Raw genomic sequence first — 57671 nt, 5'->3', positions numbered from 1 at the left:
AGGGTTGGTATCTCCAATATTATTATTTGATGTGCTTGTTTTTATGTATTGTCCTTGAGCAGGATTTGGGTCATCTTGACCATCCCCATCTTCATCTATAGGTAAAGTTTCTCGACCGTCAACTACTCTTTCTCCGTTTAGATAGGTGTAATCCGTACCTTGTATAATACCATACGGTTTTCCTACTTGTGCGTTGATTGTAATTCCTCCTTGAAAAGAACCTAATTGTAGGTTTTCTATTCCATCTTCTAGAGATATTACTTTATTCTCATTTTTAGACCAGTTTACATTTACATTCCAAGAGAAGTTTGTAGTTTCTATAGGAGTACCATATAAGGAAATTTCTATTCCTTTGTTTTCGATTTCTCCAGCATTTAAAATTTTGGAAGAAAACCCTGCTGCTCTGGTAATAGGAACCCCAAAGATTTGATCTATAGAATTGTTCTTATAATATGCAATATCAAAACCTAATCTGTTTTGTAAAAGCTTCATTTCTAAACCAATTTCCATACTAGTAGTATTTTCTGGCTTGAGATCTGGGTTCTTTTTAACATTCCCAACAGAAGTGCTTGCACCTCCAATTGGTGTGTTTACAACATAGCTGTCGTATAAGAAATCAAAAGGAGCACTGTTTCCTACTTCTGCATAATTGGCTCTGATCTTACCAAAAGATATAAAATCGGCATCGATAAGATTAGAAAATACAAAACTACCAGCTACAGATGGATAATAAAATGTGTTGTTCCCTTTTGGTAAACTAGAAGAATGATCTCTACGGATGGTTGCATCTAAGAAATAAGTTTCTTTATATCCTAAAGAAGCACTGGCATAGATACCATCTACTCCTAGTTTTTCATCTCTTTCTACAGGCAGAGGAAGTGGTCCTGCACTATTTTGTAAAGAATATAGCTTTGGAACACTCAATCCACCACTAGTAGATGCATGAATCGATTGAAAATGATTTCTTCTCACATTTGTTCCTAATATACCTTTGATGTTAAATTCGTCACTTAAATCTTTGTAAAAGTTGAACATCAAATCGTAATTAGTCTCTGTATTTCTTAAGTCTTTTCTTGCATATCCAGAATTAACAGTTCCTCTGTTGTCAGTATCTCCTCCTCCAGAATTAACACCAAAAGCAGTGGCAACACTCCCATTAGCTCTTCGTTCTTCTTGTAATTCAGAATAGGTGTCAGTAGCTACTCTCCCTGTTATATCAAACCAATCGGTAACTTTGTAATTTAGAGAGATATTCCCTAGAAAACGATTTCTAGAATCTGTTTGGAAATTTTCATATCGTGTCCAATATGGGTTATCCCAGTAAATTGGTAATGATCCAGCATCAGTGTTGGCAGGATTCCATGTTACGTTTCTACGAGTAGCAAAATAGATGTCTTTTTGTTGTTTGATATCAACATTGGTTTGCCACCATTGTTTAAAATTACCAATGATGTTATCATTGTATCCAGTAGAATTACGACCTAATCCACTTGTTTTGATGTAATTAGCGTATCCTGTAGCGGTTAATTTATCGGTTAATTTGATGTTTCCGCTCATAGAAAAATTATGCTTTTTGATAGAACTATTGGGCATTAAACCTGTTTGGTCAAATTGAGTATAGTTTAATCTGTAGCTACCTTTATCAAATCCCTTATCCAGAGATATAGAGTTTGTAATGGTTATAGGGGTTTCAAAAAAGGTAATAGGACCATTTTTTGCATTTACCCAAGGGGTTGGTGTTCTATAATTAGGAGAGTCTGGGTCAAATGCATCCCATTGGTACACCAGAATATTTGGATCAAATGCAGCTCCATATGATGCATCTTCTGTTAATGGAGTTACAAAATCCAAAGTACCATCATTGTCGATGTCTTTTAAATCTAAATAACTATCTTCATTAGGACCATAATAAGGGCCGTAACCTGCTCCATATTGTTTTTGATATTTTGCAAATGTACTTTTGTCAATAGACCCAACAGTTAATCCTGAATTAATGGTAACTCCCATTCCTGTAGATTTTCCACCTTTTTTTGTTGTAATCATGATTACTCCATTGGCAGCTCTAGACCCATAAAGGGCAGATGCCGCAGCACCTTTTAAAACGTTAATAGATTCAATATCTTCAGGATTGATGTCAGAAGCTGCATTTCCGTAGTCATATTGTCCTCCTCTGGCTTGTCCTTGAATTTTTGAATTTGTGTTGGTGTTATTGATAGGAATTCCGTCGATAACAAATAAAGCTTGATTACTTCCTGTTAAAGAGGCATTACCCCTGATCACCACATTTGTTGATCCACCTAAATTGTTATTTCTTTTAATTTGTACACCAGAAGCTTTTCCTGAGAGAGAATTTACAAAGTTTGCTGTTTTTACTTTGTTTAGATCTTCTCCGTCTACTTCTTGAGTAGCATAACCTAATGATTTCTTATCTCTAGAAATACCAAGGGCTGTAACTACAATTTCATCTAATTGAGAAGCGGCAACTTCTAATTGTACATCAATTTTTTTTTGAGTACCCACTATTATTTCTTTATCTGCAAAACCTAGATAGGTAAATAGAAGAGTGCTTCCTGAAGAAGCATTTAGTGAATACATTCCGTCAAAATCTGTTTGAGCGCCATTATTTGTGCCTTTTACCACGATGTTTACACCAGGTAAAGGCATCCCGCCATCGTCTGTGACCTTACCTGTTATTGGGCCATCTTGCGCAATAGAGAGTTGTGTTACTAATACGCATAGAAGCATTAGTAGTTTTTGTGTTAATAATTTCATTTGTGTGATATGATTTTTTGTTAGACGAACAAGATTATTAAGAAAATTAACGTAATAAGTGTAATAACTATAGTTTAACAAAAGATTAACCTTGTTTTTGTAAGGATGTCATGTTTGTTTCGTCGCAGTTGATTTTAGTGCAAATGATATCTTAAGGATTAAAAGAAAAATATAAAAAAAACACTGTTATTTTGTTAATTTAATAAAATTAATTAATTGAGTTTTTGTTTGTTTTTTGAGGTTAATAATTTGATTGTTATTTAAGTATGTGTATTTTTTTGAGTTCTTTTTTTATAAAATAGTTTTTAGTGAAGTTTGATGTAAAAAATGCTTTTTTACGACGGTAATATGATGATAAGGAGATAAAGGGTTGAGTGTTTAAAAAGAGAAAAAAGCGTCAGTAAATTACCTATAGATTGTTTTTGAAAAAAAAGGTGTTGTATAATCGTTGTATGATTAGAAGGTAGGTAAGATATGACTAAGTTTTATACTAGGAGTTAACTTTGTAAGCTTTGTTGTGGATACGTAATATTATAAGAATGGGGGCAGTGTACAAGACTAACTATTCAGATAGAGGATTACTACTAATGTCTGATCTAAATAAAAAGATTTATGTTATAGGGGGGGGTAAAATGAAAGTTGTAAGGAAAAGATAGATTATCTTAATATTAATTTTGTGATTAATGTTTTGGTTAATTCTTCATTAAGATTATCAATGATTTTTTGTTTTCCATAGCTTAATTCTTCTCTAAGAACAGATGAGGTAAGTTCAACAAATAATGTTTCTCTTTCTAATTTGATATTTCTAGTGTATTTTGTTATTGCTGGTCCCATTACCTTTTCCCAAACATCACGTACAGCAACTTTGTCTAACCCTTTTTGTAGATTGTTATCTGTGACAAAATTTTTTAAAACTTGCTCTAGAGTTTGATGTTCTTGGTGTCTTTTTTTCATTATAATTCAATCTTTTGGTACCGTTGGTAAAAATACACATTTCCTGTTTCATTCTTGATTACTATTTCATTTTCTTCTGCAGAAATAACTGTTTCTACCCAAGTAGCAAACGAAGTTTTGTAGTATAGCCTTAAGCTATCATTCTTAATACGCAATGTAAATGTTTCACTTGTTCCTGTTGTGGTAAAACTTCCATCAAATTTTGGTCGTACCTTTTTGCGTATACCTGAGGTGTCGTTAATCTGAAAAAAATCAATGTTTTGATTGAATTTGTATTCTTTTTCATTGCCATTTGGCATTATTACCTTTTTAATCTCCCAATATCCATTTAAGTATTGAGTATAGTTTTTTGGGTTGTTTTTAGAGCAAGAAGTGAAAATACTAATGATTAATGTTGAGTATAAAAAATATGTATTAAGTCTTTGATTCATGTGTAAATGCTGTGGTTTTTTGTTTGTGAAACAAGCTATTGTTTACAAAGTTTTTTGATTACTGGCTGTGCTACGGTGTAATGATATTTAGATTATAATTTAATGATTTTATATGATTGTGATATTTTTTTTACCACATCTTCGGTTCTGTTGGCATGTGTGTCGCTGATGAATAACTGTCCAAAATTTTGATCGTCTACTAGTTTTATGATGTGCTCTACTCGTTTTTCGTCAAGCTTGTCAAAGATATCATCAAGTAAGAGTATAGGGTTTACTTTACTTTGTTGTTTTATAAAATCAAATTGAGCTAGTTTTAATGCGATCAGGAAAGATTTTTGCTGTCCTTGACTTCCAAACTTTTTAATGGGGTGACCATCTATTTCAAAAGATAAATCATCCTTATGTATCCCAACACCTGTATACTGTAGTATTCTATCTTTGGGTAAGTTTTGTTCTAAAAGAGATAGTAAATCTGTTTCTGCCAGTTTACTTTGGTACGATAAAGAAACATTTTCTTCACCAGAACTAATAGCTTGATATCTCTCTATAAAAATGGGAATAAAAGTTTCTAAGAAATCTGTTCTTTTTTTGAATATGATAGTACCATATTCAGATAGTTGTTGGTTGTATATATCTAATGTAGAGGGGTCAAAAGTATTGTTGGCTACAAAGTATTTTAATAAAGAATTGCGTTGTGATACAGTTTTAGAATATGATAATAGGGTTTTTAGATAGGACTGGTCACTTTGAGAAATTACACCATCTATAAACTTACGTCGTGTATGACTTCCTTCTGTAATTAAGTCTCTATCTGTTGGAGAAACAATAACCAAAGGTAGAAAGCCAATATGTTGACTAAGGGTATCGTATACTTTTCCGTTACGTTTTATTATTTTTTTTTGCCCTTTTTTTACACTTACAATAACTTTCTCGTCTCTTTTTTCTTTTTGATAATGACTATCTATGACAAAAAAATCTGTGGTATGTCTTATGTTTTGACTAGTGACAGGATTGAAATAACTTTTGCCAAAAGATAAGTGATAGATGGCATCAAGAACATTTGTTTTTCCAACGCCATTGTTTCCTACAAAACAATTTATTTTGTCATCAAATTCAAAATTGACAGATTCAAAATTTTTATAATTAAGTAGAGAAAGAGATTTTAAAATCATAAAACAGCAACCATCAGAGAATTCTTACTTTAATAAAATTCTTAGTTAATCTGCGCAAATTATTGAAAAATAATAAATAGTTGTGCTTTTAATTATGAATAAAAATTTTATTTTTGCCGTTCATTAAAGAAAATTTATGGCAACTTACAAGAAACGAGGATACAAACCAAAAAATAAGGTTGAAGAAGTTGAACAGATCGAAGAGCATTCAACTACCGCAGAGGTATTTAATACCTTAGACGAGGGAGCTTCAAAAACCGAAGAATGGGTTGCGGCCAATCAAAAATATATACTAGGGGCTGTTGGATTAGTGGCACTTGTAATATTAGGATATCTTGGGTTTCAGAAATTCATACAAGAGCCTAAAGAGCAAGAAGCTGCCAATGAGATGTTTACGGCGCAACAATATTTTGATAATGCTGTAAATGGTAATTCTAAAATTAGCGATTCGTTATATAATCTAGCTCTTAATGGAGGAGAAGGTAAGTATGGGTTTTTAGAGATCATTGAAAATTATGGTGGTACTAGTGCAGCAAACAGAGCAAATTACTACGCTGGATTTTCTTATCTAAATATGAATAAATATAAGGAAGCAATTGATTATCTAGGTGATTTTAAAGGAGAGGATGATATGTTAGGTCCTTTAGCTATTGGAGGTATAGGAGATGCTTTTTCTCAATTAGATCAACCAGAAGAAGCTCTTGGTTATTATGAAAAAGCTGCCAATGCAAAGAGTAATGAGCTTGTTACGCCAAGGTTTTTGTTGAAAGCTGCGATTACAGCTATATCTCTTGATAAACCAGAAGTGGCAGTTCCTTTTCTAGAAAGAATTAAAGAAGAATTTCCTAAAAGTGTAGAAGCTAATCAAGTTGACGTGCATTTAGGTAAAGCGCAAGCAATGAAATAGTTTATGATTTTGAGTTAGTGTTTTGTATATCAAACAACGCTGTTCTTAAAAATAATAACTTATAAACTTATATGGCTACAGAAAATAAGAATTTATCACAATACGATAAAGCAACAATCCCAAATGCGAAAAATTTTCGATTTGGGATTGTTGTTTCAGAATGGAATGAAGAAATCACGCAAGGTCTGTTTCAAGGAGCTTTTGATGCTTTTATTGATTGCGGAGCGGTAAAAGAAAACATAGTTCGATGGAATGTGCCAGGAAGTTTTGAGCTGGTATATGGATGTAAAAAAATGCAAGAATCATACGATATGCTAGATGCTATTGTAGTTATTGGTTGTGTGATTCAAGGAGAAACCAAACATTTTGATTTTGTGTGTGAAGGAGTTACTCAAGGAATTAAGGATCTTAATATTGCTAGCGATATCCCTGTGATTTTTTGTGTGCTTACAGATAATACTCTACAGCAATCTATAGATCGTTCTGGAGGGAAACATGGTAATAAAGGAACAGAAGCTGCAATTGCAGCTATCAAAATGGCTCAATTGCGAAAAGACGCTAAGTTTTAACTTTTTTTGACCTAATTAATGATTGATTTAGTTATTGTTTATTGGTGTTAATTTGGAATGTAACAGTAATAAAACAATAATAATTTACAAGATAGTAGATTTTTATGGGGTATGATTTTAAAAAATAGATACCTTAAAAGAAAGAATGTTTTGTTATTAAGCCTTAAACGGCATAATCCTTGTTGTTTATATTTTGATGTTATTGTAATGCTAAAAGCTTTAGAATGCAATGCATTTTGAGTATATTTGGATAATATAAAGATAGAGTAGATTGTGAAGTTAAGCATCCCTAAAAGAAGAAAAAACAGAAGATTCAACTACACGCCTAGGTATTATGAAGGTAAGAGTGAAGGTAATATCTATGATTTTGAAAATAGAATTACTAAATATAGGGATACAACAAACGATATAGATTTTGGTGCGCATTGGGCAGAAGCTCGAACATCAAGTCGTACTCGCGGCAATCGCGAAATCAATAGAAGAGTCATATATGTTGTGATATTATTGGTTTTTATTTTTTTATATATAATAGATTTTGATTTATCCATATTTACTGCAAGACGATAAATGTCTGATATTATTCAATTATTACCAGATCACGTAGCAAACCAAATTGCTGCAGGAGAAGTGGTTCAAAGACCAGCTTCACTAGTAAAAGAGTTGTTAGAAAATGCTATAGATGCAAAGGCTACTCATATTAAGTTAATCATTAAAGAGGCAGGTAAAACTCTGGTGCAAGTGATTGATGATGGAGTAGGGATGAGCGCTACCGATGCTAGACTGAGTTTTGAGCGTCATGCAACTTCAAAAATAAGAACGGCAGAAGATCTTTTTCAATTAGATACCAAAGGTTTTAGAGGGGAAGCTCTAGCTTCTATTGCGGCAATTGCCCATGTAGAGTTAAAAACCAGACAGAAAAAAGACGAAGTAGGAACAGAGATAAAAATAGAAGGGAGTACAATAGTATCTCAAGAAGTATGTGTTACACCAGTAGGAACTTCTATAAGTGCGAAAAACTTGTTTTATAATATTCCTGCACGGCGTAACTTTTTGAAATCTAATGCGGTAGAGCTTCGACATATTATTGATGAATTTCATCGTGTAGCGATGGCGCATCCTACTATAAAGTTTGATATGTATCATAATGGGAATGAGGTTTTTAATTTACCAATATCAAAACAACGTCAACGTATAGTAAATATCTTTGGAGGAAAAACTAATGAAAAATTGGTTCCTGTAAAGGAAGAAACGGATTTAGTTACTATCAATGGTTTTGTAGGAAAACCTGAATATGCAAAACGTACCCGAGGGGAACAATTTTTCTTTGTCAATGATAGGTTTATAAAAAGTGCTTATCTCAATCACGCAGTCAATGCAGCTTTTGAAGGATTGTTAAAAGAAAAAACACATCCTAGTTACTTTTTATACCTTACCGTAGATCCTGTGTCTATTGATATTAATATTCATCCTACCAAAACGGAAATTAAATTTGAAGATGAGCATGCATTATACGCAATGTTACGTTCTTCTATAAAACATAGTTTAGGGCAGTTTAATGTAGCGCCTGTATTAGATTTTAATAGAGATTCATCAATGGATACTCCATATGAATATAAAGGTAAAACAGCTCAGACACCTATGATAGAGGTGGATCGTAGTTTTAATCCTTTTGCCGAGGAGGATAATGATGTGTCTGAAAAGAAAGAGACTTTTTCCAGTAAAAGTAATTATACGCCTTTCAAAAAAGAAGCCGCAGGAAGTTGGGAGAATTTGTATGTTGGATTAGAGTCAGATATGGGTACATCAAAATCAGAGGAAAATGATTTTTCCTCAGTAGAATTTGAAAGTGCAGAGGTTACTGGTTCATTATTTGAAACAGATGAGAAAAAAGTAGGGCATCATACTACCTACCAACTTAGAAAAAAATATATTGTCACTACCATAAAAAGTGGTATGGTTATCGTAAATCAATACAGAGCTCACCAACGTATTTTATACGAAGAGTTTTTGCGTAATATTACTATGGCAAGTGCAGTAAGTCAACAATTACTATTTCCTCTTACTCTTTCTTTTTCTCAAAAAGAAATTGCTCTTTTAGAGATTGTAAAAGAACAGTTAGAAAATACAGGGTTTGTTTTTGATGGGTTGTCTCCAGGAGAAGTAAAAATAACTGCAATACCATCGGTTGCCACAGAAAAAGAGGTGGCTGAACTATTAGAGAAATTAGTAAGTGATTTAGAGAATGAAGTACCAGATAGTAGTTTTTCGCAAACAGACTTACTTGCTAAATCAATAGCTAAAAGTATTGCTATACGTTCTGGAGTAGAATTAGCTCCAGAACAACAACAATATATGGTAAATAGCCTCTTTGCCTGTACAGAACCTACAGTAACACCAGATAATAAGCCAACTTTCATTACGTTAACAGTAGATGAAATTGACAAGAAATTTTAAAAATAAATGGGGAGAATTACAGATACAGTAAAGGGGATATTAATTATAAACATCATTTTTTTTATAGGATCATCAACCTTAGGTGATAGAGCGTTTGAGTGGTTCGCACTTTGGTTTCCAAAAAATGATAATTTCCAAATATGGCAACTTGTATCTCATATGTTTATGCATGGAGGAACGGGACATATTTTCTTTAATATGTTTGCCTTGTATATGTTTGGTAGTCATCTTGAAAACTCAATAGGGCAAAAGAAATTTCTTTTTATTTATTTTTTCTCAGGTTTTGGGGCAGCAGGATTTCAGTTGTTATTCTCTTATTTCCAATTTGGCCCAGGATATCAACAATTAGTAGAACAGGGCTTTTCGAATATAGAAATACGTAATATTATAATAAATGGTTATAATTCTAGGGAATATTTGAACTATCCAGAAATAATGCAAAATACCGTTGAGGCTTATGTAACTCCAATGGTAGGAGCTTCAGGTGCTATTTTTGGAGTATTAGCTGCATTTGCGGTGTTATATCCTAATTTGCCACTATATATTATGTTTATACCTGTTCCTATAAAAGCAAAATACTTGATAGGAGGGTATTTCTTACTCGATTTGTATGGTGGAATAACGGGACAAGCTATCTTGGGGCCTTCTAATGTTGCTCACTGGGCACATATTGGGGGTGCAGTAATTGGGTTTATCACAATGTGGTACTGGAAAAAGAATTCGTTTAATAATAAACGGTGGTATTAATATGACAACTAATAATTTATTATATCAGTTCAAAACGGCTAATATTGTAATTAGATTGATTGTTATCAATGTAGTTTTGTTTTTGTCTGCTACATTGTGTTCTTGGGTTTTTAAAACGAGTCCAGGAATATTAATGAATTGGTTTGTATTACCAGTAGATCCAGGGTCGTTGTTATTTCAGTTTTGGAGTGTACTTACCTATAGTTTTTTACATTTTGACTTTTGGCATATTTTCTGGAACATGTTGGTGTTATATTGGTTTGGGCAATATGTATTGAATCTCTTTACAGAAAAAAGATTTCTTACTATATATTTATTAGGCGCTATTTGTGGTGGCATACTGTTTGTTGCGGCGTATAATCTTTTCCCAGTTTTAAACGGTTCTCTAGCGTATTTGATAGGTGCTTCTGCAGCAGTACGAGCTATTATGATTTTTATAGCAGCATATACTCCAAATTCAGAAGTGCGAATTATATTTTTTAATGTCAAATTATGGCATATAGGAGTTTTTGTTGTGCTTTCTGATCTTATACAGATACCAACTTCGGCCAATGCAGGAGGGTTGATTGCTCACCTAGGAGGGGCTATTTTTGGGTATATGTATGCAGTTCAGTTAAAAAACGGAAAAGATATAGGGGAGTGGTTTGAAAAATTAATAGATAGAATTGTGGCCTTATTTACCTTCAAAAAGAAAAGCCCTTTAAAGACAGTTCATAAATCAAAAACATATAAGAAAACTACAACAAGAACTAAAACTTCTTCAAATAAGACTCTTAATCAACAGCAAATAGATGCTATTTTAGATAAAATTAGTAAAAGCGGTTATGATAGTTTAACAAAAGAAGAAAAGGATTTTTTATTTAAAGCAGGTAAGGAGTAAGTATGAGAAAGATATTACAAAAGATCATCTTTGTGATGAATTCTATAGCTGCTTTTGCACTATTATTATCTTATCTATTACCATACGTATCACCCAAAATGTTTCCTTTGCTATCGGTTTTGAGTTTGGCTGTACCTGTTTTGATATTGATTAATGTATCGTTTTTACTCTATTGGGCCATTTTGTTTAGTAAGAGGTTAATTCTTTCTCTTGTAGTGTTGATTTTAGGGGTGACACATATATCTTCACTTTATAAGCTCAGAGGGAAATCTATAGATAAAATAGAAAACAGTATTTCGTTAATGAGTTATAATGTACATAGTTTTAATCGCTTTTATTGGATAGACTCAAAAACAATACCCCAAGACATTTCAAAACTGGTACGAGAACAGAATCCTGATATTTTTTGTGTGCAAGAGTATTATAATAATCCAGATACCAATTTTAAACAATACTCATATAAATATCAGGAATTTAATGATAATAATGGAGAATTGGCATTGGCGATTTTTTCACAATTTCCGATAGTTAATAGAGGCTCTTTAAATTTTAAAAAAACGGCAAATAATGTGATTTTTGCAGATTTGGCACTTCCTAAAGATACAGTTAGGGTATATAATATTCACTTGCAGTCACATAGTATTAGTTCTAAAACAGATGAGCTGGCCAAAGCAGATTCTCAGAAGTTATTGAAACGAATTAGTAACTCGTTCAAAAAACAGCAAGTTCAAACAGAGCAGCTATTGACACATATGGAATCTTCTCCTTATAAAAATATAGTGATGGGAGATTTTAATAATACAGCATACTCATATGTGTACGATAAAATTAGATCAGAAAAACTACAAGATACTTTTAAGAATGCTGGAAAAGGCTTTGGTAAGACATTTAATTTTGAACTCTTTCCTGCACGTATTGATTTTATTTTAGTTCCTGAAGAATATGAGGTGTTTAGTTTTCAAACTTTTGATCAAGAACTTTCTGATCATTATCCTATACTTACTCAGATAGGTTTTTGAGTTTTATTCTTACCATTTTATAGCTAAGAAAGTATTAAGTGTTTTCTTTTTCTTTGGTTTTTGTATCTAGTAGTTGTAAAAGAGTTGGATTTCTATAATTTCCGTGCATAGATTGAATATGGTGATAGGCAGTATCTAGATCAATACCTATTGCAGAGATGTAAAGGGGTTTTTTGCTTTCCCCTCTTAGTAAGTGTCTTACATTTTTTATGTTTTTATAGAAGCCAGATTTAGCAACTCCAATGATCGGAGTTTTGCTTTTAAGACTCTCAAATAAATATGCACCTAATCCTGGTTTATCAAAATCATCTAAAAACACAAAACTATCTACAATTATCAAATCGATTTTTTTGAGATTTATTTTCTTTAATAAACTAATGATACAAGGTAATTCTCTTTTATAAAAAGCCCCAGGCTCATAATCAGCAATTTCTTCGATTATTTCAGAATAGATTTCTATTGGTTGCGTATCAGCCCATGAACTAAAAGAGATACAGACTGTTTTTGCTTTGTTGTCAAAATAATAAGTATCAAAGGCTAAGATCATATGGAGTAGGTTTTCTATTGTCAGGCCTAAGTTTAGGCTTCTATACTTATTTTGTATTCATCAATTTTTTGTTCTAGTCTATTGTTTAGGTATTCATTTTTATCTTTTAATGATTTTGAAATTGCTTTGGCCTCAGTGTGATACCTTATTATTTTTTCTTTACTCCAATGTTTAGGAGGGCCTTGTAAATTACTGATTCTATCTGCTAGTTTAACGATGCCGACCTCTTTTTCTAATTGATTTATTCTGTTTAAGCTATCGGTCATTTGTTCTTCTTTTGTAGATAGTGTTTTATCTTTTGATAAAGCAGCAACAGCCTTAGCAATACGTTCACCAAATTCATTTTTTATTTCTTCAAAATTGGTATTAGTATCTTCTATAGTGTCATGCAAGATAGCTGCTTGAATAGCAAAATTAATGTCAAAATTATTTTCAGAAGTATGAGCTAGTAATACTTCCATAGCTACATTAGAGATATGTAATAAATAGTTGATGTTGGTTCCTGGATATTTTTGATCTTTATGTTTTTCTCCAGCAAACTTCATTGCTTTTTGATATAGCTCTTGTGTCATAAATTTTAGTTTTGGGTAACTCTACTTTTTTTGAATATGCAAATCTAGGAGATTTCTGATTAATACATACATTTTGAATTTTATAATGATTTAAAAAAACGAATTTCTTAAGTTTTATCATGTTAAATGTAGATTTGATTTGCTGTAGGATTGATTATTTTTGGCAAGGGAAAATTTATATATTTAGTTATAATTATGAAATACATACATGTTTTTGCTTTTTCTATTTTGTTGTTTAATTGTTCAGGAGTAGATAAGGGTACTGATGCAACGTTTTGTGTGCCTGATAGGAGGGTAGTTTCTAATGCATGGGGAACGGGATTTGAGGTTAAATATAGTTATGAAAATCATATTTTAACCAAACGTAAATTTTATGAAAAAGATACACTCTTTAAGGTTGATAGGTTTGTGTATGATGATCTACAAAATGTAAGATATATTATTCGTACTCAAAGAAACCCTAAGAGGACTGATACTGTATGTTATCTTGAATACAAAGAAAAAGAATTGATGCGATATACATATCTTAATATTTATAAAGATACGTTGCTAGATTCCAGATTTGAATATGAACAGGGTAAATTGTCAAAAATTCACCAAAGAACTCAGTATTTAAGATTAGTTCAGAATGTAACAAATGATTCATTAGGTAATTTGACTCATCTCACTACCTCTACAGAAGTGCAAGGAAATACTTATAATCATGAGAATATTTGGGAACATAATGATCAACCTAATTACTATCGCTTTATCCCTACAATCCCTCTTGATTATACGAGGTATTTTTCTAAAAATAGAGTGGTTGAAGAAAAAAAATACATTAATACTGTAAAAAAGAATATAACCAAGATACTCTATAGGCATCACGATAGTGTTTCTTCATATGTAGAAGACAGAGGGCTTCAAAAAATGATACATTATTATAAGTGTTATTAGAAGGTGTTTTTTTGTATAGGCTTATCTCATCCAGCAGTCAACCTGATCTGTACATATGTGCCATAGTAATGCTAAGCCGATGATGCGTATTCTAGAAAAGAATAACATAAAAAGATATGCTGCTATTGCATAATAACTGTGTAAAGGGTGAAAGCCAATGCTACATCGATTTGGATCAAAAATCGGATTTGCTAATAAATGATCAAGATCAATTAGCATAGCAGCAATAAAAATAAGGTATACTTTTTTCCATTGTTTAGGGAAAAAAAGTAGTGCAAAAATTATAGGAATTATAAAATGAAACCCATAGTGGATAAAAGGTCGTAGCATTAAAAAATAGATTGATTTTCAAGATAGGGTATCGCATTTGTACCTTCATTAAATAATAAATCGAGAATAGATAGATTGGTTAGGAAACCTTGTTTGTTTTCAAAAACCTGAATGTATGGTTTAAAAGTAAATGCTTTTTCCTTTTTAGCGCGAATTAATTCTCTTAGGTCAGTAATTTCTTTTGGGTTTTTATGGTACAAAACTGTTTTAGTAAAAGGTACTTCTAGTTGTAAACAATCCATAATAACCTGCATGCACTCATAATTAAAATCCAAAAGATACTTTTTAGGTGTTTTGAACAAATGAAGCAACTCATCCTCATAATATTCAAAAAAGGGAGAGGTTCTATAAGCAGCTTCTAGTGATCTCCAGTGTAGTATTTGCCATTGAAAATCATTTTCTATCTGTACATCTCTATATAGTATTTTTTCTTTTGTTTTTGAGTGTTTAATAGGAATGGTTAATAATAATTTACCATTGGCTCCATAAATATACGTGCGATTACGATAGGTTTGTTTTTGATAATTATCTTCATTTTCAAATACAATACTATCTGATTGAGCGATTGCTACATACTGAGCAATAGTTCCAAAATACATAGGATGGAGTAGGGCAGTCTTCAATTGTACCGATAGTTAAAATTATTATGTAATGCCATAATTGCCTAGGTATTGATGTTTGCTACTCTTTTGTTTATGTGAAGTGGTCTAAACTTTTTGATTTTGGTAAAAAAGTTTAAACCACTTTTATATTATGCTTTTTTCTTTCTTTTACGATATTGGTTATAAATAATCCATCCAGCTAAAACAATAAGGAAATATTTGAAATAGGAAACAGGTTTTCCGCTTCCTCCAACGGTTGTAAACATACGTTCCCAACGTATTTTGTTGAATAGACCTTTGGCGTTGGCATCAAGACTAAGCCAAATAAATACAGGCTTACCTACAATATGATTAGCAGGTACATATCCCCATACACGACTGTCTTCACTATTATGGCGGTTATCACCCATCATCCAGTAATAGTCTTGTTTGAATGTGTACTCGTTAATTGGTTTGTTGTTAAGAAGTATCTGTGTGCCATTTACAGATAGTTTGTTATCAATTCCCATTTCTGACCCCTCGTAGACTTCAATGATTCTTCTATATAAAGAAAAGCTTTTGAGATCCATTTTTACAGTTTTTCCTGCTTCTGGAATATAGATAGCTCCAAAATTATCAGAATTCCAGTCTACCTTGCCATTATTAGGAAATATCTTAGGATCTTTTAGTCCTTTTGGTGCGATGGCTCTTTGTAGATTTTCTACATTTTGATGGTTTTTGAATCTAGATGCAGCTTCTTCTGTCATTCCTGCTGAACGAAACTGAGAATTATCGTACCAAAATTCATTTGGTTTTATTTTGTATCGATTGTATAGATTTTGAGGGTTAAAACTACTTCCCTTGGTGATTCCATTATAAGAAAACTGTAATTGAGCACGTTTTGGTAATTTATTTTGTTTCCCATTGATATGTACATATCCATCAACTACAGATAAAGAATCTCCAGGAACTCCTACACAGCGCTTTACGTAATTAGATTTTTTATCAATTGGCTTGTAATGATGTTTTCCATCTCCATATTGTTGAAAAGCATTTACAGTATCTATTGGCCAGCTAAATACGACGATATCGTTACGTTTAATTTTTTGAAAACCTGGTAATCTAAAATATGGATATTGTGGTGTGCTAGTGTATGATTTAGTTCGTACCACAGGGATAGTGTCATGAACCATAGGAAAAGATACTGCTGTCATTGGAGTACGTGCACCATAATGAAATTTACTTACAAATAAGAAATCCCCTACCAATAATGTTCTTTCTAAAGAACCAGTAGGAATGGTGTAAGGTTGCATAAAATAAGTATGTACTATTGTTGCCGCAACAATGGCAAATAAGATAGAGCTTATCCATTCTCCTGCAGCAGTTTTTGGTTTTAGGTCTCGATCCGTAATATGGTGTACATCTAGAGCGTAGTTGACATAAAATATATAAAACCCAAGTGTAACAATAACAAGTACTGTATCTGTTGTGGTGTTTTTACCAAAACTTCTAATGGTTTCTACCCAGATTACGGGTAACATAATTACATTAATAACAGGGATAAATAATAATATCACCCACCACCAAGGGCGGTTTATGATTTTCATTAAGATTACTGCATTATAAACTGGGATAAGAGCTTCCCAAGCTTTTCTACCTGCCTTAACATATAATTTCCAAGTGCCTAGAAAATGAATTACCTGAACTATCAGGAAAAAAATAAGCCATTCTGTAAGTATCATACTTTACTATTTTTTTATATCAGTCCTTCTTTTGTGTGTAATGTTACACTTTTATAGTCCTAATACGTCTTTCATATTATAAACTCCTGTTTTATCTTTTAGCCATTCTGCAGCCACTACTGCACCTAGAGCAAATCCATTACGGTTGTGTGCAGTATGTTTGATTTCGATATCATCAACGGCCGAAGAATAAGTTACAGTATGTGTACCAGGGGTTTTATCGATTCTTTTTGCAGTGATTGGAATTGTGTTTTTGTCATTACTATCCAATTGCCAAGCTTCTTTGTTTGAGTTTTCAATGATCCCTTCTGCAAGTGTTATTGCGGTTCCACTAGGAGCATCTAGTTTTTCTGTATGATGAATTTCCTCCATAGCAATCTCATATCCTTCTAGAGGCTTCATCATTTTTGCTAACTTTTTATTGAGTTCAAAAAATAAATTTACACCCAAACTATAATTAGAAGCATAAATAAATCCTCCTTTTTTTTCTTTGCATAATGTGATCATATCATCATAATGATCTAGCCAACCAGTAGTTCCCGAGATAACAGGAGTATTTGTATTGAAACAATTTGTGATGTTATTTACAGCAGCAGAGGGAATACTAAAATCTATTGCCACATCTGCATCAGAAAGATCATATGTGGTATCATCTTTATCTACTTTCAGCACTATAGTATGGCCTCGCTCTATTGCAATTTTTTCTATGGTTTTACCCATTTTACCATATCCTAGTAAGGCAATTTTCATATTTTTGGTTGGTATTAATTAGTTTTTAGAAAAATTAGTTAGAATCCCTTAAAAACTATAATTGAGTGACATTCCATAATTGGGTTTACTGTCAAACTCGTTAAAATTTATTTTTGGTTTAAAAGAAAGGTCATCTGTAACGTTATATTGCATTAAATGTGCAGTTACATTGGCATCTACTATATTGAGAAGATATATCCCTACAGTTACCAACAATGATAACTCTTTATCACGACGAAAACGATCTTGTAATGATATTAATTGATCATTGGTTATGTTAGGGAATTCATCATCTGTAAATCCTGCGAGTCTACGTTTGTAAATATCTCTGAAACGATTGTAATTATTATTATTATCGATATAGAAATAAACTCCTGTTCCTATGGCAGCATATACAATAGGAATTTTCCAATATTTTTTGGTGTATGCTTGACCAAGTCCAGGAAGAACAGCAGAATAAAATGCCGCCCTTGCAGGAGCTAAAGGCTCGTATGGGCGAATTTTTCTTTTCTTTTCTTTCTTTTTCTTTTTTACGGGAACTTCTTCTGTAGTAACTTTTAATTCGTCATTTTCTTGTGCAGAAATAGTGTGAATAGAAAGTAATACAAAAAGAGTAATATAAAAGAATTTAATCTTCACTATTTATAAGTTTCTTTATACGTTTGAAATCTTCTTCAGAAGAAAATGGTATGATAAGTTTACCACTTCCTTTTCCAGAGATTTTTACATCAATTTTTGCGCCAAAGTAGTCAGAAAACTCTTTTATTCCTTTTTTTACATGAACAGGTATTTCATTAGTTTTAGAAACTTTGCTATCCGTACTTGGGTTTTCGTCTTTGTTATTAATAGATCGAACCAGTTGCTCTGTATCTCTAACCGATAATGATTTTCCTATAATACTCTCATAGATATCCAATTGTTGTTGCTGGTCTTCTATATTAATCAAAGCGCGACCATGGCCCATTGATATAAAACCATCTCGCATTCCTGTTTGCACAATTGGGTCTAGTTTGAGTAATCTGAGGTAATTGGCAATAGTAGATCTTTTTTTACCTACTCTGTCACTCAATTGTTCTTGAGTAAGACTAATCTCATCAATAAGTCGCTGGTAAGACAATGCGATCTCTATAGGATCTAAGTCTTGTCTTTGTATATTCTCTACCAGCGCCATGGTTAGAGACTCCTGATCATTGGCAATACGAATGTAAGCAGGAATCGTTTTTAGTCCTACTAATTTAGAAGCTCTAAAACGTCGTTCCCCACTGACTAGCTGATAGTTGTTGAAATCTAGTTTCCTTACCGTTATAGGTTGTATAACACCTATTTCTTTTATAGAGGTAGCAAGTTCTCGTATGGTTTCATCATTAAAACTTGTACGAGGTTGAAAAGGGTTGACCTCTATACTTTCTAGTTCTAATTCTATAATGTTACCTACTACTTTATCTGCATTTTTATCCTCAACAGATTTTATATCATTATCAGGATCTTTTAATAATGCTGATAATCCTCTACCTAACGCCTGTTTTTTGGTTGCCTTCGCCATGTTGTCCTTAACTATTTTTCTTAATAATTTCGTGTGCCAAACTTAAGTAATTACTGGCACCTTTGCTAGAAGCATCATAATTAATTATGCTTTCACCATAACTAGGAGCTTCACTTAAACGAATATTCCTTTGAATAATTGTTTTAAACACCATTTCATTAAAGTGTTTTTGAACTTCTTCTACTACCTGATTTGATAATCTTAATCTCGAATCATACATAGTAAGGAGTAATCCTTCTATATCTAGGTTTTGATTATGAACTTTTTGTACACTTTTTATAGTGTTCAAAAGTTTTCCTAATCCTTCTAAGGCAAAATACTCACATTGAATAGGGATCATTACAGAATCCGCTGCGGTCAATGCATTTAGAGTTAATAAACCAAGAGACGGGGCACAATCTATAAGGATATAATCATATTCAGATTTTAAACCTTCTATAACTTTTTTCAACATATACTCACGTTGATCTTTGTCAACAAGCTCTATCTCAATAGCCACAAGGTCAATATGTGCTGGGATGATATCTACATTTGGAGCATTTGTCTCCAAAATTGCATCTAGAGGTGTTACTGTATGTTCAAGGATTTGATAAGTTCCTTTCTCAATACTTTCTACATCTAATCCTAGTCCAGAAGTCGCATTGGCTTGCGGATCGGCATCGATAAGAAGTACTTTTTTCTCTAAAACACCTAGAGAAGCTGCTAAATTTACTGAGGTAGTAGTTTTACCTACACCACCTTTTTGATTGGCAATCGCTATTATTTTACCCATAGGGGGAGATTTGGATTTATAGCGATAAAAATACGATTTATTATATATTATAAAAATGAAAAATGTTAACAGTAAGAAATAAAAAAGACCATCCCCCTGTGTGAATGGTCTGATCTACTTTTATTATTGTTAATAAAATTTTACTTATTTTTTTTTGCTCTAATCATTGCTTCGAGTTGATCCCACATTTCTTCAGGTATTTGCTCCAATAAATTGAATTGACCAGCTCCTTTTAACCATTCACCTCCATCTAGAGTTACTACTTCACCATTTACGTATGCAGAAAAGTCAGAAACTAAATAAGCGGCAAGATTTGCAAGTTCTTGATGATCACCTACTCGTGCAAGAGGTACTTGCTTTGCCATATCTATTTTATCTTTGAGATCTCCTGGTAATAATCGATCCCATGCTCCTTTTGTAGGAAAAGGGCCTGGAGCAATAGCATTAAAACGCATGCCGTATTTTGCCCATTCTACTGCCAATGATCTAGTCATTGCCAATACTCCTGCTTTTGCAGTTGCACTTGGTACTACATAGGCAGATCCAGTCCATGCGTATGTTGTTACAATATTAAGGACCACAGTATTCTTATACTTGTTCTCAATCCAGTATTTTCCAAAGGCAAGAGTACAGTTTTTGGTTCCCTTTAGTACAATATCGATTATAATATCAAATGCACGGTGAGATAAACGTTCTGTTGGAGAAATAAAATTTCCAGCAGCATTGTTAAGTAATATATCTACAGATCCAAAAGCATCTAGAACTTGATCTCTCATAGCTTCTACCTGATCATACTCTCTAACATCACATTGTACAGGTAGGCATGTACCACCTGTTTCGGCTTCTAGTTCTTTGGCAGTATTTTGTAACTTCTCTAAATTACGAGAGGAAATAGCTACATTGGCTCCAAGTTCTAAAAAATACCGAGTCATAGATTTACCTAGCCCGCTACCTCCACCAGTAACAACAATATTTTTTCCTTTTAGCGCTCCGTCACGAAGCATTTTATCTGTATAGTTCATAAGTATAAGTATCGATATTTTGCTAAAGTACTAAAAAAACTATGCATGCATAGTTTTTTTAACACCTCCTTTTAGCTATTTAGCTAAAATACTATTAATTATAATGCACTACGTAATACGAAGTTTAAAAAAACAACATTTAGTTAGTGTGTTTGATTATCAGTGAGGTAGCTAGTAAAAAAAAAGATTGCTTACTGAAAAATAATAAAGAGTACTGGTTTATAATCACAATAGACCTATCATATATTACTCAGTCATAATAGATGAATTAATGTTGGTTTTTATGCAGTTGTGATCTAATACATGAGAATTATAAAATTAGTAAAGAAATGCTACTAATTAGGTAACGTTTTGTCTTGTTATGACATACATAATAGAACGTTAAAGCCTATTGTAATGTTCAGTAAATCAATTAAATTTAGTTTATAGTTGATTTTTGTAATGCAATTTTTACCTTTTAACTCTACATTCTTATGATTATAAAAAAGTACTTATTTTCTTGGATGATTTTGGCTCTATCTCTACTAGGAGGTTTTTCTTTTCTTTCTGCTCAATCAAAATCAAGTTTACATAAAATCTATGGATATGTTACAGCCGATAATATTCCTATAAAAAATGTTAACATTTTTGTAAAGAATAAAAATAGGAGAACAATTACAGATGAAAAAGGCTATTATTATATAGAAGCATCAGAAAGAGAAACTATCCAGTTTTCTTTTGTAGGGAAAAAAACAGTAGAAATTATTGTAGAAGATGTTACTCAACTTCTCAATATCAAGATGACAAACGATGTTAATAAGCTAGATGAAGTTTTGATTAAAAAAGAGGCTGATAAAAAACAATATTCTTTAGCAAAAAAAACAGAATTAGATAAGTTGAATACTGCTTATGGAGAAATTGATATGAAAAGTTCGGCATTTTCTTATTGGCTCGTAGAAGGAAAACACCTTAATAGAGGGGGTGTAGATTTGATAGAAGCGATACAAGGAGTTATTCCTACTTATGGTATTTCTAATGATGGACTTGGTAGAAAAAGAGTTAGAGTGCGGCCAGTAATGAGTGAAAAAAATGGATTTGCAATTTGGGATATTGATGGAGTTGTTTATAATTACCCTCCTCATATTGATATAAATGATATAGAACATATGGTAGTTCTTAAAGGTTTAGGAGGGACAACAAATTATGGAATGCGAGGAGCAGGAGGAGTGATTGTTGTAACAACAAAGAGCTCAATATTTCTTAATACACATAAAGCAGAACAAAAAGCTAGGGGTAATCAATATAAAAATGATGCTTTCCCTTATATAGATGCTGTATCAACTACAATTATTGATGATTTTAAAAAAGTAAATTCAAGCGCTACCGATACTGGATTGTATGAAGCTTATAGAGCTTTATTAAATAAGCATAAAAAACAACCGAGTTTTTATCTAGATATAGCTACTTATTTCAAAAAAGAAAAAAACAATAGAAAACTTTCTTTAGAAGTATTATCAGATATGGAAAAGGAGTTTCATGAAAATGCAGAAGCTCTTAAGGCTCTTGCATATACATATGAGGAGCTAGGAGAGCAATCAAAAGCTCTGAATGTTTATAATACAATTGTTTATTTAAGACCTTCTTATGCACAGTCTTTTCGAGATTTAGCGAATTCTTATTTTGCAAACAGAGAATATCAAAATGCATGGGATATGTATTTAAGGTATTTACAACGAGGGTTTAAATTAGAAGAAAAAGGTATTGAGCAAATGGTTTATAATGAAATGAAGTATTTGTATACCCATAAAAAAGATGTAGCAAAAATTAAAGAAACTTTTGAAATTAAAAAAGAAGAAGAAGAAACATTGACTAGTGATATTCGTGTTGTTTTTGAATGGAATACCTCTGAGGCAGAGTTTTTATTAGAATTTGTTGATCCCGAGTTAAATTCTTTTGTTTACGAGCATTCTCAAGAAAAAAGTAAGGATCGTATTCTTGATGAGAAGATAAAAGGGTATTCTTCTGATGAGTTTTTTATTTATAATTTAAATAAAGGGGAGTGGTTGATAAATATAAAGTATTTAGGGAATAAGAAAAATGTGCCTACTTATTTAAAAGCAACGGTTTACAGGAATTGGGGTAGGGAGAATCAAGTAAAAGATGTCAAACTATTCAAACTCAATAAATATAACCATAAAATGCAATTATTTACATTTAACTCATTGTTTAGGTAAAAGGATATTTTTGTATTATTCGAATGTAGAAATTAGAATTTCTAATATTGTAATAGCGGCATCACTTATTTTTGTACCAGGGCCAAAAATGGCAACTGCACCAGCCTCAAAAAGAAAGTCATAGTCATCAGGGGGGATTACTCCTCCTACTATAACCATAATATCTTCTCTGTTATATTTTTTGAGTTCAGCAACGATTTGTGGGACTAATGTTTTGTGACCTCCAGCGAGAGAGGAAACGCCTACAATATGTACATCGTTTTCTACTGCTTGTTTTGCAGCTTCTGCTGGTGTTTGAAACAATGGCCCTATATCTACATCAAAGCCTACATCTGCATAACTGGTGGCTACTACTTTTGCGCCACGATCATGACCATCTTGCCCCATCTTGGCAATCATGATTCTGGGTCTTCGTCCTTCTAAATCTGCATATTGATTTGCGAGTTCTCTTGCTTTATTAAAAGAAGCATCATCTTTTATCTCTTTGGCATACACTCCTGTAAATGATTTTATTTCTGCTTTATATCTTCCGAATTCTTTTTCTAGGGCATCACTGATTTCTCCTAAAGTAGCTCTAAGCCTTGCTGCATCTACAGCTAATTCTAATAAATTTTGATGATCATCTGTTGCTGCCAGCGTTAATTTTTTTAAAGCTTGTTGTACATCTTCTTCATTTCTTGAAGCCTTTACTCTGGTAAGTCCTTCTATCTGTTGGGTTCTTACAGCTTGATTGTCGACTTTTAAGGTTTTGATAGCTTCTTCCTCTTCTAGGGTGTATTTGTTTACACCAATGATAACATCTTGTTCACTATCAATCCTTGCTTGTTTACGGGCAGCGGCTTCCTCTATTCTCATTTTAGGAATTCCAGCTTCGATAGCCTTGGTCATTCCTCCTAATTCTTCTACTTCTTCCAGAAGTTTCCAAGCTTTTTCTGCAATATCATTTGTCAAAGATTCTACATAGTAGCTACCTGCCCATGGGTCTACTGTGCGTGTAATTCGAGTCTCTTCTTGCAGATATATTTGTGTGTTTCTGGCAATTCTTGCCGAAAAATCTGTTGGTAATGCAATGGCTTCATCCAATGCATTGGTGTGTAAACTTTGTGTGCCTCCAAAAGCGGCGGCGCTGGCTTCTATACAAGTTCGTGCTACGTTGTTAAAAGGATCTTGGGCAGTAAGACTCCATCCACTAGTTTGACAGTGCGTACGGAGCATTAATGATTTTGGGTTTTTTGGGTTGAATTGCTGGATCAGTTTTGCCCATAGCATACGTGCTGCACGCATTTTAGCAATTTCCATAAAATGATTCATACCGATTGCCCAAAAGAAAGAGAGACGAGGAGCAAATGCATCTACATCCATTCCTGCTTCTATTCCTTTACGTATATATTCTAATCCATCTGCAAGGGTATATGCTAATTCTATATCACAGGTTGCGCCTGCTTCTTGCATATGATACCCAGAGATGCTTATAGGGTTAAATTTTGGCATATTCTTAGAGCAATACTCAAAGATATCTCCTATAATTCGCATGGATGGAGTAGGAGGATATACATAAGTATTACGCACCATAAATTCTTTGAGGATATCGTTTTGGATTGTTCCTGAAAGTAATTTTTTATCAACACCTTGCTCTTCTGCTGCAACAATATAAAATGCCATAATGGGTAAAACAGCACCATTCATAGTCATAGAAACAGACATTTTATCAAGAGGAATTTGATCAAATAATATTTTCATATCCTCTACCGTATCAATAGCTACCCCTGCCATACCAACATCACCAAATACGCGTTCATGATCACTATCGTATCCACGATGTGTAGCCAAATCAAAGGCTACGGATAATCCTTTTTGTCCAGCAGCAAGATTTCTGCGATAAAAAGCATTACTTTCTTCTGCTGTAGAAAACCCTGCATATTGTCTTATAGTCCATGGTCTACGAACATACATCGTAGAGTAAGGGCCGCGTAGATAAGGGGGTATTCCTGCAGAGAAATTAAGGTGATCTATAGAGCCAAGATCATCTTTGTTATAAGTTGATTTTATATTGATCCCTTCAGGTGTGCTATAGGTAGAAGTCTGCTGTGATTTGTTTGGTGTTGCTACTTTTGCTAATTGTATATGTTGTATGTCTTTTCTATTCATAGCTCAAAGCCTCATTTTTTTCAGGATGATAAATTAACAAGGCTATAAAATTAAGGTTTTAAAACTGATTTTTATTAAAAAAATACAATTCACAAGTAAGTTTATAGAGAATAATGTAAAAAAATTAATTAAAAGCTTTTTCAATAACCATTAAAATAGAGTAGTATATATCAAAAGCAATAAAGTTTTTTATTCCTGATGTACGAAGTTCTTTATCAGTAATATAATATATCTTTTGAGAAATCAGTGAGGTGCTCACATTTCCATCTTTTTCGAGTGTAGAAATTAGATCTTTAAAATCATTACTATTAGTAGTGTTTTTGAGACACTGGATGTAACCACCTCTATAATTAAAAATTAGAAGTTCTTTTTGATTTTTTTTATTGGTAGGAGGTACTTTTGTTATAGTCTCATTGTTTTCATATTCACTTAATTTAATCCAAAGTGAATTTTTATTGTTTGCTATTTTTTTAAACTCTCGTGCTAGGCGAATCGAGTTTTCTGAGGGGAGTTTTCTAAGATCAATCGATAGACTGGCCACTTCTGCCAGAAAAGTTCGATAGGTTTTTATAGAATCAGTGCCAAACTTATAATGCGCAAACAAATCATTTTCAAAAGAATTGTATGCTTTTTTTATGATACCAGTTTCATCTACATCATAACAGTTGATACCAGATTGAGAATAAGTAGCCTTTATACATAATAATAAAGACAAGGCTATAATTCTAGATCTAATCTTAAGGGGCATTAATTTAGATTTAGTAATGTTAGTGTATAAGTTTTGTTTTAAAAATTAGGCGAAAGTTAACAATAAGTTAGTATATATTAACGTTTTATTATGTTTTTTTTGAATTTAATCAAAAAAAGAGCATTATTTTTTGATGTATTACTATTTGAAAGATAGTGTTTTGTGCCAAAAGATGGTAGGTAGCAGATTATTTAAAAGCTTTTTCTATGACTAATAAAATAGAATAATAAATATCGAAAGCAATAAAACTTTTTACCTCATAGCTATTGAATTCCTCAGTTGGCAAATCATGTAGTTTTTGAGCAATTAAAGATGGGCTTACGTTACCATCATATTCTAACATATCGATGATATCTTTAAAATTTTCACTATTACTGGTGTTTTTTAAGCATTGTATGAAACCTCCTCGATAGTTAAAAGTTAGTACCTCTTCTTTATCTGTACCAGTTTTTATAGTAGTGTTTTCTTCTGAAGCAACCATTTCTTCGTCATATTGGCTAAGTAATACCCAAAGAGAGTTTCTATCTGTAGCTTTTTGTTTATATATACGTGCAAGACGGATAGAGTTTTGAGAAGGGAGTTTTCTGAGATTTATTGACAAATTGTAAACTTCTGTAAGAAAGGTTCTATATGTTTTGATAGTATCATTATTGAATTTATAATGAGCGAACAAGTCTTTTTCAAATGAAGTAAATGATTGGTTTAGTAATCCTTGATTATCAATTTTAAGACAATCAAAGTTTTCTGCAGAGGTTTGAGTATTACCAATAATGCTTATAAATAGCGGTAAAAAAAGTAACACAACCTTATATTTAATCCTTAGGGGCATGAGATTAAAATTAAGTTATAAAAAATGTTAGGTCTTTGTAAAGTACAAAAAATTAATGACTTATGCTATGCATGCATAGCTTTTTTTTCAATTTTTTCTGATAACCTTTTTGTTAGTATTGGAGCTAATAGTGTTTTTCTAACCTTTTTTTCAGGAAAAATAGGTTTCTGAATCTCAGGAATATGCTCATTTGAGTTTTGATACTTGTTTGTTCCAGTAAGAACGATATTTTCATTATCAAATAATTCTTGTTCTTTGGTAGCACTCTCTTTTATTTTTTTCTGAAGAGTGCCCGATTTTAGCTGTTTTAAGAATCCACCACTATCTTCAATGTTTTTGAATAGTGCTAAAGCTTTTTCTGCCAATTGATTTGTCAAACTCTCTATATAATACGATCCTGATGCTGGATTGGATACGATATCAAAATAACTTTCATTTTTGAGGAGTAATAATTGATTTAAAGAAATCCTTGTGCCAAAATCATTCTCAAGATGGTATACATCATCATAAGGTAAATTTTGTACAGTATCTGCACCACCTAATATAGCACTCATACATTCTGTAGTAGTACGTAACATATTTACATTGTAATCAAGAATAGTTTTATTTCTATGAGAAGGGTATGCAATGATATGACATTCTGATAGTGTATTATATTCTGAAGCCAACGTTTTCCATAACCATCTAAGGGCTCTTAATTTTGCAATTTCAAAAAAGTAATTACCACCTACTGCAACTTTAAAAACTATAGGCGTTTTTCCTAAAGATATTTTTGTGTTGTTACAATGATTCAAATATTCATTTGCGTGTGCCAATCCATAGGCTAATTGTTGTACCATAGTCGCACCAGCATTTTGATACAATCCGATATCAATACTAAGGCTACTTTTGAGATGAGAACTGCATATGATTTCTTTTAATAAAGAATGATCATTCTTTAAATTATCAAACCAATTTCCTGTTTTTGCTAGATTACCTATGATATCTGTTAAAACAAAAATATTCAAATCAGTTTTATCAGCAATGTTGTTTAATTTCTGAATATATGAAGCACATAGAAATTGAGTTTCTACAAAAATATTGATAGTTGAAGGGATACCTTTCAAAAGCTCTTTTGCATCAGTCTCTTTTTGTGTGATTACAAAATGAATACTCTCTGCACCTTTCTTTATAGAGCTCAGTGCTTTTTGATTACTAGTTGTTGTTTGTTCTACAACTATTTTTAAAGCATTTTTCCAAGAAACAGGATGTGTAACAGGGGTGTCAATAGCTGCTACATCTTCTTGATGGTAGAAAGGTTTAATATCAATCCCTTCTAAAGAATTATAAATCAATGCTTCATTATAATCAGCGCCTTTGAGGTCAAATTGAATTTTTTGTTTCCACTCTTTTGCAGAAACTTCATCAAAACTATCAAATAGGGATTTAGTCATCTTTATCATTTTTAGGTATACTATCTTCATACTCGATAATGTATATTTCTTCATTATCTCGTTTCATAAAATATTCTTCTCGGGCAAATTTTTCCAGCTCGCTACTATCTTTTAATACTTTGATGTTTTTTTGATCTTTTACAATCTCTTTTATATAGTACTTTTTATTATCCTCAAGTTCCTGTATTTCCTCATCTAATTCTCTATGAATTAGCCATGAGTTTGTATCAAGAAACAACATCCATATAATGAATAATAAAATTATGAGCACATATTTATTTAAAAATATAGCAAATATCGGAATGAGTGCCGGTTTGTTTTTTAGTTTCTGAAAATATTGCTTTAACTTCAATCTAATTAAGAATATTATTGGTGTAAAGGTACAAAAAGTTAATTCAAACGCTCCTTGATAATGGTTCGTACAATATCTACAGCTACATTATTATAGTTATTGTTGGGTATAATAAGATCAGCAAATTCTTTGGTTGGATCAATGAATTGCTGATGCATGGGTTTTAATGTGTTTTGATATCGGTCTAAAACCTCATCCATATCTCTACCTCGTTCAGAAATATCTCTTTTTAATCTTCTTATTAACCGTTCATCGCTATCAGTTTGCACATATATTTTGATGTCAAACATATCTCTTATTTTAGCATTGGTAAGAATCAAAATCCCTTCTACGATGATTACTTTGCTCGGTGCGGTAGTAACAGTTTTACCAGTACGATTATGTTCTACAAAAGAATATATCGGTTGTTCGATAGTTTCTCCTTTTCTAAGAGCAATAAGGTGTTCTCCTAGTAGATCAAAATCTATAGATTGAGGGTGGTCAAAATTTATGAGTACTCTCTCATCATAGGTAAGGTGACTGGTGTCTTTATAATATGAGTCTTGAGAGATGACACATACCTCATTTTCTGGTAATTCATTTATAATATGATTTACAACAGTGGTTTTACCACAACCAGTTCCTCCGGCGATACCGATAATTAGCATTTTTGATTTTTTGGCAAATGTAAAAATTGTTTTCGAGTATTATAGTGAATGAACATTATAAGTAAAAAATAGGTGTATACTATACTGTTATTATGGATGATAAATTACACCTGATGAAGAGTCTTTATGGGCACCAGTAACAGAGTGTAAGCAATTGATTTCATTTCGTTCTTTTAATACTCCCATAAAGGCAAAAATTAGTGCTTCTTTAAAATCAATAACCTTTTCTTCTGGTACAATTACAGTAGCAAAATTATGTAGTTTTTGTTGTAGTATTTTAATAAGAAAATCATTTTTTGCACCACCTCCTGTGATCAATAGCGATGTGTGCTTTTTATTGGTTGCAATGATGCAAGTAGCAATTTGATGAGCGATATGATGAACGGCGGTATGTAATAAGTTTTCTGGTGTATCCTGAGTTTGGTCAATAATTGGAATTACTTTTTCTGAGAACCATTCATATCCTAATGATTTAGGATGTGGGAGTTGATAATAGTCTAGAGAATTTAGTGTTTTTAATAATGAACTGTTTAAAGTTCCAGTCTCAGCTATTTTTCCTCCTTTGTCATATGCTTTATCAATTGTAGCACAGATGTAATTGAGCAACATATTGGCAGGAGATATATCATAGGCAATTCTTTTTTTATCTAGATTAAAAGAAATATTACTGATTCCTCCTAGATTAAGGCAAAAATCATAAGTGTCAAATAATAATTGATCTCCTACCGGAACAAGGGGAGCTCCTTGGCCGCCAAGCGCTACGTCTTTGGTTCTAAAGTCACATATCACTTTTTTTTTACAAGCATTAGCCAAATGCTGCCCAGAGCCTATTTGGTAGGTAAGTCCAATTTCTGGTTGATGAAAAACAGTATGGCCATGACTCGCAATAAAATCTACTTGAATGTTATTCTGAGTTATAAATTTTTTGACTTGATTGCCTAACCAGTTGCCATATTCATTATGAAAAGCCAGTAAAGAAGCTGTATCCATATAGATAGAATTTTTCAACTTTTCTTTAAAATCAGGTGTATAATCAATACTACTGGTATTGAGGATAGAGAATACCCAGTTTTGACCTTTTTTTTCAAAATGACAATTGGCAATATCTAAACCATCTAGAGAGGTGCCAGACATTAAGCCAATTACAGTGTATTGATTTTTAGTGTTCATATCTAGAGTTGTACAGGAGAGTTACCAATAGTGTTATATTGTTTAATAAAGTGTTGCGCAGCGACTTGCTGAAAAGCATCAAAATCCTGATAGGCAATTATTATGTTATTAATATTTTTGGTAGGTAAAATCTTTATAGTATAAGGATTGCCAAAGAGATATAGCGTAACATTTTTTGTAGCACTCAACTTGATTATGTTTTCTTTGATTTCAGGAGTAATACCAAATTCATTCATCGGTTTTATAGATGGAGGAAATAATGCGATCAAGATGTTATCAGAAGAATCTGCTAGTGAGAGGTGAGTGTCACTCATAACGGTACAGTTCTTTGATTTTATAATTTCTTTAAAAAACGTACAATCTGTAGATTTACCATAAACAATGGCGTCAAAATTTTCGACACTAAATTTTTCAAAACTTTTTATGTTTGATTTATAGTGAGTAATTGATCCTTTGGCAATAGAATAATTTAAAGCATTTGTTTTTTCAAAATCAAAAGTATGATCGGTGCTGTTTTCTATGAATGCTTTTTGTTTTAATTTTTGAATTCTTTCGAAACTTTCTTCAATTTGTAGGTTGGTAGCATTTTTTTCGATAGCAAGGATACCTTCTTCTACATTTTCGGCAAAGCACAAAATATCATTTCCTGCATCAAAAGCTTTCCATTCCAGCATTCCCTTTTCAGTATAAAGTTTAGAAACACTATGCATATTAAGTGCATCAGAGATAACAACTCCATCAAAGCCTAATTCCTGACGTAATAATCCTTTGATAATATCTTTTGATAAGGTAGCTGATATGTTTTTTCCTTGGGAGAGAGAGGGAACCGCAAGATGACCAATAAGTATACTGTCTACTCCCGAGTCTATTGCTTTGATAAATGGGTAGAGTTCTTCTGTATATAATTCTTGTTTGGATTTAGAAATTATAGGTAGACCTAGATGTGAATCTACAGCGGTATCGCCATGTCCAGGAAAATGCTTAAAACAACCTAGTATTCCAGCACTTTTGAGTCCTTTGTAAAAAGCCAGAGATTTATCTGTCACCTGTTTTTTCTCTTCTCCAAAAGACCGATATCCAATTACAGGATTACTAGGATTGATATTAATATCGACCACAGGAGCTAGATTAAGGTGGATCCCCATATTTTTAAGATCATACCCAATATGTTGTCCTACTTCATAGATCAGTGCTTTTTTATGATCAGGAAGCGCACCAAGAGTAATAGCATAAGGATAGTGTGAGGTGTTTTCTACTCGCATAGCTAGTCCCCATTCTGCATCAATACTTATCAAAAGAGGGGAGTGGGCAATACTCTGATAATGTGTAATAAGTTGTGCTAATCGATTTGAGCTATCTTCATTTCTAATTACTTTTTTCTTCCCTTCAAAATTGGTAGCTGCACTAGCTCTACTATGAAAAAAAGTAAGTCCTCCGATTTTATGATTTTTTATTAATTCTTCGATTTCTTTTATCTCCTTATCTGTATCATTAATGAATGCAGCAGGAAAGAAAAATTGCCCAATTTTTTCTGTTTTTGTAAGTTTTGAGAGGTTCATAGATTGAGAAATGCTGTTTTATTATATGATTTTAATTCGCTTCTTTTTTACCATAAGTTGCAGGGTATTGTATATAACGTGTTAGGATAATACCTGGTATTGCTGCAATAGCTACCCAGATAAAAAAACCTGTATACCCAAGTGTTTGTTGGATAAAACCGCTTAACATACCAGGGAGCATCATACCCATTGCCATAAAACCAGTTGCAATTGCATAATGTGAAGTTTTTGAAACCCCATCTGCTACATAAATCAAAAACATGAGATAGGCAGCAAAGCCAAAACCATATCCAAATTGCTCTATAATAACGACCAATGTTGCAAATAAAATGGAAGAAGGTTGCCATATCGCTAGTAACACATAAAGTAGATTAGGCAGATTGAGAGCCAAAATCATAGGGAGCATCCATTTTTTTAATCCATGTTTAGAAATAACAACCCCTCCCAGAATACCACCAATAGTTAACGCAATAACTCCAAAAGTACCATAAATAGTTCCTACTTCTGTAGTTGATAATGCTAATCCACCTTCTTTTGTTTTATCTAGTAAAAAGGGGGATGCCATTTTGACTAACTGTGATTCTCCTAGGCGATATACAAGAATAAAAGCTAGAGCAATTCCTATATTTTTTTTCTCAAAGAATGTTCCTAAAACATCAAGAAAACGCAAAGGTTTGGCATTAGTTGTAGCTTGATCTTCTATTTTTGGAGTTGTAAGCAGATTCATTACGGTAAGTATAATCATAAAGATGGCGGTAATAATCATAGTATATGACCAAGCTTTTTGAGGAGCCCCATAATATTCTTCTAAAAAACCTGCAACTATAACAATTAACCCTTGTCCTGTTATCATGGCCAGTCGATAAAAAGTACTTCGAATCCCTAAAAAGAGCGATTGTTTCTTTTCTGAAAGCGCAATTAGATAATACCCGTCTGATGCAATGTCATTGGTAGCAGAAGCAAAAGAAGCAATCCAAAAAAGAGAAAGACTTACTACAAAAAAATTATGAGTGGGAATTGTAAAACCGACTCCCAAAAATACTATTGCAATGAGTAATTGCATGGTAAGGAACCAGTTGCGTTTTGTACTTTTTATATCAACAAATGGACTCCAAAATGGTTTTAGAACCCAAGGTAGATAGAGCCAGCTAGTATATAAAGCGATATCAGTATTGTTAATCCCTAATTGTTTATACATGATTACAGAAACAGTAATGATAATAACGTAGGGTAATCCTTCTGTAAAATATAAAGAAGGAACCCAAGCCCATGTGTTTTTATCTTTGTTTGAAATTGGCATATGCTATTTTTTGAAAAACTCTAAATATAGTTTTAGTATTTGATATCTGTTTTTGGTTGTTTTTGAGGGTGATATAACATATTAAAGGATGAGAAGCATGTAAGATTTTTCATTAATACAGGGTTTATCTTCGAAAAATACAAAGAAAATATCTTTATAAGCGATAGAGATGTAATAGAAAAACAAAAAGTAGGAGTAAAGGTAAATTAATAGTTGCCTTTTTTGATTAGTAATTGTATTATGGAATTAAAAAAACACTTCGATTGATAAAAAGAACTATTTTTTCACTTGAATCAAACGGTATAAATAATAGCATAATTTTAATATATGAATACACAAGCACTTCTATCAAAAATAAATATTCCAGAAAAAGAGTCAATTGATTTGATAGGTATTTCCAGAGTAAAACAGATAGATAAAGAAGAGTGTTATATTACTCAGGGGCAAGTGCCTCAAAGGTTTGCAATACTCAAAAGCGGACTTTTTAGATATTATTATATTGATAACGAAGGAAATGAATTTACAAAAGGATTTATAACAGAAAGTAATGTACTTAGTTCATATTCTGCAATGCTATACCAAACACCCTCACATTTTTTTATTCAAGCGTTAGAGCATTCAGAGATTCTGGATATCAGTTATACAGAGTGGCTTTTACTGCAGGAAAACAATCCGTATTGGGATAAATTTTTGATTAGTGCACTCCAAAAAGGATATTGTACTAAGGAAAAAAGAGAACGAGAATTATTGTTATTGAATGCAGAAAGACGATACCATATATTTCTTGAAGAATTTCCTGATTTAGAAAAAAGAGTAAAACTTCAGACAATTGCTTCTTATTTAGGGATTAAGCCTGAATCTTTGAGTAGAATAAGAAAAAAAATGACGAACTAACATAGGTCAATTTTTTATAATATATCACTTTCTATTTTTGGCGAATAATCAAAAAAAATGGAATTATGACGTTTATTAATAGTACTATTCTTATCACAGGAGGAAGCTCAGGGCTTGGACTTGAGATGGCAGGGCGTTTTCTAGAAATGGGCAATCAGGTGATTATTTGCTCTAGAACATCACAAAAACTAGAAGAAGCAAAATATAAGTTGCCTAATGTGATTACTTATCAATGTGATATTTCAAAACCAGCAGAGTGTAAACGATTATCTGAATGGATTAAAGAGCTGTACCCTCAATTAAATGTTTTGATAAATAATGCTGCTATAGTACATCAAACTCCTTTTTTTGAAACAGAGGGTATCTTACCAATGCTAGATGCTGAGGTTGAAACTAATTTTTTGGCACCTGTAAGACTCATAAAATTAATATACCCTATTCTAAAAGAGAATAAACCAATGATTATTAATATAACTACGGGGTTGATTTATGCTCCAAAAGCGGCTTATTCGTTTTATAATGCTACAAAAACTGCATTACACTCATTTACTCAAACAATAAGAATACAACTTAAAGATACACAAACAAGAGTGGTAGAGGTAATGTTTCCAGCAGTAAAAACACCTTGGCACAAGGGGACTCCACCAAAAATTGCTATCTCTGTAGAAAAAGCGGTAGATGAGATGATTATTGGTTTGAAAAAAGATAAAAAAGAGATTAGAATTGGAGGGTCGAGATTGCTTTATTTTGTTTCTAGAATCGCACCAAAATTTGCGATTAAAAAAGTAAATAGTTTGAAATAGTGATGAAGTTGACAAATTTTCTATGGATTGAATGTCTTTTTTATTATAGGTTTTTAATAAAGGATAAAGATCAATGAAATAACAGATATGAATACCCATAGGATTAAGGCAAATAATATGGGCTTGAATCCAGTTGATTTAAGATCAGAAATAGATAATGAAGACCCAACCAAAAAAAGAGTTATTACCAATAATCGTTTTGAGATCATTACTATAGACTCTGTAATAGTAGTGGGTAGTATATGGCAGCTATTTATTAATATAGCCGCGATAAAAGCGATAATAAAATATGGTATTTTTATTTTTTCTCCTTTGGTTTTAAAAAGAAAAGTAGACAAAATAGAAAGAGGAATTATCCAGAGTGTTCTAGAAAGTTTTACTGTTGTTGCCGTTCTCAACGCTTCATCTCCATAATCAATAGCCGCACCTATTACAGAGCTGGTATCATGTATAGCAATAGCACACCATACACCAAATTGATTTTGGGTTAATTCAAAATAATGGCCAGCCACAGGAAATACAAATAAAGCAATAGCGTTTAAAAAAAATATGACACTCAAAGCAATGCTAATTGCTTTGTATTCAGCTTTGATTACAGGTGAAATTGCAGCAATAGCACTCCCACCACAAATAGAAGTTCCAGAGGTAATAAGATGACTTAGTTTTTTATCTAGTTTTAAAGCTTTACCCAAGAGTATACCCAGTATAACAGTTAATAAAATAGAAAAAAAGGTCAACCCAAAGCTATTCTTACTAGTAGCAAGGGTTTCTTTTAAGAACATGCCAAAACCCAGACCAATCACAGCAATTTTTAATAAGTAATTGATTGCAATTTGGCTATATTGTGAATATGGGTTTTTGAAAAAAAATGTAAAAGTGAATCCTAGTAGTAACGCTGTAGGGCTATTTATAAACCCCAATAAAGCTAAAACGATGATGAGAAAGAAAATTATTTTTTGCACAGTGGCCATTATGATATCCTGATTACTGAAGCAAAAATAGTGTTAAGAAATAACTTTTGAGCAATACATAGTAGAATGTAGGATAACTAAAAGTTATAGTTGCTTGTAATTAGTTTTTCAAAATAGTTCATGATTTTAGATTGAAAACCTGTTCTTGATACGAAATAGAACCATCTTTCAAACGAGATATCTTTTATATCAATTACTTTTAATTTATTATTTAGTAAATCTTCATGTACAGCATTAATAGAAACAAAAGCGTAGCTATCTGAATAGTATAAATAATTTTTGATAGCCTCTGTACTGTTAAGAACTACTTGAATATTGAGTTTATTGATATTTAAATCTTGTAGCTTGTTATATATAATCTGCCGAGTACCAGAGCCTAATTCTCGTTCTATTAATGGAATTTTGGTTAAATCATCTTTACTGATTACTCCATTTTTAAAATCGGTATTTCTAGAATTAGTAACCAAAACAATTTCGTCCTTTATAAATTTTTTGAATTGTAATTGATAATTCGTTCTTTCCCCTTCTATAATGCCAAAATCTATTTGTTGATTTACAATCAATGTTTCTACCTCTTTAGAATTGCCACTTTTTGCAATAAAATTAGTTTGAGGAGAATGTTTTCTAAATTTTGCAATGATTTTAGGAACGATGTAATTTGCTAAAGTAGTACTTACTCCAAAGGTAATATGAGTTGGTTTCTCGTCTTCTAAGCTTAGAAATTGATTATCTAATTCGGCGTATAGTTTCAATATTTTTTTTGTGTAGATTAAGAATACTTTTCCATCTTCAGTCAATTCGATAGAATTTCTTTTTCTTAAAAAAAAAGTACTTTTATATTCATCTTCCAAAAGACGTATGGTTTTTGAGATTGCAGGTTGAGACAAAAAAAGATGTTCTGCCGCTTTTGTAAAACTCAAATGGTACGCTACCTCTTTGAATATATGTAGTTTTGTTTTCATTTGATTTGTATGAAAAGCCTTAATCAATATACCCAGACTAAGCCTACTATGATGCTAATATAGAAAATCCAATAGTACTATATTAAAACTATATAGAGAATTACTATAGTTGTGTATTTATAGGTTAAGTATTGACGTAAAACAGAGGACAACTATATGGTAAAATAATATAGATAGTTTTTGTAGTAAATCACAAAAATTCTTGGTTCAGAAATTGTTAATAGGTTTGTAATAATAATAAATTGATATCCTGTGTTTTATACGATTCATGTGTTGCTATGAGTATTGTTTGCATATATAATCAAAGCTAATTTAGAATAGAATTAACGTTGCCAAAGCCTGTTAAATTAGTAAATAATACATATTTTTAAAAAAAAATTTGCACATAATCTTCTTATAGAAATAAATACAAAATGATGCAATTAAAAAGAGAGTTGAGTAGCATTTTAACTCAATTAGACAATTCCAATGATAATAAGCAAGAATTAGGTTATGAAGCTTTGTCAATTATAGATGCTATTTTGAGTGAAAACCCATTTGATGTAGATGTAAGAGTAGATAGAATGCGTTTGAATACAGATTGGGTTTTTAGTAATTCGCAAGAGATTATTCAGGATGCAAAATTTTTTATCGAAAACGAAGCTTTTGGTAAGAATAAGCTGGTAGGGTATGAGTGGCTGGTATGGGTATATGATGAGATAATGGGGCTGCCAGAAAAAGTTGTAGAAATGATAGAGGAACAACTGGTTGAGGTTCACTCTTTGTATGACAAACGTTTTGAAAAAGATAAATTAGAGAGTGAATTGCTAAATAAAATGGCCATTGTACAATATAACAATGATCAGAAAGAAGAAGCTTTGGCATTATGGGAAAAATCCTTTGATAGATATCCCTATATAATAAAACGAAATGGTTTTGTTGGAATGCTTTTTTTGGAAAACAGAAATATAGAAAAAGCAAAAAAGTTTATCTTAACACACTATGATTGGTCTTATGACTACGAAGATGATTATCGCCTGCAATATGGAATAAAATTAAAAGAGTTATACGATAATAAGGAGTTAGACAATCACCCATCATTGATAGGATTATTGTTTAATATTATACGAAACGAAAAAGGATATTTTAAGATAGAGGGAAAACTTGATTTTTACGAACAATATTTTCCAGAAATAGAAAAATGGGCAGAGTTATATCCTAGAAGTGCAATTATTAAGACCGTTTTGGCACATACCTATTTTTTTGATACCAAAAATTATGAGAAAGCTTTTATCGAGTTTTCTAAAATGCTAGAATGCGATAAAACCATTCATTATACTGGAGTTGACAGAATTATAAAAGCAACAAAAAAGTCAGGAAATGATTTTTTTGAATTAAAATTTAAATTCGAAGGGCTATCTAGTGTAATGTATAATGCAATGACTGATTTGTCTAGCTTTGCCGATAAAGCAAAAAAGAAAAAAACGCAAAAAAGATATATAGAATTAGCAGTTCAATTTGGAGAAGTTGGTTATAACCAATATCACGAATATTTAGACAATGGTACTGGTGATACTTATAATAATCAGCCACATATGTTTGCAATGTTGTGTAATAACTATGCAAATGCATTAGGGCGTTATGCAGAGTTGTTCCTGAAAAAAGAAGAAAAGGAAAACACCTATAATTATGCAGGTCAAATTCATATAGAAGGATACAAGACTAGTCAGTTTGTAGAAAATATAGAAAATGCTTCTATGGATTTTTTTAAAGGAAAAAATTATAAAGATTCTATAAAGTACTCACTAGAAACATTACAAGCTTATAGAGAAGATCTCAATGTATATGATTTTCAGTTTCACTATTATCAGATTGTACGTTCTTACATTAAACTAGACGATATAGTAAATGCCGAAAAATATTATCAAGAAGCAAAGAAATTGTACGAGAAAGTAGGTAGAGGATCAAAAGATGCTAATTATAATTTCATTTTTGCATCCAAACTCTTTTATACCTATGTAGTATCAAAAAAGAAAGAATATAGTGCATATATTGAAGAAATTGAATGGTGGTTGGATCAAGAAGTAGCAAAAGAGCAAGAACCCAAAGAGCATGGTTTAGTAAGCTATTATTTAGGAGTATGTTATAAAGAGACTCTGCAAAAAGAAAAAGCAATAAATGCATTTCAGGTTACGGTAGATTATTTACAAGACACAGATTGGGAGTTTTATGAAGAAAAATGTAATCGTGCAGAAGGATATATAAAAGCTTTAGGAGGAAAAGTAATTAAAAATAAAAATAAAGAAAAAGGAATATTTGCTCGTATTATACAAGTGATTACTTTTCCTTTTATGCTCATATTTATAATTGGCGGAATGATTTATGCCATGGCAAATGGTAAAAGCAAAGGGAAAAAGAAAAACAAAGGATAAGGTCTATTTTCTATAGTTGTTTAAATAATACAATGAATATATGAAATCTTTTTTATCCAAAATACATAAAATAGATGATGAGATATTGGATGCGTATATCTCGTATTGGACACCGTATAAGGTACCTAAAAAAACGATACTTACTTCACCTGGGCAAACAGAACGATATATCTATTTTGTGCTAGAAGGAATTCAGAAATCATATTACCTTAATGAATCAAAAGAACATATTACATTTTTTGCATACGCTCCTTCATTCAGTGGAGTTTTGGAATCTTTCTTTACACAAACACCATCAAGATATTATTTGGAAACAATTACAGATAGTGCATTTTTAAGAATTTCTTATGAGAAACATGAGCAACTCATGCAAGATTATAGAGAGATCGAAACTTTATTCCGCAAAGCAACAGAGCAATTTTTGGCAGGAGTTATACAGAGGCATCATGAGCTTATGGCTTTTGATATAGAAACACGATTCAAAACATTTGCCAAAAGAAGTCCACATTTATTTAATATGATTTCCCAAAATGATCTGGCTTCTTATTTAAGGATCGATTCAACCAATTTCAGCAAACTAATTAATAAAGTACATATCTAAAAATTTGACTATAACATCAATAATTAAAAAGGTTTTCAAAAAAGCATTGATATATCTCAAATGGTATTTTGGGAGTATTGATTATATCTTTTGGTCTACTCATTAATCTGTGTATTGTAAAGAAAGGTGTAGTTTGAACTGTTTTTTGATAAAAAGAGGATTATTTTTCTTTAAAAGTAATAATGTCTAAAGGGGTTTTAAACTTTTTCCACATAAAATAAATAGCAAATATTACAATAAGAATAGAAAATAAAATAGATACTGTTGGACCAAGAAAATTAAATAGAGAATCTAATATTTTGCCAGCAAGTTTATTACGAGATCTAATAGCAGATTCCCCTAGATTTGTTTCTCCATCGATAGTTAAATAAACCATACAAAGTCCAAAAATAAAAATATAAAAAGAGGAGCTATTGAATACTGCATTAAGCTTTTTCTCGGTTTTCACCTTTTTCTTTAATACATCTAACTGGTCTAATTGTGTAGAAAAATCAAGAGCTTCTTGTTCAGAATCAAAAGCTATTTCTTTCCAATAAATCATAATATCTTCTACTTTGCAAAATCCTTTGAAATACATTATTCCACCTCGAATTTTGATTTCTTTTATATCGTGAAATTTAAACTTAGTAGTTTTCTCCATTATTTCAGGATACTTATAGAAGTAGATAAACCTTTCAGGATTGTTCTCTTTTAGTTTACAAAAAGAGATCGCATCCTTTCCTATATAAATTGATTTAACTTCTTTGCTATCTACTGAGTATATTTTTTCCATATTTTAACAAAATAGCATTTTATTTTTATGTCAATACATAATAAGGAAATTAACTTCTGTTTATTATAACTCTGACAACATATTGATGTATAAATTATAAAATATAACAAATTAGAACTGTCATTAATGAGGTTGAATAGAACCTTTTTTTTAGTATTCTGATTGTCAGATCGCTATAATGAAAAAAATAAAATTATTTTATACTTGTAAAAAAAGTGAATTTTTAAAGAATTTCATGCAAAAACAAGTGAATTTGTTTACAAAAATCGACTTAAAACAGCTTTTTTTTATAAATAAAATGTCCAATAATAAGACTATTAAAAAACAAAGTAAATTCATGTAAATAACTGTAAATCAATGTTTTGTTTCATTGATTTGAGGTGGTGTAATTCTTTTTTATAAATTGATTAACAGTAAATTATGTTAAATTAACATAAAATAATATACGGTTTTACCGTAATTAAAAAATGATTTTCTATAGCTTTGCAAAAATTATTTTTAACAGTAAATAGTTTTAAAAGACGACGCCCCGTCTACCAAAAAAAAATGCTAATAAGTAATCCTACTTTGTATGAAAAAAAAATTACTTTACTTTATTTTATTTGCCCCTACTTTATTGATAGCTCAATTACCGAAATCAATGATAGTTGAAAGCAAAAGGTCTTATTTCTTTGAGGAATATGAAGGTTCTCCGTATTTAAAGGATAGATATGTAGCCTACGATGTTATTAATGAAAAAACAGGAACTTTTACTGGTAAACTAAAATACAATATTGATTTAGATGCGTTTGAGTATAAAGACGGTTCTAAGTTTTATCAAATCATCAAAGAAGCTGAAATTCATATACGTAATGAAGATCACTTTTTTTATTACTGCCATTTTGTATCGCCCAGAGGTTCAAAAAGAGAAGGGTATTATGTTTTGTTAGAATTACATGATCAATACAGAATGTATAAAAGATACACTTTGGATATTACTGAACCGGAGAAAAGCTCAGGAAGTACCTATGGTGTTGAACCTGGAGAGATCAAACAAATTTGCACCTATTACCTAGAGGAAAATGGTGTGATCGCAGAATTATCACAGAATGAAAAAGATATTCTAGAGCTTTTCAGTGATAAAAGAATAGAATTAGCAGCTTACCTTAAAAAAGAGAAACTTCGATTGAAAAAGGAAGAAGATCTTGTGCGATTTATAGCCAAGTATAATGCCTTAAAACAAAGTGATAACACTACAAATAAAAGCCTTATAAGTAAAAGGCAGGAAGAATAATATTTTAATCTTTTTTTAAACAAAAACTTCGATTTATATTTTTTGCATATTCATATGGATAAGTGCCCCTTTCCTGTATGTTATATGTTGATTTATAATAACTTAATTAATAATTATTAAATTTAAATACCGCTTAAATATGAAGAAATTTTTACTAATGTTTATGCTATGGGCAGGTACAATTGCATATGCCCAATCTACCTTTACTGGACAGATAACGGACTCCAGTAATAAACCAGTTCCAGGAGCAGTAATTTCAATACGAGGAACAGATATTATTGCGTCTACTGATTTTGATGGATTTTTTACTTTAGAAGTAAATAAACCACAATTCCCTGTTGTAATTGAGATCAAAAGTTTTGGTTTTAAAAGTCAAACAACTACCATTCCTTCAAAAGATGCTTCAGGTAATATATTGGTTACATTAGAGGAGGATTCAAAATTAGATATGGTCGTTGTTTCTGCATCGAGAGCTCCAGAACGTCTTTTTGATTCACCAGTTAGTATTGAACGTTTTGGTCGTAAAGATCTGGCAAATTATGATGCGATGGATTACTTTGATGCGCTGAAATATTTAAAAGGAGTAGACCTGAATGCTAGTAGCTATAATCTTAAGCTTCTTAATACCAGAGGGTTTTCTACTTTAGAGAATACACGTTTTGTACATTTGATTGATGGGATGGATAATACGAACCCTACATTAGGATCCAATTTAGGAGATCTTTCAGGAATTAATATTTTAGACATCAATAGTATAGAGATGGTTCCAGGACCTTCTTCTGCATTATATGGGGCAAATGCATTTAACGGAAGTTTATTTATAGCCAGTAAAAATCCATTTGATCACCAAGGAGTAAGTACTTATTTAAAAACAGGAGTTACTTCGCAAGAAGCTGCAGGTAATAACCAATTTTATGATTTTGGTGTACGTATTGCGTATGCTTTTTCTAAGAAGATCGCTGCCAAAGCAAGTCTTTCTTATTTTCAGGGAACTGACTGGCATGCAGATAATACAGATAACCTTGTTAACGCTGCTACAGATAGAACAGATCCATCTTATAATGGTGTAAATGTTTATGGAGATGAGGTTCGTTTTAACCTATCAAATTTATCAACAGCATTGGTTGATAGCGGAGCACTTACTACCGTAGATGCACAATTTTTGCCTAATCAAGTTGTAAGTAGAACTGGATATAATGAAGTTGATCTTTATGATGATAAAATTAATACATTACGATTTAATGGAGCAATACATTATAAGCCTTTTGAAAACGATTTTGAAATAATTTATAACGCTCGTATCAATAAAGGTACATCTGCTTTTCAAAATGCAACTCGATATATCGCAAAAGGATCTATAATGCAACAGCATAAGATTGAAATAAAGAATAATAACTTTTTCTTACGTGGATATATCACTTCTGGAGATGCAAAAAAATCATATGATGCTGTGTTTGCAGGAATTAACCTGAATAGAGCATGGAAAAGTGATGATCAATGGTTTGCAGATTATAGTAGTGCCTATGTAAATGCTGTTCGATTAGGAGAAACCACAGAACAAGCACATGCTTTATCTAGAACTGCTGCAGATACAGGAAGATTAGTACCAGGGACATCAGAATACCAAAATGCTTTTAATAATGTAATCGGTAAAACAGACCTTGAAGGAGGTGCACGATTTATAGATAAGTCTCTATTTAGACATGCAGATGCCAATTATAACTTTAGTCATTTGACACAGGATTTTGCAGATATTCAAGTAGGAGGTTCATTTAGAGAATATGAATTAAATTCTGCAGGAACAATCTTTACAGATTTTGAAAAACCTATTGTATATTCTGAATATGGAATATATACACAAATTCAGAAAAAATTTGCTGATGATAGGTTTAAAGTTACTGGATCTGTACGATATGATAAATCTCAATTATTTGATGGTAACATCTCGCCAAGGGTTTCTGTTGGATATACATTAGGAGAAAGAAGAAACCATAATATTAGAGCTTCTTATCAAACAGGATTTAGAAACCCAACAGCACAAAACCTTTATATAGATTTAGATGTTGGACAAACAGTTAATGTTGGATCTGCACCAGATAACCTTGATCGAGAAGAGAGAACGTATAACCTTTCTTCTAATGGAAGATCGATAACAGGCAGTAATACAGCAACTATTTCAGGAAGACAAGCTTATGAGAATGCATATTCACTGGTTTCTGTTACTAATAGAGCACCAACAGCCGCAAATAACGATGTCGTTGCTCCAGAAGAAATTGTAGCTGTAGAATTAGGATATAGAGGGAAAATTAATAAAATAACACTAGATGTAAGTGGGTACTACAATGAGTATACAAATTTTATATCTACAGAAAATGTATTGGTACCTTTATATGGTAATGTAAATGATGTAACTGGTTTGTCAGCGCTTTCAAATAATGATGTACGTCAATATCAAATATATACCAACTCTGGTGCGGCTATTAATTCTTATGGAGCTACAGTAGGAGTAGGAACAAAAATTCTAGGAGGATTTGATCTGGATATGAATTATACTTTTGCTCAATTAGATTTTGATGAAAGTGAAGACCCAAATTTCCGTCCAGGATTCAATACACCAGAACATAAAGCAAAAGTAGTATTTGGTCACAAAAAAATATTTAAAAACTTTGGATTTAATACAGCATTCCGTTGGAGTGATAGTTACTTATGGCAAGCTCCTTTTGGAGAAGGAGAGATACCATCATTTTCGGTAATTGATGCGCAACTTAGTTATAAGATCCCTGGATTAAAATCAACTATCAAATTAGGAGCAACCAATTTAGGAGGTAAAGAATACTTTACCGCAATTGGACCAGGAGCAATAGGCTCAGTATATTATGTAAACCTATTAATCAATAATTTATAGAAGATCAATTCACCATAAACAATAAGTAGTTGTTTGATGGAAGAATTAAGTTTAAATAAAAAATATATCAATATGAAAGTGATAAAAAAAATTATAATCATCAGCACACTTCTGGTTGCTATGTCTAGCTGTGATGATGATATCTCTGAAGTAATAACCTCTGGAAAAGATGGTATCATTACTTCACAGGAAGATCCAGATCTTGATGCTGCATACCTTACTTCTGAAATAACAGGAGAAGTAACATTAAATGCAGAAAATGAATGGAAATTGGCGGGACCATTGATTGTAAAATCAGGAGCAACTCTTACTATAGAAGCTGGTACTACTATCAAAGCAGTACCAGGAGGAACCAATATTTTTATTTCTGTAGAACAAGGAGCACAAATATTTGTTCAAGGTACGGCAAAGAATCCAGTAGTAATGACATCTGCTGCAGCATCACCAAAAGCAGGTGATTGGGGTGGTCTAATTATTGCAGGAAATGCTCCAGTAAATACTGGGGTACCTACAGAAGCAGAATTATTTAGATTAACGTATGGAGGAAACCAACCAGCAGATGATTCTGGAACTATCACCTATTTAAAAATTGAATATACAGGAGCTCGTATAAATGAAGAAACTGAATTCAACGGATTAAGTTTATATGGTGTAGGTAATGGTACTACGATTAATCACCTGGTGGTTGCAAACGGAGCAGATGATGGTATTGATTTGTTTGGAGGTACAGTGAATTTATCTAATATTCTGGTAGTTAATTCAGAAGATGATATGTTTGATTGGACTGATGGATGGACAGGAACAGCAAACAATCTCTATGGAGCTCGTCTTGAAGGTTTTGAAAAAGTAACAAGTGACTCTCATGGTATTGAAGGTGATAATCAGGAAGCAGTAAATAATGATACAGCTATGCCTAGATCAAATCCTACAATTACGGGACTTACCATTGTAAATGCAGCCAACGTAAAAATGGAAGACCTTATCAATATAAGAAGAGGAAGTAGTGTTACTATTTCTAATGCATTACTTGTATTGACAGGAGGCGCAACTACAGGAAATGTAGTAGACCTTACTGATAGAAAGGGAAATGCGGATGTTTCTACCAGTATTACAGCAAATGTTTTGGGAGCTGATGAAGATACAGTAAATAATCCAGATGAAGCAACAGTAACACTTACAGAGGTTGCAGAAGCAACAGGAGGTGCTGATGCAACTGTTTTTGAATGGACAGGAATAAGCTTGCCAATAAATTAAATATGAGTATAGTTAGTTAAGTAAAAGACTGCCTTTTTAGGCAGTCTTTTTTATTTTAATTAGACTGTTTTAGAAAGAATATTATTCAGTTATTTCTTTACGTAAATTCATGATCTCACTCAGTATTACCATTTCTTTTTTTATACCTTTTCTTATGATAAAAAATAGAATGATAGCAATTACTATATACGATATGTCAATCAATAAGAGATTCCAGCGACTTATGTATAAACTGAATTCTGGAGTAATCATATAAAATCCTATTGTATAGAGCCCCACAATGATAGGAGCAACGATAGAGTGAATAACTTTCCTGAATTGATGAAAACGAATCGTATTTTCTGTAGCAGTCAATGTATTATGAATTTTATTCATTCGTTTTGCCTTGCCAATACTAATAATTTCAATACCAATTCTAACGATCAATCCACAGATCATTAACCCTGCACCAATTCTACTCAAGATTTCTTTTACAGGAGCTACATAGTAAAAGAAAAGAGAGATAACAATCAATGTGGCTAATAGAATTATAATCGTACCATAGTAAAAGAAATAATTAGCTTTCTCCTTTTTCTTTATTTTGTCATATAGAGTATTGATACCATTAGGCGATAGCTCTATATTATTTTTGTTATTATTCCATTCATTCTGGAATTCTTTAAAATCATTATCCATTACCATTATTTTCTAAAATTTTTTTAAGACGTTTCTTTACTCTATGAATTTTCACTCGTACATTAGTTGGTTGTATACCAATAACTTCTGCAATTGTATCATAATCCTGATTATCTAGAACCATCATAATTAACAATCGGTCTAGTTCATTCAACTGTCCAATGGCAGTATATAATGTAGAAATAGCTCTTTTTTCAGGAGTTTTTTGTTCAGGAAAAGGGACTTGATTTTCTATTTCAGATATAGAGAATGTAGGTTCTTTTTTCTTCTTTTTTACATATTGTAAACACGTATTCACTGTGATTCTATAAATCCAGGTTTTGTAAGAAGAAGCACCTCTAAATGTTTTTAAGTTTTTCCATACACTTATAAAAACTTCTTGCTGTAGATCCTTTGCAATATCATGATCCCCTCTAACAAAACCAAGGCACATTTGCATTACCATGGCATGATGTTGCTGGTATATTTCTTCAAAAAGAATATTCTGATTACTTTTCATTCGCCAAAAAAGTATTTAGGGTAGTATATAACCATTCTGGTTGATCAAACATTATAAAATGCTTACTATTCTCGGCTATTAAAATAGTTTTATTGGCTAAGGTAGCGTATTGACTTTCATAATTAGGTTTTACCGTTTTTGCATTAGGAAAAGAAGCTCCTAGAATTAACGTTTTTGCAGTTACCATAGGGAGTACAGGTCTTAAGTCTAGTTTTAATAAATCGGTATATCCATATACATAAGTAGTTCTGTCTGCCTCTAGTATCCAATTCATTAATGTTGATACTTTATCGGTAGAATTGGTCATATTGGAAGCCATCATACTAGCAACATTTTTAAATTGATCTGCATCCATCTGTAACATTTGAGTATTGTAAGGACTATCATAATAAAAATTTTCTGCAGGCACATTTGGCATCATTACCTCCCTCATACAAGGTAAGGCATCTACGATAACTAATTTAGAAATTTTTTCTGGGATTTCTGCTGCAATATCAACCGCAAGATTACCTCCCATACTATGACCAACGATGATAACATCGGTAAGTGTATGATGTTGTATATACGCTATAATTGCTTTTTTTATGGTAGCATACCAAGGCATTTTTATAGGAGCATGGCCATTAAACCCAGCATAAGAAAAGAGATGAGATTGTCTGTTTGTATTAAGGTTTTTGATCGTTTCTTTCCAGATAGTACCTGGAGTTGTAAATCCTGGTAAAAATAAAATTGGTTTTCCTGTACCTATAGTCTCAACGATGATCGGTTGAGGTGCGATAGTTTTCGATAGATGTGTACTATTTTGGGTATTTGAAAAACCAAATGTATGTGCAAATAGAAAAATTAAAAATATTAATGCTTGAAGTAAAGTTTTCATACTGTTATTTTTTTATGTTCTATCCCTTTGATAAAAAAAACAGTATTTGTTACACCCTCTACCCATATTTTTTTTCGACACATAGGTTTTATACCAAATTAATTAGGCATTAATACTTGATAATAATAAATACTTACCTTATTATATTTTGTTGATTTTTAATTTCTTGAATGATTTTGTAGAGGTTTTCTTGCTTAGAAAATTGTATTAGAAAGTTTTTTCCATAATTACATATTCGATCCCACCTTTCTCAAATTTTTTATCTGTGGTTTTTAAGTTGAATCTCTCATAGAATTTTGATTTTTCTACTCGTGCATTACACCATAATTTTCTAATTCCTTCTTTTTCTATTAGATCTATTATGTTTTTTAATAATATTGTTCCATACCCTAATCCCTGAAACTCAATTAATGTTGCGAATTTTCTAAATTGAGCTTCGTTATTCTCTACAAATAGAGATAGTATAGATGTTATCTCTTTATTTACAAATAAACCAAAATGTCTTGCATCTTTATCATTTGGTAGAGCAACATATGCTATCGGCTTATTGGGCCACATAACTTTGTGTCTAATAGGTAAAGTTTCAGCAGTGGTAATTTGTTTAATTTCAGGAATTGTATCGTTCACTTATTTCTTTTTTTACACAGATTAATTATAGTATCTGTCTTTATTACAGATCCATCTTTATAGTAGTTTAATTTTCCAAAATAACTTATGGCATCATTTTTACAAAAACTTAGATCAAATATCGCAATTTGATATTTTTGATAGCTCTATTCTCATACAAAACAAGTTATTATTTTGTTGCAATACTTTCTTTAAGTAATAAGAAACAAATAGTAAACCCACTATGTAGTTTCTTTTTTTGTTATAATTATTTGTTGGTAAAGGTTTTATCTTTTGTAAATAATATCTTCTCCGTTTTGTGATAAAGTCAAGCTCTCAACCTTACCCTTTTTATTTTTATTAAATGTAATGTTGGCTAAAGCTACTTTTAAATAAAAAACATTTTCAGATATAGGATACATATCAATTTTTTCTTGCCCTGTTATTTGAATTTTCATTTGTTTACCATCTTTGGTAATAGCCATAACAAAACCAGCATGCTCATAATTACCTATATAGTTTTCTAGAATTGCATCTTTGATATTTATTTTTTTTATTAGACCTTTTGTTTCTACTCCTAATTTTTTAAGCATTGTGATACTATTAGTATTACCAGGGTTGAGTTCAATAGATTTTGTATAACTGGTAATAGCTTTTGTTTTTTCATTGTTTTTTACCAATGCTTCACCATAACTATTGTATACATTTGAAGAATTAGGAAATGCTATTGTATTTATTTTGAATATTGAAATAGCTTTTTCAATATCTCCTTTTCCAAGATAATAATACCCCAAAGTATTCAATTGATTTTCTCCAAAATCATATGTGTCGGTTTGATTTTTCTTTAATTCCCAATAAGTTTTTATAGCCATTTCAATCCCTTTGTTTTCGATACTATTTTTAAGATAAGTACCAATAGATGGTTTTTTTGGTTTGTCTAATGCTGATGTAGAGTCTAATAAATGGGTTCCGATATCATCAACCCCAACTTTTGAGTTTGTGAGTACCACAACACCTTTATTACCACCTTTAATAAAACCTACAAATGCTCGATATCCTCCAGTACCTCCATTATGCCAAATAATTTCTAATTCATCACGTTGCATAATATGCCATCCTAACCCTACCATTGGGTTACTACCAGCACTTCTTGAATTTTTATGGGACAACTGCATAGCAGGGTATAGATTCCCTTTTTTTAACCCCATATTAGCTGCTAGATACTTAATCATATCAACAGCAGAAGAACGAATTGCTCCTGCACCAGCTAAAGTGGTAATGTCCCAATTTTCTACTTCTATTCCAGCACTATGTCCTATAGCTAAGTTTTTCTTCATTTTAGGAGTAAAGGTGATACGAGTATTTTCTAGTTTGAGTGGGTTGGCAATAACCTTTATCATTAGCTTTTCATAACTCATGTTATTTTTATTAGCCAATAGATGACCTAACAAACCCGAAGCATAATTAGAATATTCATATTTAGAACCGATATCTCGAGTAAGTTGATAGCTGTTTAAGAAAGAGTATAATTGTTTTTCTGAATAATCAACATAAGGATTTGCAGGATTAGAAGGAGTGAAGTTATCTGGCATTCTAGGAAATGATGAGGTGTGATTGGATAGATGGTGTAATCTGATTGATTCTCCATTTCTTTTGGGAGCTGTGATACTATCAGGAAGAAGGCTTTGCAGAGGGGTTTTTAAATTCAACTCACCATTTACGGCCATATTGGCCAATAAAATTCCTGTAAAAGTTTTTGAGATAGAGCCAATCTCAAATATAGAATTTTCATCTACAGGGACATTAGTTTCTAATGATCTTACGCCATGACTATAATAAGTTACTCCATCAGAAGTAATAACTCCTACAACTATCCCTGTATTAGTACCATTTTTGATACGAGATTTGATGTTGTTCTTAACTTCTTCTGAGATATCTATGCCTTGAGCTAGGCATCCAGATAGTATGATTTGAGATAGGAATAATAAGATCGTAAAATATTTTTTCATGAATTCTATTTTTTTTGATTTTTTAAAAAACAAAAGTGCTATTTAGGGTGAAAAAAAGCGTTCTACTTTATTATGAATGAGTGCTGCTTTATGCAAAACGCTAATTATCAGCTGTTTTTTCTGTATAAAGAAGGTGTTGTATTTGTATGTTTTTTGAATGCAGTATTAAAAGGAGTCTTAGAATTAAAGCCTACATCATACATGATCTCCTGAATTGTATGTTTTTTAAATGATGGATTTTTTAATTTTTGCATCGCCTTTTTTATTCGATATTCATTTACAAAATCAAAAAAATGGGTATCCATATGTTGATTAATTAAAACAGATAATTCTCGTGAAGGAATATTTAATTGATTGGCTAATTTTTGAAGAGTTAAGGATGCATCCAGATACGGTTCTTTGTCTAGCATAAATTGTTTTATACTTTCAACACGTATATCTTCAATGCTATTTGGTCCTTCTTTAATAGGTAATAAACCTATATCTATTCCTTGAAATGTTTTTGGGGCAAAAAGTGCTTTGCTAAATACCCATGAAATGAAAACTACGCTAAATAATAACATGGCAATACGTAAGTTGTTTGTCGTCTCAACAGTATTATACGTAAACCTATAAATACTTTTTGATAATGTAATTAGCGAAATGATAATACTAATTATTAGAAATTGTTTTAGCCAAGTGTAGTTTATAAAAACATTTGAATTGGAATAATTTTGTTTTACAATTTTCTGATAGCGCATAACTTGATAAACTCCAGTAAACAAAAAAGCAAAACCAATAATATATCCAAAAAAAGTAATAAATATACCTTCTGGTTGATTGTAGTAATTTTCAATAAATAATTTTTGTTGATCAATACTAATATTAAAAAAAGTAGGGTAGAGTATTATTAAATTAATAAAAAGGGGAACGAATAAGAGTATATGTTTAATTTTAATTTTAAAATTATCATATAATACTGAAATGATATATAAGTATAGTATAGGAGCTTTGAGACCTGCTAAGACTTCCATCCGTATCATTTCACCAGTGTATGATAGCGTTATGAATTTAGGATAAAAATATGCAGAAAAATCTAGTGCAACAATAAATAAGTATACTGCAAATAGTAAGTTGCTTAACTTTTTATTCGTTTTAGTAATAAGTAAATATGCTACAAAAAACAAAAATAAAAAGACAATAAAAATACTTAATAATTCAATAATGTTAAATGTCATAAAGTCGATTATTAGGCCTTGATATATAGTGCTTCAAAATTACCGATAAGAGTTGTTTCTTATTTGAGGTATCTACCCTTAATTATATCTAAATGATGTCTTTCATGACCAACAATTGATTTTATAAAATCTATTAATGTAATTTGGCGCTGTTGCGCTAAACCTGTTTTGGTTAATTGAGATTCTGATAAAGTCTCGATAAAGCTTAACGATGATTTTCTTACATTATAAAAATCGGTGATCAAAAGCTCTAGTGTCAACTCATCAAAACGGCTATTATCAGTTAGAAAATTTTGATCGTAGCCCCATAGCTGGATATCCTCATTTCTACTCAGTCTAAATGCCCTAAACATTTTTATCCTTTCATGATCGGTAATATGTCCTATTACTTGTTTTATACTCCATTTATTGGGTTGATAACGATATGTAGCCTTTTCTTCATTGATTGTTCTTAAAAAGGTAAAGGTAGCTGTTGTATCAAAAAGTGTTGATAAACTATCACCATTAGCCCATTCATAATAATAAGAGAAATCATCTTCGGGTGTATATTTCATATAGAAGATTTTGGTTCAATATATAGTATTTAAATGATCTTTAGGTAATGTACCTAGTGGTATATATAGTTGATGCACCCAAAACTAAGGAATTTTTACCATCTGTCAGTGGTAGAAAAATAGTTGTAAAAACAATATCAAATATCGAAGACAAATTGTCTTCGATATTTGATATTGTTTTAATAAGTTCAAAATTAAAAACCTGAAGAATCAATATCCAGGGTTTTGTTTGATAATCCCTTCTCCCAATTCTATTTCATCAAAAGGGATAGGTAGTATAAACTGATTAGAATTGGATATAGTTGGTTTGATACTGCCAATAGAGATATCTCCTGCAATATGGTATCGAACTAGATCAAACCAATCCTCTCCATTTTCATAATACAATTCCATAAGTTTTTCTAGACGAATTATCTCTAGAAACTCTACCAAGCTGGTTGGATTTTTTTCTGGCAGATTGACTCTACTTCTTATTTTGTTTACTTGAGCAATTGCATCCGCTATATCACTTAGAGTTCCTCCTTCTTCTATTGTTTTACGAGTTTTTGCTTCGGCATATATCAATAAAATTTCAGAAGTACGTAAATGCATAATAGCAGGAGGGTTGTCATAAAAGAAATTCCATTTAAATCCCGTCATTTCCTGTATGCTTACATTGGTTGCAGTGGTAGATCTTCTAATCGTATCACCTTCAGTTTCATGGAGTGCATTTAATGTTTCAGATCCAGGAATAATGCCTCCTGTAAATCCTTGTCCTTGATGATTACCCATAGAATAATCGGTAGGGGTAGCAAACAACACCTCTGTAGCGGTATGAGCTTTGGCAAAAATATCTTTATAATCTTCTGTAAACTCAAAATTTAAGAAATCCTGCGATAGCGTAATGGATTCTGAATATCGATTCATAAATAACAATACTTTTGCTTTGAGTGCTTTGGCTGCCATTATGGTAGCTCTAGATGCATCTCCTTCTGTTGGGATACCACTTATAAGCACTTCATCAAGATTTGCCAAGATAGACTGATATACTTCTGCTACAGTATTTCTGGGTTGAGGAATAAGGCGGTTATTTTGATCCAGTGCAGCAGGGTCTAAAATGATCCCATATGCTGAATTGATATCATAAAACTGACCATACATACGCAATAGGTAAAAATGGCTTAAAGCTTTGATGAATTTTGCCTCTCCCAGCACTCTTTTTTTATCATTTTCTGATAAAATAGTATTACTTGTCTTAGGAACTCTGGTAATGAGTTCATTCACATTTGCTAGTGTACGATACATACCAGAATAAACACGTAGAATAGTACCACTTTTTATGCTCAGGGTATTATTTAAAAAAGCATCCTCTCTATCGCTGTGTATAGATTCTTGCCCTGATATACTCATCGCAGATAAGTAAGAGGGCATTGGGAGTATTTTTCTTAAAGACGCATATGAGCCTATTAATGCAGACTCTATAATATCACCATTTTCATAAGCTTGATCCACGGGTACTTGACCATTGATTTCTACATCATCTAAGCTCCCTATTGGTTCACAAGAAAAGACGAATAGTACTAGGATAAGTACAACAATTTTATATATGTATTTCATGATTTTGAGTTTTGTATTTATTTATAATGAAATGTTTATGCCCCAAGAGAATGTCCTTGTTATAGGATACCCATTGTAATCTCTTGTTGTATTAAAGCTGCTCACTGCGAGATTGCTAGAGTTTACTCCTTCGGGGTCTATACCAGGGTAGGGAGTCCATGTGATCAAATTGAGCGTATTGGTATAGATACTTGCCTGACTAATTCCAAGTTTATTTAAAAACTTTGTAGGAAGATGGTATCGCAAAGAGATATTACGCAACCGTATATAAGAAGCATCTTCTACCAAGGCATCTGTAGATCGATTAAAATTTCCACGTCTATTAAATCTTAATTGTGGGTATTTGGTATCTGGTTTTCCTGGAGACCATGTGTTTTCGTACATAGCATGAGTAATATTATCTCCTTTATATTGACTTATGACAGATTCTAATGGAGCCCATTGCTTTTTTGCTCCATAACTAAACTGTAGGTCTATTCCCAGTTCAAAATTATTAAATCGGACTGCATTGTTCCATCCTCCAAAAAACTGAGGCAGATTATCTCCAACAACTTTAAAATCACTAAAATCTATGATTCCATCCTCGTTGATATCTACATATTTCAAATCCCCGATTTGAGCTCCTTCTTGAAAAGCATGGTTGTCTATTTCTTCTTGGGTTTTAAAAATCCCATCGCTTACAAAAGCAGATATAGCTCCCATAGACTCTCCTTCATTCAGTCTATAACTTAGCCCTGTAAATAGAGAGCCATCAGCTTTTTTAATAGTATTTTTTATAAAACTAATATTAAAAGAAGAATCCCATTGTAGCTCTTTTGCAGTGATGATTTTTGCTTCTAATTCGATTTCTAGCCCTTTGTTTTCTATAACGCTTTTAGAGTTAGTTAATTGATTATTGAAGCCTGAAGAGGGTAATAATTTTTTATACATAATCATTCCAGTAGAAGATTTTTTAAAATAATCTGCTTGTAGTGATATCCTAGAGTTGAATACTGAGGTATTGATCCCATAGTTTATCTCTTCTGTTGTTTCCCAACCTATATTTTTATCAGGGATATTGGTTAGAGCAATCCCTTTGATATCTCCAATATTGGTATAAACATTATCAATAGCAGTACTATAAAATCGTTGATTAGCAAAATCAGGAAGGTTGGCTCGTCCCGTACGCCCAACAGAAAACCTGAGCCTTAGTTCATTTATAGCATCGATATTACTTAAAAAAGACTCGTTTGCGATACTCCAGGAAACGGCTAGTGATGGGAAATATGCCCATCGTTTATTTACCCCAAATTTTGAATACCCATCTGCACGATTGGTTATAGAAAGATAGTATCGTTTGTCGTAATTATAATTGATTCTTCCAAAATAAGAATGTAGTCGACTCTCTGTAATATGTTGAAAAATATTGGTTACATCTTCTGCCAACCCTGCATCATTATTAAATACAGGAGATGGAAACCCAAAATAGATTGCTCCCTGTAAATCCAATTGCCTATAATCTAGAGTAGTTCCTAGTAGGGGAGTAATACGGTGTTTGTTGAATGATTTGTTATAGGTAAGGATGTTCTCCCAAGTATGATTTTGTGTGCGACTATTATTATCAGATCGTTGATCATATTGGCCTAAACCATAAAATCGTGAAACTTTACTATCGGCAATAGTAGTATAGATTGCAGATTTTAAGGCAAAATGTTTAAAAAAACGTAACTCGGCATAGACATTACTAGAGATATTAAGTGCTTGATTTTTATTTTTCACCTTATCTATTTTAGATAAAATATTATTATACTCTTTATCATTTAGAATAAATAAAGAACCATCATCTGTTCTGGCAGGAATATCAGGCCTTACATAGAAAGCAAAATCCAGAGAATTTATATCAATATTATCATGATTAGAGGTTTGATAACTTAATCCCCCACCGACTTTCAATGTATTTAGAATGGTAGTATCATAATTCAATCTCATATTATATTTTGAGTAATCTTCATAGATAAATATTCCTTCTTGTTCTGTTTTTCCGAGAGAGAAAAAATAATTACTAGATTCGCTACCTCCCGATACATTAAGATTTACATTTTGAACATCTGCATGATTTCTCAAGGCCAAATCCTGCCAATCTGTATCACTATTCATAAAATAATCAGAATTGACATTACCAGATACGGGATCGATAATTTCATTGGCAAGAGGATTGGTAGTATCTGTTTGTAGCGTTGTTCTGGCAGTAGCAATCATCATATCTTTATACTCCTGGGCATTTAATAAATTATGTTTACCAACAGGTTGATTTGCAGAGTAGGTATACTGTAAGGTAACTTGAGGTTTATGGTTTTTTTTACCTCGTTTAGTGGTAATCAAAATTACCCCATTTGCAGCTCTCGATCCATAAATAGAAGCGGCTGCAGCATCTTTGAGAACCTCTACTTTAAGTATATCTGATGGATCAATGAGTTCTAATGGGTTGGTTTTAAAGATAGCACCATGACCATTATTAAAATGTTCAGGAAGATTATCCTCTATAACAAGAGGAACTCCATCTACTATATATAAAGGTTGATTGATACCTCTAAAAGAAGTTCTACCTCTTATATTTACCACAGCTCCTGCACCTGGGCTTCCTGATATTTGTACCGCATTGAGCCCTGCTATTTTTCCTCCAAAAAGGCGATCAAGGCTATTGGTTACTGGTAATTTTATTTTCTCGGCATCTATAGATTTTATAGCACTAGATACATCTTTTTCATTCATTTTTCCGTATCCAACAAGAACTACTTTATCTAGTTCTATATTCTCAGAAACAAGGGTAATATGTAGATTGTCTTCTTGTGTTATTTTTTCTTCATGAGTAGTAAAACCCAAAAGAGAAAACACCAATATATCTCCAATAGTCGCTTGTATAGAATATGTACCATCACTTTGAGTAACGGTGCCTGTTTGTGACCCTTTGACAAGAATATTGACTCCAGATAGCGGTTTTCCTTTTCCATTGGTAACAATACCACTAATTCCTGATTGGTCATTATCTTTATCAATGAGCAATGGTTTGATTACAATCTGTTTTTTTACAAAAAGATGTTGTAAGCTCTCTTTTTTTAGTACCGAATAGAGGATTTCATCCAGTGCTTTATTCATAGCACGAATTGATATCTTTTTTTCGGGATCAATATCTTTTGTGTTAAATAGAAATTTGAAATCTGTTTTTTGTTCGATTTCATCAAAAAAATCCAAAATAGAAACCTGAGTTAGTTCGACACTTAATTTGGTGTATTTGCCATTGTTTTTTGCTGCTACTCCTAGTATAGGAATCAGGAATAAAATAAGAAGAAGCTTCTTTTTGAATTGTTGTAATAAGAAAAGCCTACAGCTCCTCTTATTAATTATTACTTCTTTTTTCATAGGTCTTAAGAATAATTATAATTAATATTGAGTTTGTATATAGTACTAAAGACCGTGATATTAGAATCTACCCTTAAGAATGAAAAGCAAAATAAATGTGAAAGTTTGTTAATTGTTAGAGGAAGGTGACTAGATACTTATGAAAAGTAAGGGGGGTAGAAGGCTTATATTTTGATAAGTGTGTAAGGCAAATAGGTCACGGTATTATAATACGTGATTTTTATCTGTATAAAACAGTGTTTTATCGAAAAACTACCTGATTGATTGGTCTTTATTACCAAGATAATTACATTG

At 31.8% G+C, this 57671-nt stretch carries 51 protein-coding genes (1 of these 51 running past the window's edge); 16 read left to right on the top strand and 35 right to left on the bottom strand.

Going from position 1 to position 57671, the window contains the following annotated elements; translation table 11 throughout:
- The 4 genes from DG508_RS14005 to recF all read right to left on the bottom strand — a co-directional run.
- A protein-coding gene (locus DG508_RS14005; protein ID WP_108868745.1) for a SusC/RagA family TonB-linked outer membrane protein crosses the window boundary here: on the bottom strand, positions 1 to 2772 show its 5' portion. 555 nt of this gene lie to the left of the window's left edge; the window shows 2772 of its 3327 coding nt (coding positions 1-2772); the start codon lies at positions 2770 to 2772; its stop codon lies beyond the left edge, outside the window.
- A 657-nt stretch (positions 2773 to 3429) separates the two neighbouring features.
- Complete coding sequence (locus DG508_RS14000) at positions 3430 to 3726, bottom strand: DciA family protein (RefSeq protein WP_108868744.1); 297 nt, start codon at positions 3724 to 3726, stop codon at positions 3430 to 3432.
- Positions 3726 to 4157 carry a lipocalin family protein gene (locus tag DG508_RS13995; RefSeq protein ID WP_108868743.1) on the bottom strand — a complete coding sequence of 144 codons (432 nt, stop codon included), beginning with the start codon at positions 4155 to 4157 and terminating at the stop codon, positions 3726 to 3728. Before DG508_RS13995 ends, DG508_RS14000 begins: the two co-directional genes overlap by 1 nt.
- 92 nt (positions 4158 to 4249) lie before the next feature.
- Positions 4250 to 5329, bottom strand: coding sequence for a DNA replication/repair protein RecF (gene recF / locus DG508_RS13990; RefSeq protein ID WP_108868742.1), 1080 nt, complete (start codon positions 5327 to 5329; stop codon positions 4250 to 4252).
- Positions 5330 to 5465: 136 nt separating this feature from the next.
- Here recF and DG508_RS13985 point away from each other — a divergent pair, with 136 nt between their 5' ends.
- The 7 genes from DG508_RS13985 (at position 5466) to DG508_RS13955 (ending at position 11905) form a co-directional block, all read left to right on the top strand.
- Positions 5466 to 6236, top strand: a complete 771-nt coding sequence (locus DG508_RS13985; protein WP_108868741.1) for a tetratricopeptide repeat protein — start codon at positions 5466 to 5468, stop codon at positions 6234 to 6236.
- Positions 6237 to 6307: 71 nt separating this feature from the next.
- Positions 6308 to 6805 carry a 6,7-dimethyl-8-ribityllumazine synthase gene (ribH, locus tag DG508_RS13980; protein WP_108868740.1) on the top strand — a complete coding sequence of 166 codons (498 nt, stop codon included), beginning with the start codon at positions 6308 to 6310 and terminating at the stop codon, positions 6803 to 6805.
- A 273-nt stretch (positions 6806 to 7078) separates the two neighbouring features.
- Positions 7079 to 7372, top strand: a complete 294-nt coding sequence (locus DG508_RS13975) for a hypothetical protein (RefSeq protein ID WP_199912792.1) — start codon at positions 7079 to 7081, stop codon at positions 7370 to 7372.
- Positions 7373 to 9259 carry a DNA mismatch repair endonuclease MutL gene (gene mutL / locus DG508_RS13970; protein WP_108868738.1) on the top strand — a complete coding sequence of 629 codons (1887 nt, stop codon included), beginning with the start codon at positions 7373 to 7375 and terminating at the stop codon, positions 9257 to 9259.
- Positions 9260 to 9265: 6 nt separating this feature from the next.
- On the top strand, positions 9266 to 10006 hold the full coding sequence (locus tag DG508_RS13965) for a rhomboid family intramembrane serine protease (RefSeq protein WP_108868737.1): 741 nt from the start codon (positions 9266 to 9268) through the stop codon (positions 10004 to 10006).
- A gap of 1 nt (position 10007) precedes the next feature.
- Positions 10008 to 10886 carry a rhomboid family intramembrane serine protease gene (locus DG508_RS13960; protein WP_108868736.1) on the top strand — a complete coding sequence of 293 codons (879 nt, stop codon included), beginning with the start codon at positions 10008 to 10010 and terminating at the stop codon, positions 10884 to 10886.
- A gap of 2 nt (positions 10887 to 10888) precedes the next feature.
- On the top strand, positions 10889 to 11905 hold the full coding sequence (locus DG508_RS13955; RefSeq protein ID WP_108868735.1) for an endonuclease/exonuclease/phosphatase family protein: 1017 nt from the start codon (positions 10889 to 10891) through the stop codon (positions 11903 to 11905).
- Positions 11906 to 11939: 34 nt separating this feature from the next.
- Here the strand turns inward: DG508_RS13955 and DG508_RS13950 are convergent, their stop codons facing one another.
- Both DG508_RS13950 and DG508_RS13945 read right to left on the bottom strand, forming a co-directional pair.
- Positions 11940 to 12470, bottom strand: a complete 531-nt coding sequence (locus tag DG508_RS13950) for an endonuclease V (protein ID WP_255412571.1) — start codon at positions 12468 to 12470, stop codon at positions 11940 to 11942.
- Positions 12471 to 12484: 14 nt separating this feature from the next.
- Positions 12485 to 13024: an HD domain-containing protein gene (locus DG508_RS13945; RefSeq protein WP_108868733.1), complete on the bottom strand. Its 540-nt coding sequence runs from the start codon at positions 13022 to 13024 to the stop codon at positions 12485 to 12487.
- Positions 13025 to 13219: 195 nt separating this feature from the next.
- Here DG508_RS13945 and DG508_RS13940 point away from each other — a divergent pair, with 195 nt between their 5' ends.
- A complete protein-coding gene (locus DG508_RS13940; RefSeq protein ID WP_108868732.1) occupies positions 13220 to 13960 on the top strand; it encodes a hypothetical protein in 741 nt (246 codons plus the stop codon).
- A gap of 21 nt (positions 13961 to 13981) precedes the next feature.
- On the opposite strand, the gene DG508_RS13935 is transcribed toward DG508_RS13940, so the two are convergent.
- The 8 genes from DG508_RS13935 to DG508_RS13900 all read right to left on the bottom strand — a co-directional run bounded on the left by DG508_RS13935 (position 13982) and on the right by DG508_RS13900 (position 20700).
- Positions 13982 to 14290: a DUF6122 family protein gene (locus DG508_RS13935; RefSeq protein ID WP_108868731.1), complete on the bottom strand. Its 309-nt coding sequence runs from the start codon at positions 14288 to 14290 to the stop codon at positions 13982 to 13984.
- A complete protein-coding gene (locus tag DG508_RS13930) occupies positions 14290 to 14913 on the bottom strand; it encodes a WbqC family protein (RefSeq protein ID WP_108868730.1) in 624 nt (207 codons plus the stop codon). The genes DG508_RS13935 and DG508_RS13930 overlap by 1 nt, the downstream gene beginning before the upstream one ends.
- 128 nt (positions 14914 to 15041) lie before the next feature.
- A complete protein-coding gene (lepB, locus tag DG508_RS13925) occupies positions 15042 to 16613 on the bottom strand; it encodes a signal peptidase I (protein WP_108868729.1) in 1572 nt (523 codons plus the stop codon).
- Positions 16614 to 16664: 51 nt separating this feature from the next.
- Entirely contained in the window at positions 16665 to 17363 is a 699-nt protein-coding gene (gene dapB / locus DG508_RS13920) for a 4-hydroxy-tetrahydrodipicolinate reductase (RefSeq protein ID WP_108868728.1), read from the bottom strand.
- A gap of 48 nt (positions 17364 to 17411) precedes the next feature.
- On the bottom strand, positions 17412 to 18002 hold the full coding sequence (locus DG508_RS13915; RefSeq protein ID WP_234418233.1) for a DUF5683 domain-containing protein: 591 nt from the start codon (positions 18000 to 18002) through the stop codon (positions 17412 to 17414).
- Positions 17992 to 18906, bottom strand: coding sequence for a ParB/RepB/Spo0J family partition protein (locus DG508_RS13910; RefSeq protein WP_108868727.1), 915 nt, complete (start codon positions 18904 to 18906; stop codon positions 17992 to 17994). Before DG508_RS13910 ends, DG508_RS13915 begins: the two co-directional genes overlap by 11 nt.
- 7 nt (positions 18907 to 18913) lie before the next feature.
- Positions 18914 to 19678 (bottom strand): ParA family protein, encoded by a 765-nt coding sequence (locus DG508_RS13905; protein WP_108868726.1) that lies wholly within the window; start codon positions 19676 to 19678, stop codon positions 18914 to 18916.
- Between the two features lie 140 nt (positions 19679 to 19818).
- Entirely contained in the window at positions 19819 to 20700 is an 882-nt protein-coding gene (locus tag DG508_RS13900; protein ID WP_108868725.1) for an SDR family oxidoreductase, read from the bottom strand.
- 473 nt (positions 20701 to 21173) lie between these two features.
- Here DG508_RS13900 and DG508_RS13895 point away from each other — a divergent pair, with 473 nt between their 5' ends.
- Positions 21174 to 22913 (top strand): carboxypeptidase-like regulatory domain-containing protein, encoded by a 1740-nt coding sequence (locus DG508_RS13895; protein ID WP_108868724.1) that lies wholly within the window; start codon positions 21174 to 21176, stop codon positions 22911 to 22913.
- Between the two features lie 15 nt (positions 22914 to 22928).
- Here the strand turns inward: DG508_RS13895 and scpA are convergent, their stop codons facing one another.
- The 9 genes from scpA to DG508_RS13850 form a co-directional block, all read right to left on the bottom strand.
- Entirely contained in the window at positions 22929 to 25061 is a 2133-nt protein-coding gene (gene scpA, locus DG508_RS13890) for a methylmalonyl-CoA mutase (protein ID WP_108868723.1), read from the bottom strand.
- A 124-nt stretch (positions 25062 to 25185) separates the two neighbouring features.
- Complete coding sequence (locus tag DG508_RS13885) at positions 25186 to 25809, bottom strand: hypothetical protein (RefSeq protein ID WP_108868722.1); 624 nt, start codon at positions 25807 to 25809, stop codon at positions 25186 to 25188.
- A gap of 187 nt (positions 25810 to 25996) precedes the next feature.
- Positions 25997 to 26611: a hypothetical protein gene (locus tag DG508_RS13880; protein WP_159090834.1), complete on the bottom strand. Its 615-nt coding sequence runs from the start codon at positions 26609 to 26611 to the stop codon at positions 25997 to 25999.
- 92 nt (positions 26612 to 26703) lie between these two features.
- The gene (locus DG508_RS13875) at positions 26704 to 28071 is read right to left on the bottom strand and encodes a methylmalonyl-CoA mutase subunit beta (RefSeq protein WP_108868753.1); all 1368 of its coding nucleotides are present in this window, start codon (positions 28069 to 28071) and stop codon (positions 26704 to 26706) included.
- The gene (locus DG508_RS13870) at positions 28064 to 28342 is read right to left on the bottom strand and encodes an FtsB family cell division protein (RefSeq protein ID WP_369858613.1); all 279 of its coding nucleotides are present in this window, start codon (positions 28340 to 28342) and stop codon (positions 28064 to 28066) included. Before DG508_RS13870 ends, DG508_RS13875 begins: the two co-directional genes overlap by 8 nt.
- 119 nt (positions 28343 to 28461) lie before the next feature.
- Positions 28462 to 29070 carry a uridine kinase gene (gene udk / locus DG508_RS13865; protein WP_103866372.1) on the bottom strand — a complete coding sequence of 203 codons (609 nt, stop codon included), beginning with the start codon at positions 29068 to 29070 and terminating at the stop codon, positions 28462 to 28464.
- A gap of 90 nt (positions 29071 to 29160) precedes the next feature.
- The gene (locus tag DG508_RS13860) at positions 29161 to 30240 is read right to left on the bottom strand and encodes an anhydro-N-acetylmuramic acid kinase (protein ID WP_108868720.1); all 1080 of its coding nucleotides are present in this window, start codon (positions 30238 to 30240) and stop codon (positions 29161 to 29163) included.
- A 2-nt stretch (positions 30241 to 30242) separates the two neighbouring features.
- Positions 30243 to 31799 (bottom strand): glycoside hydrolase family 3 protein, encoded by a 1557-nt coding sequence (locus tag DG508_RS13855; RefSeq protein WP_108868719.1) that lies wholly within the window; start codon positions 31797 to 31799, stop codon positions 30243 to 30245.
- 31 nt (positions 31800 to 31830) lie between these two features.
- Complete coding sequence (locus tag DG508_RS13850) at positions 31831 to 33099, bottom strand: MFS transporter (RefSeq protein ID WP_108868718.1); 1269 nt, start codon at positions 33097 to 33099, stop codon at positions 31831 to 31833.
- A 327-nt stretch (positions 33100 to 33426) separates the two neighbouring features.
- Here DG508_RS13850 and DG508_RS13845 point away from each other — a divergent pair, with 327 nt between their 5' ends.
- Positions 33427 to 33993 (top strand): Crp/Fnr family transcriptional regulator, encoded by a 567-nt coding sequence (locus tag DG508_RS13845; RefSeq protein WP_108868717.1) that lies wholly within the window; start codon positions 33427 to 33429, stop codon positions 33991 to 33993.
- Between the two features lie 65 nt (positions 33994 to 34058).
- On the top strand, positions 34059 to 34796 hold the full coding sequence (locus DG508_RS13840; RefSeq protein ID WP_108868716.1) for an SDR family oxidoreductase: 738 nt from the start codon (positions 34059 to 34061) through the stop codon (positions 34794 to 34796).
- Positions 34797 to 34849: 53 nt separating this feature from the next.
- On the opposite strand, the gene DG508_RS13835 is transcribed toward DG508_RS13840, so the two are convergent.
- Entirely contained in the window at positions 34850 to 35767 is a 918-nt protein-coding gene (locus DG508_RS13835) for a YeiH family protein (protein WP_108868715.1), read from the bottom strand.
- 77 nt (positions 35768 to 35844) lie between these two features.
- Complete coding sequence (locus DG508_RS13830) at positions 35845 to 36729, bottom strand: LysR substrate-binding domain-containing protein (protein WP_108868714.1); 885 nt, start codon at positions 36727 to 36729, stop codon at positions 35845 to 35847.
- Between the two features lie 413 nt (positions 36730 to 37142).
- On the opposite strand from DG508_RS13830, the gene DG508_RS13825 reads away from it, so the two are divergent.
- Together DG508_RS13825 and DG508_RS13820 are read left to right on the top strand one after the other, a co-directional pair.
- Positions 37143 to 39140 (top strand): tetratricopeptide repeat protein, encoded by a 1998-nt coding sequence (locus DG508_RS13825; RefSeq protein ID WP_108868713.1) that lies wholly within the window; start codon positions 37143 to 37145, stop codon positions 39138 to 39140.
- Positions 39141 to 39180: 40 nt separating this feature from the next.
- The gene (locus DG508_RS13820) at positions 39181 to 39741 is read left to right on the top strand and encodes a Crp/Fnr family transcriptional regulator (protein ID WP_108868712.1); all 561 of its coding nucleotides are present in this window, start codon (positions 39181 to 39183) and stop codon (positions 39739 to 39741) included.
- 160 nt (positions 39742 to 39901) lie between these two features.
- Here the strand turns inward: DG508_RS13820 and DG508_RS13815 are convergent, their stop codons facing one another.
- Positions 39902 to 40513, bottom strand: a complete 612-nt coding sequence (locus tag DG508_RS13815; RefSeq protein ID WP_108868711.1) for a hypothetical protein — start codon at positions 40511 to 40513, stop codon at positions 39902 to 39904.
- A gap of 571 nt (positions 40514 to 41084) precedes the next feature.
- Here DG508_RS13815 and DG508_RS13810 point away from each other — a divergent pair.
- The 3 genes from DG508_RS13810 (at position 41085) to DG508_RS13800 (ending at position 45945) form a co-directional block, all read left to right on the top strand.
- Positions 41085 to 41786 carry a hypothetical protein gene (locus DG508_RS13810; RefSeq protein ID WP_108868710.1) on the top strand — a complete coding sequence of 234 codons (702 nt, stop codon included), beginning with the start codon at positions 41085 to 41087 and terminating at the stop codon, positions 41784 to 41786.
- 139 nt (positions 41787 to 41925) lie between these two features.
- Positions 41926 to 44691, top strand: coding sequence for a TonB-dependent receptor (locus DG508_RS13805; RefSeq protein WP_108868709.1), 2766 nt, complete (start codon positions 41926 to 41928; stop codon positions 44689 to 44691).
- A 72-nt stretch (positions 44692 to 44763) separates the two neighbouring features.
- Positions 44764 to 45945 carry a hypothetical protein gene (locus DG508_RS13800; RefSeq protein ID WP_159090833.1) on the top strand — a complete coding sequence of 394 codons (1182 nt, stop codon included), beginning with the start codon at positions 44764 to 44766 and terminating at the stop codon, positions 45943 to 45945.
- Between the two features lie 81 nt (positions 45946 to 46026).
- Here DG508_RS13800 and DG508_RS13795 read toward each other — a convergent pair whose 3' ends face one another.
- From DG508_RS13795 to DG508_RS13755, 9 genes are all read right to left on the bottom strand, one after another.
- On the bottom strand, positions 46027 to 46620 hold the full coding sequence (locus tag DG508_RS13795) for a hypothetical protein (RefSeq protein ID WP_108868707.1): 594 nt from the start codon (positions 46618 to 46620) through the stop codon (positions 46027 to 46029).
- Positions 46613 to 47119, bottom strand: coding sequence for an RNA polymerase sigma factor (locus DG508_RS13790; RefSeq protein ID WP_108868706.1), 507 nt, complete (start codon positions 47117 to 47119; stop codon positions 46613 to 46615). Before DG508_RS13790 ends, DG508_RS13795 begins: the two co-directional genes overlap by 8 nt.
- Positions 47109 to 47996 carry an alpha/beta fold hydrolase gene (locus tag DG508_RS13785; protein ID WP_108868705.1) on the bottom strand — a complete coding sequence of 296 codons (888 nt, stop codon included), beginning with the start codon at positions 47994 to 47996 and terminating at the stop codon, positions 47109 to 47111. The genes DG508_RS13790 and DG508_RS13785 overlap by 11 nt, the downstream gene beginning before the upstream one ends.
- A 207-nt stretch (positions 47997 to 48203) precedes the next feature.
- Positions 48204 to 48623 (bottom strand): GNAT family N-acetyltransferase, encoded by a 420-nt coding sequence (locus DG508_RS13780; protein WP_234418232.1) that lies wholly within the window; start codon positions 48621 to 48623, stop codon positions 48204 to 48206.
- A 266-nt stretch (positions 48624 to 48889) separates the two neighbouring features.
- Positions 48890 to 50611 (bottom strand): serine hydrolase, encoded by a 1722-nt coding sequence (locus tag DG508_RS13775; RefSeq protein ID WP_108868704.1) that lies wholly within the window; start codon positions 50609 to 50611, stop codon positions 48890 to 48892.
- A 107-nt stretch (positions 50612 to 50718) separates the two neighbouring features.
- On the bottom strand, positions 50719 to 51828 hold the full coding sequence (locus tag DG508_RS13770) for a helix-turn-helix domain-containing protein (RefSeq protein ID WP_108868703.1): 1110 nt from the start codon (positions 51826 to 51828) through the stop codon (positions 50719 to 50721).
- 59 nt (positions 51829 to 51887) lie between these two features.
- Positions 51888 to 52382: a DinB family protein gene (locus DG508_RS13765; protein ID WP_108868702.1), complete on the bottom strand. Its 495-nt coding sequence runs from the start codon at positions 52380 to 52382 to the stop codon at positions 51888 to 51890.
- Positions 52383 to 52592: 210 nt separating this feature from the next.
- Complete coding sequence (locus DG508_RS13760; RefSeq protein ID WP_108868701.1) at positions 52593 to 53978, bottom strand: RagB/SusD family nutrient uptake outer membrane protein; 1386 nt, start codon at positions 53976 to 53978, stop codon at positions 52593 to 52595.
- Between the two features lie 21 nt (positions 53979 to 53999).
- Complete coding sequence (locus DG508_RS13755) at positions 54000 to 57377, bottom strand: SusC/RagA family TonB-linked outer membrane protein (protein WP_108868700.1); 3378 nt, start codon at positions 57375 to 57377, stop codon at positions 54000 to 54002.
- Between the last annotated feature and the right edge of the window lie 294 nt (positions 57378 to 57671).

The organism is Aquimarina aquimarini (genome assembly GCF_900299535.1).
GTDB classification, from domain to species: Bacteria; Bacteroidota; Bacteroidia; order Flavobacteriales; family Flavobacteriaceae; genus Aquimarina; species Aquimarina aquimarini.
Note: the sequence above shows the minus strand (reverse complement) of the source record. Positions and strands in the feature narration are given on the sequence as shown.

Excerpts from the sequence above, each read along its gene's own strand:
- DG508_RS14000 (WP_108868744.1), bottom strand. The coding sequence starts at position 3,726 with ATGAAAAAAAGACACCAAGAACATCAAACTCTAGAGCAAGTTTTAAAA.
- DG508_RS13995 (WP_108868743.1), bottom strand. The coding sequence starts at position 4,157 with ATGAATCAAAGACTTAATACATATTTTTTATACTCAACATTAATCATT.
- recF (WP_108868742.1), bottom strand. The coding sequence starts at position 5,329 with ATGATTTTAAAATCTCTTTCTCTACTTAATTATAAAAATTTTGAATCT.
- DG508_RS13985 (WP_108868741.1), top strand. The coding sequence starts at position 5,466 with ATGGCAACTTACAAGAAACGAGGATACAAACCAAAAAATAAGGTTGAA.
- ribH (WP_108868740.1), top strand. The coding sequence starts at position 6,308 with ATGGCTACAGAAAATAAGAATTTATCACAATACGATAAAGCAACAATC.
- mutL (WP_108868738.1), top strand. The coding sequence starts at position 7,373 with ATGTCTGATATTATTCAATTATTACCAGATCACGTAGCAAACCAAATT.
- DG508_RS13965 (WP_108868737.1), top strand. The coding sequence starts at position 9,266 with ATGGGGAGAATTACAGATACAGTAAAGGGGATATTAATTATAAACATC.
- DG508_RS13960 (WP_108868736.1), top strand. The coding sequence starts at position 10,008 with ATGACAACTAATAATTTATTATATCAGTTCAAAACGGCTAATATTGTA.
- DG508_RS13955 (WP_108868735.1), top strand. The coding sequence starts at position 10,889 with ATGAGAAAGATATTACAAAAGATCATCTTTGTGATGAATTCTATAGCT.
- DG508_RS13945 (WP_108868733.1), bottom strand. The coding sequence starts at position 13,024 with ATGACACAAGAGCTATATCAAAAAGCAATGAAGTTTGCTGGAGAAAAA.
- DG508_RS13940 (WP_108868732.1), top strand. The coding sequence starts at position 13,220 with ATGAAATACATACATGTTTTTGCTTTTTCTATTTTGTTGTTTAATTGT.
- DG508_RS13935 (WP_108868731.1), bottom strand. The coding sequence starts at position 14,290 with ATGCTACGACCTTTTATCCACTATGGGTTTCATTTTATAATTCCTATA.
- lepB (WP_108868729.1), bottom strand. The coding sequence starts at position 16,613 with ATGATACTTACAGAATGGCTTATTTTTTTCCTGATAGTTCAGGTAATT.
- dapB (WP_108868728.1), bottom strand. The coding sequence starts at position 17,363 with ATGAAAATTGCCTTACTAGGATATGGTAAAATGGGTAAAACCATAGAA.
- DG508_RS13910 (WP_108868727.1), bottom strand. The coding sequence starts at position 18,906 with ATGGCGAAGGCAACCAAAAAACAGGCGTTAGGTAGAGGATTATCAGCA.
- DG508_RS13905 (WP_108868726.1), bottom strand. The coding sequence starts at position 19,678 with ATGGGTAAAATAATAGCGATTGCCAATCAAAAAGGTGGTGTAGGTAAA.
- DG508_RS13900 (WP_108868725.1), bottom strand. The coding sequence starts at position 20,700 with ATGAACTATACAGATAAAATGCTTCGTGACGGAGCGCTAAAAGGAAAA.
- DG508_RS13895 (WP_108868724.1), top strand. The coding sequence starts at position 21,174 with ATGATTATAAAAAAGTACTTATTTTCTTGGATGATTTTGGCTCTATCT.
- scpA (WP_108868723.1), bottom strand. The coding sequence starts at position 25,061 with ATGAATAGAAAAGACATACAACATATACAATTAGCAAAAGTAGCAACA.
- DG508_RS13885 (WP_108868722.1), bottom strand. The coding sequence starts at position 25,809 with ATGCCCCTTAAGATTAGATCTAGAATTATAGCCTTGTCTTTATTATTA.
- DG508_RS13875 (WP_108868753.1), bottom strand. The coding sequence starts at position 28,071 with ATGACTAAATCCCTATTTGATAGTTTTGATGAAGTTTCTGCAAAAGAG.
- udk (WP_103866372.1), bottom strand. The coding sequence starts at position 29,070 with ATGCTAATTATCGGTATCGCCGGAGGAACTGGTTGTGGTAAAACCACT.
- DG508_RS13860 (WP_108868720.1), bottom strand. The coding sequence starts at position 30,240 with ATGAACACTAAAAATCAATACACTGTAATTGGCTTAATGTCTGGCACC.
- DG508_RS13855 (WP_108868719.1), bottom strand. The coding sequence starts at position 31,799 with ATGAACCTCTCAAAACTTACAAAAACAGAAAAAATTGGGCAATTTTTC.
- DG508_RS13850 (WP_108868718.1), bottom strand. The coding sequence starts at position 33,099 with ATGCCAATTTCAAACAAAGATAAAAACACATGGGCTTGGGTTCCTTCT.
- DG508_RS13845 (WP_108868717.1), top strand. The coding sequence starts at position 33,427 with ATGAATACACAAGCACTTCTATCAAAAATAAATATTCCAGAAAAAGAG.
- DG508_RS13840 (WP_108868716.1), top strand. The coding sequence starts at position 34,059 with ATGACGTTTATTAATAGTACTATTCTTATCACAGGAGGAAGCTCAGGG.
- DG508_RS13835 (WP_108868715.1), bottom strand. The coding sequence starts at position 35,767 with ATGGCCACTGTGCAAAAAATAATTTTCTTTCTCATCATCGTTTTAGCT.
- DG508_RS13830 (WP_108868714.1), bottom strand. The coding sequence starts at position 36,729 with ATGAAAACAAAACTACATATATTCAAAGAGGTAGCGTACCATTTGAGT.
- DG508_RS13825 (WP_108868713.1), top strand. The coding sequence starts at position 37,143 with ATGATGCAATTAAAAAGAGAGTTGAGTAGCATTTTAACTCAATTAGAC.
- DG508_RS13820 (WP_108868712.1), top strand. The coding sequence starts at position 39,181 with ATGAAATCTTTTTTATCCAAAATACATAAAATAGATGATGAGATATTG.
- DG508_RS13815 (WP_108868711.1), bottom strand. The coding sequence starts at position 40,513 with ATGGAAAAAATATACTCAGTAGATAGCAAAGAAGTTAAATCAATTTAT.
- DG508_RS13810 (WP_108868710.1), top strand. The coding sequence starts at position 41,085 with ATGAAAAAAAAATTACTTTACTTTATTTTATTTGCCCCTACTTTATTG.
- DG508_RS13805 (WP_108868709.1), top strand. The coding sequence starts at position 41,926 with ATGAAGAAATTTTTACTAATGTTTATGCTATGGGCAGGTACAATTGCA.
- DG508_RS13800 (WP_159090833.1), top strand. The coding sequence starts at position 44,764 with ATGAAAGTGATAAAAAAAATTATAATCATCAGCACACTTCTGGTTGCT.
- DG508_RS13795 (WP_108868707.1), bottom strand. The coding sequence starts at position 46,620 with ATGGATAATGATTTTAAAGAATTCCAGAATGAATGGAATAATAACAAA.
- DG508_RS13790 (WP_108868706.1), bottom strand. The coding sequence starts at position 47,119 with ATGAAAAGTAATCAGAATATTCTTTTTGAAGAAATATACCAGCAACAT.
- DG508_RS13785 (WP_108868705.1), bottom strand. The coding sequence starts at position 47,996 with ATGAAAACTTTACTTCAAGCATTAATATTTTTAATTTTTCTATTTGCA.
- DG508_RS13775 (WP_108868704.1), bottom strand. The coding sequence starts at position 50,611 with ATGAAAAAATATTTTACGATCTTATTATTCCTATCTCAAATCATACTA.
- DG508_RS13770 (WP_108868703.1), bottom strand. The coding sequence starts at position 51,828 with ATGACATTTAACATTATTGAATTATTAAGTATTTTTATTGTCTTTTTA.
- DG508_RS13765 (WP_108868702.1), bottom strand. The coding sequence starts at position 52,382 with ATGAAATATACACCCGAAGATGATTTCTCTTATTATTATGAATGGGCT.
- DG508_RS13760 (WP_108868701.1), bottom strand. The coding sequence starts at position 53,978 with ATGAAATACATATATAAAATTGTTGTACTTATCCTAGTACTATTCGTC.
- DG508_RS13755 (WP_108868700.1), bottom strand. The coding sequence starts at position 57,377 with ATGAAAAAAGAAGTAATAATTAATAAGAGGAGCTGTAGGCTTTTCTTA.